43 protein-coding genes and 1 pseudogene are annotated in these 53,498 nt (G+C 43.3%); 22 read left to right on the forward strand and 22 right to left on the reverse strand.

What is annotated here, in order from left to right:
* Nucleotides 1-219 precede the first annotated feature (219 nt).
* Nucleotides 220-711 (forward strand): pentapeptide repeat-containing protein, encoded by a 492-nt coding sequence (locus H6F41_RS12275; RefSeq protein ID WP_190403769.1) that lies wholly within the window; start codon nt 220-222, stop codon nt 709-711.
* A gap of 42 nt (nt 712-753) precedes the next feature.
* Here H6F41_RS12275 and kaiC read toward each other — a convergent pair whose 3' ends face one another.
* The 3 genes from kaiC to H6F41_RS12290 form a co-directional block, all read right to left on the reverse strand.
* Entirely contained in the window at nt 754-2,325 is a 1,572-nt protein-coding gene (kaiC, locus tag H6F41_RS12280; protein WP_190403770.1) for a circadian clock protein KaiC, read from the reverse strand.
* Nucleotides 2,318-2,617, reverse strand: a complete 300-nt coding sequence (gene kaiB / locus H6F41_RS12285; RefSeq protein WP_009626105.1) for a circadian clock protein KaiB — start codon at nt 2,615-2,617, stop codon at nt 2,318-2,320. The genes kaiC and kaiB overlap by 8 nt, the downstream gene beginning before the upstream one ends.
* Nucleotides 2,618-2,804: 187 nt before the next feature.
* The gene (locus H6F41_RS12290) at nt 2,805-3,668 is read right to left on the reverse strand and encodes a circadian clock protein KaiA (protein ID WP_190403771.1); all 864 of its coding nucleotides are present in this window, start codon (nt 3,666-3,668) and stop codon (nt 2,805-2,807) included.
* 161 nt (nt 3,669-3,829) lie between these two features.
* Between H6F41_RS12290 and H6F41_RS12295 the strand changes: the two genes are divergently transcribed.
* Genes H6F41_RS12295 through pheA form a run of 3 tightly spaced genes read left to right on the forward strand, consistent with a single transcriptional unit; the run spans nt 3,830 to nt 10,076 of the window.
* On the forward strand, nt 3,830-6,235 hold the full coding sequence (locus H6F41_RS12295) for an ATP-binding protein (RefSeq protein WP_190403772.1): 2,406 nt from the start codon (nt 3,830-3,832) through the stop codon (nt 6,233-6,235).
* Nucleotides 6,232-9,243 carry a transporter substrate-binding protein gene (locus H6F41_RS12300; RefSeq protein ID WP_190403773.1) on the forward strand — a complete coding sequence of 1,004 codons (3,012 nt, stop codon included), beginning with the start codon at nt 6,232-6,234 and terminating at the stop codon, nt 9,241-9,243. Before H6F41_RS12295 ends, H6F41_RS12300 begins: the two co-directional genes overlap by 4 nt.
* Complete coding sequence (pheA, locus tag H6F41_RS12305) at nt 9,240-10,076, forward strand: prephenate dehydratase (RefSeq protein ID WP_190403774.1); 837 nt, start codon at nt 9,240-9,242, stop codon at nt 10,074-10,076. The genes H6F41_RS12300 and pheA overlap by 4 nt, the downstream gene beginning before the upstream one ends.
* A 44-nt stretch (nt 10,077-10,120) precedes the next feature.
* Here pheA and H6F41_RS12310 read toward each other — a convergent pair whose 3' ends face one another.
* Both H6F41_RS12310 and H6F41_RS12315 read right to left on the reverse strand, forming a co-directional pair.
* Nucleotides 10,121-10,897: a hypothetical protein gene (locus tag H6F41_RS12310; RefSeq protein ID WP_190403775.1), complete on the reverse strand. Its 777-nt coding sequence runs from the start codon at nt 10,895-10,897 to the stop codon at nt 10,121-10,123.
* 146 nt (nt 10,898-11,043) lie between these two features.
* Nucleotides 11,044-12,909, reverse strand: coding sequence for a protein kinase domain-containing protein (locus H6F41_RS12315; protein ID WP_190403776.1), 1,866 nt, complete (start codon nt 12,907-12,909; stop codon nt 11,044-11,046).
* A gap of 157 nt (nt 12,910-13,066) precedes the next feature.
* Here H6F41_RS12315 and H6F41_RS12320 point away from each other — a divergent pair, with 157 nt between their 5' ends.
* Together H6F41_RS12320 and smpB are read left to right on the forward strand one after the other, a co-directional pair.
* Nucleotides 13,067-13,411, forward strand: coding sequence for a hypothetical protein (locus H6F41_RS12320; protein ID WP_190403777.1), 345 nt, complete (start codon nt 13,067-13,069; stop codon nt 13,409-13,411).
* 37 nt (nt 13,412-13,448) lie between these two features.
* On the forward strand, nt 13,449-13,907 hold the full coding sequence (gene smpB / locus H6F41_RS12325) for an SsrA-binding protein SmpB (protein ID WP_190403778.1): 459 nt from the start codon (nt 13,449-13,451) through the stop codon (nt 13,905-13,907).
* 66 nt (nt 13,908-13,973) lie between these two features.
* Here smpB and H6F41_RS12330 read toward each other — a convergent pair whose 3' ends face one another.
* The 3 genes from H6F41_RS12330 to H6F41_RS12340 form a co-directional block, all read right to left on the reverse strand.
* Complete coding sequence (locus tag H6F41_RS12330) at nt 13,974-15,689, reverse strand: ABC transporter ATP-binding protein (RefSeq protein ID WP_190403807.1); 1,716 nt, start codon at nt 15,687-15,689, stop codon at nt 13,974-13,976.
* 74 nt (nt 15,690-15,763) lie between these two features.
* The gene (locus H6F41_RS12335) at nt 15,764-15,880 is read right to left on the reverse strand and encodes a photosystem II reaction center protein I (RefSeq protein WP_071590106.1); all 117 of its coding nucleotides are present in this window, start codon (nt 15,878-15,880) and stop codon (nt 15,764-15,766) included.
* Between the two features lie 242 nt (nt 15,881-16,122).
* Nucleotides 16,123-16,797, reverse strand: coding sequence for a GAF domain-containing protein (locus tag H6F41_RS12340; RefSeq protein WP_190403779.1), 675 nt, complete (start codon nt 16,795-16,797; stop codon nt 16,123-16,125).
* 389 nt (nt 16,798-17,186) lie between these two features.
* Here H6F41_RS12340 and H6F41_RS12345 point away from each other — a divergent pair, with 389 nt between their 5' ends.
* A complete protein-coding gene (locus H6F41_RS12345; RefSeq protein WP_190403780.1) occupies nt 17,187-17,963 on the forward strand; it encodes an MBL fold metallo-hydrolase in 777 nt (258 codons plus the stop codon).
* Between the two features lie 54 nt (nt 17,964-18,017).
* Here H6F41_RS12345 and ftsH read toward each other — a convergent pair whose 3' ends face one another.
* Entirely contained in the window at nt 18,018-19,907 is a 1,890-nt protein-coding gene (gene ftsH / locus H6F41_RS12350; RefSeq protein ID WP_190403781.1) for an ATP-dependent zinc metalloprotease FtsH, read from the reverse strand.
* A 197-nt stretch (nt 19,908-20,104) separates the two neighbouring features.
* On the opposite strand from ftsH, the gene H6F41_RS12355 reads away from it, so the two are divergent.
* The 6 genes from H6F41_RS12355 (at nt 20,105) to H6F41_RS12380 (ending at nt 27,249) form a co-directional block, all read left to right on the forward strand.
* On the forward strand, nt 20,105-20,998 hold the full coding sequence (locus H6F41_RS12355; RefSeq protein WP_190403782.1) for a S1 RNA-binding domain-containing protein: 894 nt from the start codon (nt 20,105-20,107) through the stop codon (nt 20,996-20,998).
* A gap of 125 nt (nt 20,999-21,123) precedes the next feature.
* The gene (gene psbM / locus H6F41_RS12360; RefSeq protein ID WP_190403783.1) at nt 21,124-21,243 is read left to right on the forward strand and encodes a photosystem II reaction center protein PsbM; all 120 of its coding nucleotides are present in this window, start codon (nt 21,124-21,126) and stop codon (nt 21,241-21,243) included.
* Nucleotides 21,244-21,363: 120 nt separating this feature from the next.
* Nucleotides 21,364-22,869, forward strand: a complete 1,506-nt coding sequence (locus H6F41_RS12365) for a protein kinase domain-containing protein (RefSeq protein ID WP_190403784.1) — start codon at nt 21,364-21,366, stop codon at nt 22,867-22,869.
* A 754-nt stretch (nt 22,870-23,623) separates the two neighbouring features.
* Nucleotides 23,624-24,415, forward strand: coding sequence for a dolichyl-phosphate beta-glucosyltransferase (locus H6F41_RS12370; RefSeq protein ID WP_190403785.1), 792 nt, complete (start codon nt 23,624-23,626; stop codon nt 24,413-24,415).
* Nucleotides 24,405-25,148, forward strand: coding sequence for a class I SAM-dependent methyltransferase (locus tag H6F41_RS12375; RefSeq protein ID WP_190403786.1), 744 nt, complete (start codon nt 24,405-24,407; stop codon nt 25,146-25,148). Before H6F41_RS12370 ends, H6F41_RS12375 begins: the two co-directional genes overlap by 11 nt.
* Entirely contained in the window at nt 25,141-27,249 is a 2,109-nt protein-coding gene (locus H6F41_RS12380) for a 6-pyruvoyl-tetrahydropterin synthase-related protein (protein ID WP_190403787.1), read from the forward strand. Before H6F41_RS12375 ends, H6F41_RS12380 begins: the two co-directional genes overlap by 8 nt.
* Nucleotides 27,250-27,307: 58 nt before the next feature.
* Here the strand turns inward: H6F41_RS12380 and H6F41_RS12385 are convergent, their stop codons facing one another.
* Both H6F41_RS12385 and H6F41_RS12390 read right to left on the reverse strand, forming a co-directional pair.
* Entirely contained in the window at nt 27,308-28,690 is a 1,383-nt protein-coding gene (locus tag H6F41_RS12385; protein ID WP_190403788.1) for a phospholipid carrier-dependent glycosyltransferase, read from the reverse strand.
* A gap of 12 nt (nt 28,691-28,702) precedes the next feature.
* Nucleotides 28,703-29,791 carry a cupin-like domain-containing protein gene (locus tag H6F41_RS12390; RefSeq protein WP_190403789.1) on the reverse strand — a complete coding sequence of 363 codons (1,089 nt, stop codon included), beginning with the start codon at nt 29,789-29,791 and terminating at the stop codon, nt 28,703-28,705.
* A 145-nt stretch (nt 29,792-29,936) separates the two neighbouring features.
* Between H6F41_RS12390 and hpsA the strand changes: the two genes are divergently transcribed.
* The 5 genes from hpsA to H6F41_RS12415 are packed head-to-tail and all read left to right on the forward strand — an operon-like array spanning nt 29,937 to nt 42,359.
* Nucleotides 29,937-38,828, forward strand: coding sequence for a hormogonium polysaccharide biosynthesis protein HpsA (hpsA, locus tag H6F41_RS12395; RefSeq protein ID WP_190403790.1), 8,892 nt, complete (start codon nt 29,937-29,939; stop codon nt 38,826-38,828).
* Nucleotides 38,829-38,873: 45 nt separating this feature from the next.
* On the forward strand, nt 38,874-39,659 hold the full coding sequence (locus H6F41_RS12400; protein ID WP_190403791.1) for a prepilin-type N-terminal cleavage/methylation domain-containing protein: 786 nt from the start codon (nt 38,874-38,876) through the stop codon (nt 39,657-39,659).
* Between the two features lie 30 nt (nt 39,660-39,689).
* Nucleotides 39,690-41,108, forward strand: a complete 1,419-nt coding sequence (locus H6F41_RS12405; RefSeq protein ID WP_190403792.1) for a prepilin-type N-terminal cleavage/methylation domain-containing protein — start codon at nt 39,690-39,692, stop codon at nt 41,106-41,108.
* A 25-nt stretch (nt 41,109-41,133) separates the two neighbouring features.
* Nucleotides 41,134-41,730, forward strand: coding sequence for a pilus assembly FimT family protein (locus tag H6F41_RS12410; protein ID WP_190403793.1), 597 nt, complete (start codon nt 41,134-41,136; stop codon nt 41,728-41,730).
* Between the two features lie 26 nt (nt 41,731-41,756).
* Nucleotides 41,757-42,359, forward strand: coding sequence for a type II secretion system protein (locus H6F41_RS12415; RefSeq protein ID WP_190403794.1), 603 nt, complete (start codon nt 41,757-41,759; stop codon nt 42,357-42,359).
* Nucleotides 42,360-42,384: 25 nt separating this feature from the next.
* On the opposite strand, the gene H6F41_RS12420 is transcribed toward H6F41_RS12415, so the two are convergent.
* Together H6F41_RS12420 and H6F41_RS12425 are read right to left on the reverse strand one after the other, a co-directional pair.
* On the reverse strand, nt 42,385-43,095 hold the full coding sequence (locus H6F41_RS12420) for a hypothetical protein (RefSeq protein ID WP_190403795.1): 711 nt from the start codon (nt 43,093-43,095) through the stop codon (nt 42,385-42,387).
* A complete protein-coding gene (locus H6F41_RS12425) occupies nt 43,092-43,982 on the reverse strand; it encodes an ABC transporter permease (RefSeq protein WP_190403796.1) in 891 nt (296 codons plus the stop codon). The genes H6F41_RS12420 and H6F41_RS12425 overlap by 4 nt, the downstream gene beginning before the upstream one ends.
* 229 nt (nt 43,983-44,211) lie before the next feature.
* Between H6F41_RS12425 and H6F41_RS12430 the strand changes: the two genes are divergently transcribed.
* Nucleotides 44,212-44,577, forward strand: a complete 366-nt coding sequence (locus tag H6F41_RS12430) for a hypothetical protein (RefSeq protein WP_190403797.1) — start codon at nt 44,212-44,214, stop codon at nt 44,575-44,577.
* A 77-nt stretch (nt 44,578-44,654) separates the two neighbouring features.
* Here the strand turns inward: H6F41_RS12430 and menC are convergent, their stop codons facing one another.
* The 3 genes from menC to H6F41_RS12445 all read right to left on the reverse strand — a co-directional run bounded on the left by menC (nt 44,655) and on the right by H6F41_RS12445 (nt 47,405).
* Nucleotides 44,655-45,671 (reverse strand): o-succinylbenzoate synthase, encoded by a 1,017-nt coding sequence (gene menC, locus H6F41_RS12435; RefSeq protein ID WP_190403798.1) that lies wholly within the window; start codon nt 45,669-45,671, stop codon nt 44,655-44,657.
* A 261-nt stretch (nt 45,672-45,932) separates the two neighbouring features.
* Entirely contained in the window at nt 45,933-46,526 is a 594-nt protein-coding gene (locus H6F41_RS12440) for an ATP-dependent Clp protease proteolytic subunit (RefSeq protein WP_199288761.1), read from the reverse strand.
* 177 nt (nt 46,527-46,703) lie between these two features.
* Complete coding sequence (locus H6F41_RS12445) at nt 46,704-47,405, reverse strand: ATP-dependent Clp protease proteolytic subunit (RefSeq protein ID WP_190403799.1); 702 nt, start codon at nt 47,403-47,405, stop codon at nt 46,704-46,706.
* Nucleotides 47,406-47,593: 188 nt separating this feature from the next.
* Here H6F41_RS12445 and H6F41_RS12450 point away from each other — a divergent pair, with 188 nt between their 5' ends.
* The gene (locus H6F41_RS12450) at nt 47,594-48,505 is read left to right on the forward strand and encodes a hypothetical protein (RefSeq protein ID WP_190403800.1); all 912 of its coding nucleotides are present in this window, start codon (nt 47,594-47,596) and stop codon (nt 48,503-48,505) included.
* Between the two features lie 124 nt (nt 48,506-48,629).
* On the opposite strand, the gene H6F41_RS12455 is transcribed toward H6F41_RS12450, so the two are convergent.
* The 4 genes from H6F41_RS12455 to H6F41_RS12470 all read right to left on the reverse strand — a co-directional run bounded on the left by H6F41_RS12455 (nt 48,630) and on the right by H6F41_RS12470 (nt 51,723).
* Nucleotides 48,630-49,433, reverse strand: coding sequence for a DUF1838 domain-containing protein (locus H6F41_RS12455; protein ID WP_190403801.1), 804 nt, complete (start codon nt 49,431-49,433; stop codon nt 48,630-48,632).
* Nucleotides 49,434-49,595: 162 nt separating this feature from the next.
* Nucleotides 49,596-49,967 (reverse strand): diacylglycerol kinase, encoded by a 372-nt coding sequence (locus tag H6F41_RS12460; RefSeq protein ID WP_190403802.1) that lies wholly within the window; start codon nt 49,965-49,967, stop codon nt 49,596-49,598.
* 58 nt (nt 49,968-50,025) lie between these two features.
* Nucleotides 50,026-50,451 carry a DUF2358 domain-containing protein gene (locus H6F41_RS12465; protein ID WP_190403803.1) on the reverse strand — a complete coding sequence of 142 codons (426 nt, stop codon included), beginning with the start codon at nt 50,449-50,451 and terminating at the stop codon, nt 50,026-50,028.
* Nucleotides 50,452-50,508: 57 nt separating this feature from the next.
* Nucleotides 50,509-51,723: a PDDEXK family nuclease gene (locus H6F41_RS12470; protein WP_190403804.1), complete on the reverse strand. Its 1,215-nt coding sequence runs from the start codon at nt 51,721-51,723 to the stop codon at nt 50,509-50,511.
* Between the two features lie 169 nt (nt 51,724-51,892).
* On the opposite strand from H6F41_RS12470, the gene H6F41_RS12475 reads away from it, so the two are divergent.
* On the forward strand, nt 51,893-52,351 hold the full coding sequence (locus tag H6F41_RS12475) for a DUF2214 family protein (RefSeq protein WP_190403805.1): 459 nt from the start codon (nt 51,893-51,895) through the stop codon (nt 52,349-52,351).
* A 29-nt stretch (nt 52,352-52,380) separates the two neighbouring features.
* On the opposite strand, the gene H6F41_RS12480 is transcribed toward H6F41_RS12475, so the two are convergent.
* Entirely contained in the window at nt 52,381-52,707 is a 327-nt protein-coding gene (locus H6F41_RS12480; protein ID WP_190403806.1) for an ArsR/SmtB family transcription factor, read from the reverse strand.
* Nucleotides 52,708-52,789: 82 nt separating this feature from the next.
* Here H6F41_RS12480 and H6F41_RS12485 point away from each other — a divergent pair.
* Nucleotides 52,790-53,050: pseudogene (locus H6F41_RS12485) on the forward strand (arsenic resistance protein); the annotation flags it as partial.
* 2 nt (nt 53,051-53,052) lie between these two features.
* Here H6F41_RS12485 and H6F41_RS12490 read toward each other — a convergent pair.
* Nucleotides 53,053-53,498, reverse strand: a 446-nt coding sequence (locus H6F41_RS12490) for an IS630 family transposase (RefSeq protein ID WP_190401965.1), incomplete at its 5' end; no start/stop codon positions are given.

Below are 53,498 nucleotides of genomic sequence, written 5' to 3' on the forward strand. Positions count from 1 at the left end.
CCTACGGGAAAATAGCTCGATGCCAAGCTTAATTTTTAGCTCCAAACAACAAAGACATAAGAGAGAGAGGAGTCAGCTCGTATAAGCTGACTCCTCTCTCTTTTTTGTCTTTGTTTCATTCTGTGTAGATATGCCTTTTTGTTTTGTTGGAACAGCTTGTATTACAAGCTAGTATTTACTAGTAACATAAAATTTATTCTAAGTTTTACTCAAGCAATTATGAAATATTGGCGATTAATTACAAGCATCATTTTGGCAACAGTAATGTTTTTAATGCCACTCTCCGCTCAAGCTGCTAGTTCATCTAGCGTCACGCGCTCAATTTTAAATGAGGCAGGTGGCGAAGATTTTTCTGGAAGAAACTTGATTCGTGCTGAATTTACGAGTATTACTTTAAGGAAGGCGAATTTTACTAATGCTGATCTTCGTGGGGCACTCTTTAATGGAGTTTTATTGGATGAAGTGAATTTACATGGAAGTGATTTTAGCTCTGGAATAGCCTATGTTTCTAGATTTAAGGATTCTGATTTGAGCGATGCGATATTAGTTGATACAAATATGTTGCGTTCAACTTTTGACAATGTTGATGTGACAGCTGCTGATTTTACTAATGCTTTGTTAGATATTCAGCAAGTAAAAAAACTCTGCTTAAATGCTTCGGGAAAAAACTCTAAAACTGGCGTTGATACTCGTGAATCTTTGGGATGTTAAATACCAATTGAATAAGAAAACGAGCGCATAGCGCTCACTTTCTTATTCTAGAGGCTCAACCGATACTCCACGAATTATTCTGGACAATTCGGATTTTTCATCAACAGAGACTCTGGTTGGTGAGCCACTGAGAATTCTTTCAAATCCTTGAAATGAATCCTTAATTTGAGCGCCTTGATCGGTGATAATATATTCGCGAATGCGACTATCATGACGTGAACCACGCATTTTGAATACGTTAACTGCGCGGGACATTTGTCCACGAATTTCTACATATTGTAATAGGATGATTGTGTCTGTGATTGTAGAAATATGGGACTCGGTAATTGAATGCGAACCCATGAATTGATCAGTGGTATTCGTGAATAGTCCAGTAATTTCTTCCTGTTTGACATACCCTGTTAGTCCAATCACAAATTGGCGGAATGTGTTGTTGCTTACACCTCTAGCTAAAGCGGATAAGGAGTCGATCGCAATTCGTGATGGTTTAAATGCCTCAATCTCAGATTTGATAACTTGCAGGTGATCTTCTAAGCCAGAGGACTCAGGATAAACGCAGATTATTTTGAGTAGACCTGAGCTTTCCCACTTGTCAAAATCAGTCCCCCATGATGATGCGTTGCGTGTCAGTTGTTGGCGTGACTCTTCGTAGGCAAATAAAATTGCACGCTCACCATTTTCACAGCCATTTTCAATAAACTTACTGACCATTAAGGTTTTTCCGGTTCCCGTTGCGCCTGTGGTTAGAATGATTGAGTCTTTGAAGTAACCTCCGCCACACATTTCATCAAGGGTTGTAATACCTGAAGAAACTCTGGTGTTGGAGGATTTTTGGGTAAGACGCATTGCGCCCAATGGGAATATATTGATCCCTTTTGTAGTCATCGTAAATGGAAATTCACCCTTCATGTGAGTAGTTCCACGCAGCTTGAGAATTTCAGCGGTACGATGGCGACGTTCTCCATCAAGAACGTTTCTGAGAATAATCACATTGTCTGAAACAAACTCTTCTACGCCGAATCTTGCTACGGGACCGTATTCTAGTTCGCGCTCGGTAGTCATGACTGTAGTTACGCCGAGGGATTTGAGTCGAGCGACAATGCGGAAAATTTCGCGCCTAACGAGACCAAGTGAATCATATTGTTGAAATATGGCAGTCATTGAATCGATTGAGATTCGTTTGGCCTTGTATTTGATAATTGCGTATTGAATTCGCTCTATTAATGCTGATAAATCAAAATCACCAACTACTTCTTGTCCTTCGGGGTCGGGGGAAGCATCAAGGATGAATAGTCTGCCTTGGTCAATTAGTTCCTGTAGATCCCAGTTAAAGCTATGGGCATTTTTAATGATGTCGGATGGTGACTCTTCAAAGGTCACAAATACACCATGTTCATCTAGACCTGTGATGCCATTATAGAGAAACTGCATTGCGAGGAGAGTTTTTCCAGTACCTGATGTACCACTGACAAGAGTAGAGCGTCCCTTTGGTAATCCCCCATGGGTGATGTCGTCTAATCCCTCAATCATGGTACGTAACTTCTGGACACCTAGCTCTTGTCTTTTGATGTCGTTGGTGTTGTCGTTATTGTTTTCAATAGATGAGCTAGTCATTGCCAATTAATTCCTCGTATAGTAAATCTAGTCCAATTAACACTTTTTCGCGATCAGATAGATCGCCAATAATTTTCCTAACGGGAGGGGGTAAAACCTTTGCTAAGGTTGGGGTGGCTAGGATTTTATCTTCTTCAGCTAGTTGCGGGTTTTTGAGCACATCGATGACCTTTAATGTGTAAACACCTTGAAACTCTTTCTCAAGGATATCGTTGAGCATTTTTAGTGCTCTCACCGAGTTGGGAGTATTGCCTGCGACATAGAGTTTTAGGACGTAAGTTTTACGAATCATTTCATTAATCTTGTTTGCTTCGGCTATTTGTAGCGTATCTCTTAAACTTTGGTAAGCTCAACTCTGGTATATGTTTTTTTGCTCTGGGGTAGCATAAACAAAGTGTAGACAAAATATATGTAGACTTTCAAGCATTACGAGGGGTTAATAGAATGTAAATGTATGAATATTTGCATCTGTAGTTTGTTTAAGAACGTGGGATAGATCGTCGATATAGTTCGCATAGGTGAGCTATCATGTCGATAAGCGTAATGCGATAGTCTATTAAAATTTCGTCGTTTCTGCCTTCTAATCTTAACTGTTTGGCAAATTCATCCATTAGTTCCATGTGAATTTCTAGAACTTGTGAGACGGATAAATCGGCAAAAAATGATAAATTCACGAACTCGTCAATTTTCTGATTGAGATCGTCATTTTTTTCTAAAAAATATTCGAGAATAATCGATCGATATATATTTTTTAAGCGCCCGATGTATTCTTGCCTTTCTTCGGGAGTTAGATTGCGAAGGAATAATCGTGAATCTCTTTTGTAATACACTCCCAAGTACCCCAGTCTTTCGTTGAGCTTTTTCGCTAGCCTTTGTTGTTGAACGCTTAAAGATTCGGAAGCCGCGCTGTATGGAATATTGACATAAACTTGATGTCTAACTTGAGGTGAAATCTTAATGAAAGTTGCAATTGCTTGATCAATAACTGTGGGAAGATCTTGAAGTTGATCAAGACTAATACTGATGCTAGCTCTATAGAAGTCTCGATTTTCACTGGTCTCATGAGGTGGATCGATTTTTTCGTCTAGAGCTTCTAAAACTAGTATGGTAGGCATAAAGATATTTAACCTACCGAGGTGATCGACTACAGCTTCGACATCTTTGAATATGACTAGACAGTCTTGAACATTTTGGGTGTTTGTTAATAGGGTTACAAGTGACTCTAATTCAGAAACTACCGTGATGGTATATCGATCTTCTGGTAAAAACTTGGTGAGATTAGATTGAGTTTGGTGGACATTGGTTTCTGCCACCAAACAGCATACTTGCAGGTTGGGCAACACAGGCTACTGGTGGTTAAAATGAATTTGGGTTTATCTTAATCTTTATTTTCTCACTGAAATAGCTAAATTATGTGAGATTGGTGATTGTAATATGGATAAATTTACAAGTTATTAGTGGTAAAAAACACTTGATTCATAATAACCCGTAAGGGTTTTGACGTATGGACTCTCTCATCTTAAATCAGTCTTTAGAAATATATGGACAGTCGCTGGTAGCAATTTGCCGACTGCCCACTCATACTTCTGAAGCGCTAAGTATGCTTAAAAAAGGATGGTCGAGTGTGGTGGTGTTAGATCAGCATGATGTGCCACAAGGATTGTTTAACACTCAATGTCTACTGAATTGGCAATCTGAATCTGACAATTTCACTTTTGTGGTGCCATCGCCTGATCTGGCGGATATTGATCTTGAGCCTTTGCCTGCGATCGCAGTTACGATGACGACGGCTGAATTTTTGCAAAGGATCTCCAAGTATCGGCATTCGGCAGAAACTTGGGCTTTAGTTGATGCCAATGGCAAATTTGTTGGCATTTTGGAGGTAAGCGGCTTATTACGGACATTAGTCCAGACTGAGCTAGCCCAAGTGCCTACGGCCGCCTCATTATTGTTGCCACTGATCTATCAATTGCCTATGCCTGTGATGGTTAGTGATTGCCATGGTGCGATTGTGGGGATGAACTCTTCATGGCGCAATAGTCTTTATGAGAGTCTGTCAGTTAAATCGGACGCAGACATAGCCCATACAAATGAGGCATTGAGTGATCACGATATTAATTCTCAAACTGATGCATCGTCAGTAATTGAGTCAAACTTACCAGTCACCCATCAATTTTGTACTACGGATGGCGCATCTTTTACTTGGCAAGTAATTAATGTGTCTTTACAGGGAAGTCTTGCAGGCTTGGAATTGGCGATTGCCTATGATATTACGGCTCAAAAAAATCTTGCTCAAGAATTATCGGGACTCAGTCGGGTAAAGGATGAATTTTTAACCTGCATCAACCATGAATTGAAAACGCCTTTAACTTCGGTAATTGGCATTGCTAGTTTGTTGAGCAACAGTACATTTGGCGCATTGAACGACCGCCAAAGTCGCTATGTGAAAATGATTCACCAAAGTGGTCGGCAACTAGTCTCTATTATTGATAATATTTTTGATCTTGCCAAAGCTGAGTCAGGACAGTTAGAACTCTATCCTGAAATTATTTCTGTTAGAGAGGTCTGTCAAAAAAGTATTCAACAAGTTAAAAAGTTGGTGCAGCAAGATTCTACGATTTTTCGTAATTATCATTTTGAAGAGGGCTGGGAGCTGGATATTCAGCTAGATATTGATCCAACGGTGCAGACGGTCTATGCGGATGAAACGAGACTACAGCAAATGTTGGTTAATTTGCTCTCTAATGCATTTAAATTTAGTTTCTTACCATCGGAGTTAGTGGATGATTTGCCATCAGTATCTCCACAAATAGGAATTACTGCCAAATGGTGGGAGGGCTGGCTAGCTCTGACGGTATGGGATCAAGGCATTGGCATTCCCGAAGAAAAACAATGTTTGGTATTTCAAAAGTTTCAGCAGATTGAAAGCGTCCTGACACGAAGGTTTGAGGGTACTGGCTCAAGCTTATTGTTAACTAGACATTTAGCTCGATTGCATGGAGGTGATATTACCTTTGTGTCGCAGGTGGATGTGGGGAGTCAGTTTACGATTTTGTTGCCACCTGAGCAGGGTAAGTTGGAGATTCTTTCTGGGAACATGGAGCGGCGGGCTGATCTCAGTCATAACCACTTGGTGTTGGTTGTTGAAACATCGACGGATGTGGTTGAGACTTTGAAGACTATCCTTGCGGATTTTGATTATCAGGTCATAGTTGCGCGATCTGGTCCTGAAGCTTTAGAAAAGGCAAGGCGATTACAGCCTTGTTTAATTTTATTGAGTCCAGATGTACCTATGTTATCTGGCTGGGATGTTTTAGCTTTGTTGAAGGGTGATCCTGTAACGCAGATGCTGCGCGTGGTGATGATGAAACATGTCGATGAACCTAAAATCACTTCACATCAAGCTGATGGAATTTTACTTAAACCCATTAATAAAGAGGCCTTGGGTTCTTTATTACCCAGCTATGTACCTGCCCCTAAATCCCTTAAATGTTTGTATTTAAATCAAACTTTGGAAGAACCTGCAATTGATTTGTTGCAGGATCTTGGTCATTGTTTATTGGAAGCTGAAGACTTGTCTCAAGGTGAGGCTTTATCTAAAATTTGGCAACCAGATTTATTATTATTGAATGGCGATCATCAAGACTTGTTAAAAAATTTAGAAGATATCAGTCATTTGGACATACTGTCGAGCTTACCAATTCTAATTATTACCAAATCAGCAATTGTGGAAATTAATTGGTTGCGAAATCAATTTTCTAATTTGAATTTATATGATTGTTTAGGGTTAGACTTAGATAACTTAGATACTGCTAGGGCTGAGATTCTGTTGATTTTACATCAGTCAATTACTGAGGCTATGCGTTTTGGGTTACCTCATTTTGATTTAGGAAGTGTTGACCAACTATGAGTCAAGTCGATAGGCCATTGAATCACGGTATTGAGACTGAGACGGTGATCCAAGTTGGGCTATCGAATCACAGCATGACCAATAATCTGGAGCAGGCAGTTCATGTTGGGGTTATGTACTCTTTAAGTCACCATTTAAATTTTGGTGATTTGCTTGCTAAAGAAGCTACTTTGATGGCAATTGATGAGATTAATCAATTGGGTGGGGTGCTAGGTCGAGAAATTAAGCCAATTGTGGTTGATGTTGATAGTAGTGATCAGAATGTTACTGGGCAAGTGCGAAGTTTATTACATGAACTAGAGGTTAAAAATCTATTTGGTTGTGGGCAATCTTCTTGGCGAAAAAGCATTATTCCTATTTTAGAGAACTGTCAAGCTCAGCTTTGGTATCCCTATAGTTATGAAGGTTTAGAATGCTCTAATAATATTTTTTATACAGGGGCTTGTCCTAATCAAATTGTCCAACCTGCGATTAATTGGTTGTTGCAAAATAAAGGTACTCACCTTTATTTGATTGGCTCGAATGGGATTTATTCCCGCTCAGTGAATAAGATTATTCGTGGTCAGATTAAGCATCAGCATAGTTTATTAATTTCTGAAGACTATTTGCATGGTTTTGGCGATGATTATCAAAAAATTATTAATAACATTAAGCAAGTAGCCCCATCTGCTGTTGTCAGTACCCTATCGACAGCAAATTCAATTGATTTTTTGCGTCAATATGCTGAAGCGGGCATCAAAGCCTCAGATATTCCTGTGCTGTCTTTTCGGTTTACTGATGTGGAGCTGCAACACCTTTGCCAAGCTATTAAACCTAATTTAATTGCAGGTCATCTTGCTAGTGCTAACTATTTTCAAGGTTTAGACACTCCGCATAATCAATATTTTGTGCGTAAAACCTTTGCTCGCTTTGGAGAACGGAAATTACCCTTCCCAGCGCTTAATGCTTTGTTTCAGGCAGCATATAGTCAGGTGTATTTGTGGAAACAGGCTGTCGAAACGGCACAAACTTTTGATGTGGTGGCTGTGAGGCAGGCGATGGAGGGACAGAGTTTTATGTCGCCTGCGGGAAAAATTGATTGCGATCGCAATCATCATGTGTGGAATGCTTGTCGAATTGCGGAAATTAGTCCTCAAGGTCGGCTTGACATTATTTATAGTAGTGAGCCGATTAAGCCCATGCCTTGGTTGGGGGCAGAGGATCTTGACCCAAATATGTCAACTGTGGTTTTAGAAATGTTGGCGGATATTCCGCAAGATATCCAGCATAGTCGGCAAGTCCAAAGAGAGTCACAGGATTTGGAGTCGATGATTAATGAATTGCTGGGACGGGGACAGGGTAAGGGACGTAATCAACTTGCGCCAGAAATTACGCGCTCTTTGATGTCGAAGTTGTTTAACTCTAATCAGCGATTGCTGAAAACTCAGGCAGACTTGCTGAATATGGAGTCGGCTTTGCGTGATGCCAATGAGCTGTTAGAGCAGAGGATCGAGCAGCGTACATTGCAGTTACAGAAAACGGTTAAACGTTTGCAAAATGAGGCTGCCGAAAGACAACAGGCAGAAAGTCTATTGCGCGAAAGTCAGCAAAGATTTTCTGCGATCGCAGATAACATTCCGGGGGTAGTCTATCGCGCTGTCTTACATCCCGACGGGGAAGTGTCGATGCCTTACCTCAGCCCACGTACTCAGGAAATTTTTGGTATATCTGTTGAGGAGTTTTCCGAATATCTGGAATGGGTGTTTGATATGGCGCATCCTGAGGATCGGGCTGAACTAAATAAAATGGTGCAGAAGTCGGCAGAAGAACTGACTTTTTTTGAATATGAATACCGCGTGTCTAGCCTGTTTGAAAAAGTGAAATGGGTGCGAATCATCTCGCAACCCCACCGCCAAGATAATGGTGATACAGTTTGGGATGGTGTAATTATTGATATCAGTCATCAGAAGCAAACTGAAGAATCTTTGCGCCAAGCTGAAGAAAAATATCGCAGTATCTTTGAGCAAGCCATTGAGGGGATTTTTCAAGCTCAACCCGATGGTTGTTACATTAATGCCAACCCTGCACTGGCAAAAATATATGGCTATCAAAAACCGATAGACTTGCTGACGAGCGTTGCCGCAGATCCCTATCGTTTATTTGTAGACCCTCAACTCTATCAAGAATTTATTGAGCAACTTGCGGCGGATGGCTCGGTTACCAGTTTTGAAGCTTTAGTTTACAAGAGCGATCGCAATATTATCTGGATTTTGATTAATGCTAAGGCAAATTACGATCTACAGGGTCATTTTATTTCCTACGAAGGTTTAGTCCAAGATATTACGGAGCGTAAACAAGCAGAACAGGCTCTCAAGGCTGAGCAAGAAAAATCCGAAAATTTACTGCTGAATATTTTGCCAAAAGCGATTGTGAAACAACTAAAACTAGGACACAATACCATCGCATCGCGATCGGATAATGTCACGATTTTGTTTGCGGATATTGTTGATTTCACGGCGCTATCGACGCAGGTTTCTGCGAATGAATTAGTGACTATGCTCAACGAAATATTTTCTTCATTTGATTTACTAGCGGATCAGTTCGGTCTAGAAAAAATCAAAACGATTGGTGATGCCTATATGGTCGTTGGTGGGTTGCCGACAGCAAGACCTGACCATGCTGAAGCGATCGCCGATATGGCAATCGCGATGCAACGGTCGATTGCCAATTTTAAGCGTGGTGATGACAAGGCTTTTCGTTTAAGAATTGGCATCAATACAGGTACGGTGGTGGCGGGGGTGATTGGAATTCGGAAATTTATTTATGATATTTGGGGGGATGCAGTGAATATTGCTAGTCGGATGGAATCCCATGGTTTAGCAGGCGGGATTCAAGTTACAGAGACAACCTATGAATTGCTCAAGGATAAATATTCTTTTTGGCATCGTGGCAAAGTCATGATTAAAGGCAGGGGGGAAATGGATACCTATATACTGCTGGATAAAAATCTCAATACATCCGAATCATGACTACGATTGCTTACCTTGGCCCTGCAGGTACATATTCAGAAATGGCGGCTCTACGATATCTACAGCTCTGTCATCCTGATCTAGAGCATGATCCTTCGCGAATGTGTCCCTATCCGACGATTCCGCAAGCCATTAATGCGGCTGAACGCGGGGATGTGGATATTGCCGTTGTTCCTGTGGAAAACTCGATCCAAGGTGGCGTGACGATGACCCTTGATAGTCTCTGGCAGTCAGAGGCTTTGCAAATTCAGCAGGCGATTGTTTTGCCGATTGCCCATGCCTTGATTACCCGCGCCCAAAATTTGCAAGATATCAAAGTTGTCTATTCGCATCCCCAAGGCTTGGCTCAGTGTCAGCAATGGCTCGATCTCAATTTACCGACGGCGCAGCAAATTGCCACGGACTCTACGGCAGATGGTGTGCATCTAGCTGCGACAGATCCGACCATGGCTGCGATCGCTTCTCAGCGAGCCGCCGAAATTTATAACTTGCCAGTTCTGGAATATCCGATTAATGATCAACCTGATAATTGCACCCGTTTTCTGGTGTTGGGGCGGACTGCACCTACGACTCAAGGTACACATTCGTCATTAGCATTCAGTCTCAAGCGGAATATGCCAGGGGCTTTGGTGAAGCCTTTATTTGTATTTGCCAATCGCCAGATCAATATGAGTCGGATTGAGTCGCGTCCAACAAAGCGATCTTTGGGCGAGTACATTTTCTTTATTGATATCGAGGCTTCGATGGCAGACCCTAATTTGAGTGAAGCACTGCAAGAGTTACGCACAGTTACGGAAGATTTAAAAATTCTTGGTAGCTACTCCATCTTGTGACGGATCAACGACGTAAAGCGCACGCGCAGCGTGCGCTTTACGTACTAATTTCGGGACTGAACAAGCCGTTTATTTCGCATCAGCACATTAGACCCTTCATTAGTTTGCTCAATGACTAATAATGGTGTGGGCTTTGCGTTTTGATCCCAACTAATAATAGCCAATCTGCCTTGGATGGTGGGCTGCCAATTGCGATTTTCATCGGAAGCGATGACAAAATTTTCTAAACCAAGGGTTAAGTCTTTGAGAATACTTTGCGAACCATTGGCGGGGATTTTGGCTAACTTGACATGTACTCGGAAGAGTACGCGAATTTGCGAATCATCATGATGTTCGGGTTGATAAGACACATCAAAAATCACATCAACCTTGCGAACTTGTCCGCCATCTTCTTCGGTAGGCATGAGGGCAGGAGCAACTTTTTGGCGGAGATTGACCTTCATCTGTGCCAAAATAATTTCGCAAAAATGCGGTTCCTCCATCCTCATACTGAGATAGTCCAAATTGAACTCACGGGAATTGATCAGATCGGGATTACGCTCATTTTCATCAATGGTTTTTAGCGCTAACTTAAGTTTTTTGGCTAGTTCATGGGTTTTGAGTCTTTCTATCTTCAGTTGCTTCCGCTTTTTGGTGAGTTTCCAGTAGTAATAGGCATTACCTGCAAGTGTACCGAGCAACAAAACTAATAAGACAGTTACGCCAACGGGAGTTTGTAGTGGCAAAGTTGTCTGTTCTAAAGCATCCAGAAACCCTGTGCGATCGCTAGGTTGTGCTGCTACCGAAATCTTTGATATTTGTGGTTTTGATGTAAGTAGCATGGCAATATCCCAATAATTTAGATGGACAGTAGTTGGGTTAGGACAACCACAATGCTAGAAAATCTCAGAAAACCTACAAAATTCTATTTCCCCTTTCCCAATGCTACTATGCCCAAGATTTGCCCTGAAGTTACGTTGAATAGAATTTAATTGACTTTTACGAGGTCAGCAATCTTCCATCTTCCCTCTGTAAACAGAAGTGTGCAGATATATCTACCTCTAGATGGCTGAGATTGAGATCGATCAACTTTGCCATTTATGAATAAGGTGGGGCTTTCAAAAATTTCTACCGTCACATTGGCCTGATTATCTTGAATTCCAAATACTCCTGCGGGACTGACGGTAAATTCGCCGTAGCTGTAGTAGGCATTATTTTTTTGTAGCCAATCGACCGAGCCTTTACGATTTTTATAGGCTTCACCTGTGGTTAGCTCCGCCAATAACTGGCGATCAAAGGGAGGTGCAAATATCAATCCTTTACTGGCAACAAGTTCATTAATAATTGCGATCGCATCCTCCTCATTTAACGGCGCAACTGTAGATGTGGGCGTAACTGTAGGAGTTGGGCTAGGTGTAGGTGCTGGTGTTGTTGGTGTTGGTGGTGTTTGAGTCGGTTGGGCGGGGGCTTGGCTAGTGACTGGACTAGCAACTGGTGATGCGGTTGTGGTAACGACTGGAGCCGTTGGCGTGATCTGCGGATTAGGATTACTGACTGTATTGGAATTGGCTAGATTGGTAGAACTATTGCTGCGAGTTGCCATGACTGCACCGATGGCGATGGCGATCGCAAAAGCACCAACCCAGAGACCAATCCATAAACCTGTTTTATTTTTATGGGAAACATTTGCCCCATGAACATTTGCCTCATTACTGAAATTTGCCACCTGTAATGTTTGCGGCGATTGAGTTTCATGATATTGCTGGGGTACGGCTGGTGGCAGGGGTATTGGTTTTGCGATCGCAGGATTATAGATCTCCGTAGGAGGAACTGTCGCCGCACCTTGGGATAGCACTTCCGTCGCTAAGTTGTTGCTATTAGCGCTGACAATGGTTGATTGCAAGCTGTTAGGCGCATTGCTCAAGCTCTGTAATTGCGATAAAACTTGCCTGATTTCTGAGGCAGATTCATAGCGGTCTTTGTAGTGATAACGGGTCATTTTGGCTAAGACATCGATGAGTCCAGACTTATTGGGGGCAAGATGTTGCCAAATTAATTCTCCCGTTTGATAGTCTTCCTGCAATTCTCGTGGCGGTAAACCCGTAAGAGCCTGAATGCCAATCACACCGATTGCATACAAATCACTATTAGGGCGGGGCTTACCCTGTGCTTGCTCACTGGGCATATAGCCAAGAGTACCGATTGCCACTGTGGCAACGGTTTGTCCCTGTTGATTGAGTTGGGTTTCGACCTGTTTGATCGCCCCGAAGTCGATTAAAACTAACTTCTGATCAGATTTGCGGCGAATAATATTATCTGGCTTAATATCACGATGAATTACGCCATGGCTATGGGTATATTCCAAAATCGTTAACAGGTCATCCAAAATCTCAATTACTTGGGCTTCACTGAGTCGATAGCCACGCAATAATTCTTGCTCTAAGGACTTGCCCTCGATAAATTCTTCTACTAAATAAAATTCTCCTGCTTGCTCAAAATAGGCAAGTAAACGAGGAATGCGATCGTGACTGCCCAACTGGGCAAGGATCTGCGCCTCACTGGTAAATAATCGATTGGCAATCTTGAGATATTCGTGATCGCTACTGGTGGGCTTGAGATGCTTGACGACACAAAGCGGCTCATTGGGAATGCGTGTATCATGGGCTAGATAAGTATGTCCAAACCCACCCTCGCTGAGTTTACTGGCAATGCGATAGCGTCCATCAAGTAGCTGACCAATCATGTGATGACTCCATTTCTGCCATAAATATAACCTAGAGACGAGATTTCCCCTAAAAGTATTGCCGTTGATCTGGAAAATTGCGATCGCGGTGGTTTTAGGTTTTACGGTCACCTTGGTTTATGATGGATAAGCTGTAATGCCTAGCAACCAAAATTGAAGCTATGTTGTTACAAAATGACATAATGCAGAATAGGCGTATAGCTGCTTGAAAATAGTTTTTAGAAAAGGTCTAGTAAACTGCTAGCCGCAACCTTTGTTTTGATGATTTATGGCTAGATATACTCAAAATTTCTTAGTGGAAGTTGATCCTGAAAAGCTAAAAGCAACGATCATCAGAACGTTGGAAAGTTGTAGCTTGGCAATCAACTACGAAACTGAAGATTATGTAATTGCTCAAGAAATTGAAACAAATGCCACGTTTGCCAAAATGGTAACTGTGGAAGTTTTGATTCACCGTTCTGAGATTGAGGACAACCAAGTCAAAATGACAGTTGTTACCAAAAATGCTGAGCTTCCCCTGCGTGTTAACAACTACTGTCATGGTATTGCAGATGTGGTTTCTAAAGCATTTTGTGATAATCCAGAATGGAAACTGCTTGAATTCATCGCGTGATCTTAGGCAGTGTTTAACGGGAAATTAATCGGAATAAATGGCAAATTATTATCGTGTCCTCGCCGAAAATCGGCAAGCTAGATTTAATTACGAAATACTCGAAACCTATGAAGCAGGAATCGAGTTACTTGGCACGGAAGTAAAAGCAACTAAGGGTGGGAAAGCAAATCTGCGTGATGCCTATGGCATTGTGCGAAAGGGACAGATCATGTTGTTAAACATGTATATTGCGCCACACCACACGACTAGTTTGTACTTTAACCATGAGCCAACGCGCACCCGTCGCTTGCTGCTACACAAGGATGAAATTCGTAAGTTGATTGCGGCGGTACAGCAAAAGGGATTAACTCTAGTTCCTCTTAAGGTTTATCAAAAGGAGGGCTGGATTAAGGTGGATTTAGCCTTGGTTCGCAATAAAAAGCTCCATGATAAACGCGAAGACATGAAAAAGCGTGACGATAAGCGGGATATCGAACGGGTTATGAAAAATAGATAGTCTAAATCTATTGCCAATAAAAAGCGGCGCATTGCGTCGCTTTTTATTGGCAATGAATCAAATCAATTAGTTTGCCATCATTTCTAGCTCATAGAGGCTAGCGTACAGACCTTGCTGAGCAATGAGTTGGTCATGACTACCAGACTCCATAACTTCGCCCTGTTTGAGTACCAAAATACGGTCAACGTTGCGAATTGTGGATAGACGGTGAGCAATGATAATCGTGGTGCGATCAACTAAAAGTCGATCTAGGGCTTGTTGAATCAAAAACTCGGTATTGACATCAAGACTAGCCGTGGCTTCATCCAAAATCAAAATGCGCGGATCACGGATTGCAGCTCTAGCAAAGGCGAGTAACTGCTTTTGTCCACCCGATAAATTAGTACCACGCTCACGGACTTGAGTGGCATAGGCTTCAGGCAATTCCTGAATGAAGCGATCAACATTCATCAGTTCGGCAGCTTCGACCACCTGCTCGATCGCATAGTCTTCGCCGAGGGTAATATTGTCTTTGATATCACCAGAAAAAAGGAATGCATCCTGCAAAATCACACCCACACTACGCCGCAGCTCTGATTGGGTGATTTCGCGAATATCAACACCATCGATCAGGATTCGACCCTTGCTTGGTTCATACAGCCGTGACAATAGGCGAATGATTGAGCTTTTGCCTGCACCTGTGGGACCTACGAGGGCAATTTTTTCACCAGCTTTGAGGGTAAAGTTTACATCTTTGAGGACATACTCATCGGGCTTGTAGCCAAACCACACATGCTCAAAGCAAATTTCGCCAGTGCCATCAAGGGGAAGCGTTTTGGGATACTCAGGATCGCGGATGTCAATCGGCTCTTGCAAAATTGAGTTAATTCGCTCAACGGCCGTGAATCCTGCCTGAATTGTAGTGAATTTTTCGGCTAATTGACGAATTGGATCGAAAAGACGTTGTGAGAACAATACAAATGCGGAAAGCTCCCCAAAGGTTAGGTTTTTCTGAATAATTTGCCCGCCACCGAGCCAGAGAACGCCTGCGATCGCAACGAGGGCAATCCATTCCAATGTGGCTGATACGGCAGAATCATGGAAAACAGTCCGATTGACCTCTTCCACATATTCCTCGTTGACCTTGAGGTGTTGATGGGAATTAAACTTTTCGCGGCGAAATAATTGAACGATATTTGCGCCAATAATATTTTCTTGGAGGATGGAGTTTAGCTCAGAGAGGCGATCGCGAGCTTTGAAGTTAGCTTTGCGATATTCATGCTGAAAATAAACAATGAGGGCAGTAACTGGGATCACCATTGCCACTAACATCAGTGCTAAGTCCCAGCGTAATAGGAACATAAATAGGGCAATCGTGCCAATGGCGGCAAAATCGCTCAATACACCGACAGCACCAGTGGCGAATACATCTCCTAACGCTTCAACGTCACTGGTCAGACGGGTGATTAATTTGCCGACAGGCGTGCGATCAAAAAAGCTGGTTGATAGGGAAGTAACGTGACGGAACAAATCAGTACGGATATCTGCGGTGATTTTTTGTCCGACCTCCTGCACCAAGTAGCCCTGCCATGACTGAAACGTAAGACGAACTGCGATCGTCAATAAAATGACTAGGCAAATCCACCGTAAACCCAACAGATCGCCGTTCTTGATCGGTCCATCAATGCCTTGCTGCACCAAAATTGGTTGCACCGCACTAGCGATTGATAGCGGCACGAGTAAAAGCAGCGATATGACAAGCTGTTTAGAATTTTGCTTTGCATAGGGCAATAAACTCAACATTAATCGCCAGTCATTGCTTTTGACGCGATTTGCAGATTGAGCTTTGGCAGAGCTAGCTGTGGAAGGAGTGACCACTATTCGAGATCCCTGTTACCGGGGTTACGAGATGGATCGCTGTTAAGGAAGCCAAACACAAACAAACTGATGAAGAATATGACAGTGATGTAGACCACTATTTTTAAAGTGAGCATAAATAAATAATCTCCGTATAAATATCTAAGAATTTATCCTATGTTAAATCTTATAGGAAAAGATGGGGATTCCTAATACTTCATTGAGATTCACTAAGTAGCTAGGCGCAATTAAATATAAAAAACTAAAACCCTGTGGCGCACTCTGTACCTGCGCCACAGGGTTTAGCTTTGGGTTTTAATTATGCCTAGCTACTTATTTTTGAGTATAAATACTTATTAGGTTGATGGCGCTAATTCTTTTAGGGGGTAAAGCCCTGTCCTAAAAGTTGCGATCGCTCGATATATAGTGAGACCTGACTTGCGATCGCCTGTAACAATTTTTCATCTAATGTGGAGTAAGTTAATGTAATTGCATCAGCATTATCAGCAGTGACCACAATATCTTGAACTTTACGATTTATTAACTGAAAAACGCCGATCGTACTTTTTTGTGAATTGAATATGGGAACTGCTAATACTGAGCGAGTGCGATATTCAATATCATGATCGAAGGTTTTGTGATGTTGGTATTCGGCATCGGCGGGTAAGTCATGGGCATCAGATAGGTTCAGAATTTTGCCCGTCATGGCGACGTATCCCACAATGCTATTTTGGTTGAGGGGGACAGCAAAGCTAACTAGGGAGCGATCTGGCTGGGAGTCATTTTGCGATACTTCAAAGCAGACTGTATGTACTGGTGCGGAGCGATCAATTAAGTAGATACTGCCTGCATCACTGGCAGTCATTTTGCGAGTTCTTGTTAAAGCTTCTTCCAAAAAGGTTCTTGGCTCAAGCGTATTAACCATAGACATCGATAGAGTGAGTAAATCGTTGAGTAAGCCTTGGTAATAACGCAATTGTTCCGCTAGCTCATGGGGATTAGATTCAGCAATATCTGCAAATATGTCTGGTTGACAGTCTAAATCAGAATTCATGGATGTCCCCGTTACTCTATTTAATGTCCTGCTCAGGGCAAATTAAAATTCAATAAACGCCCAAACATCAAGTTTTAGGAGTTTGTCTTAGCAGCCTAAGCTCTCCGAATAATAATAGCAAAATCACCTTAGCAAAGTTCTAAATGGTGATCTATATCACGCAAAAGCTATTAAATAATCTTTTTTGGCTGTGAGCATAGTCACTGCGATCGCGATTCAGAGATTGCATAATCTGAATACTAGCGACGTATCTACATAAATCCAACCCCGCAAGAATGCCTCCTGCGGGGTTTTTCTCTGTAAGACTGTAGTTGTTGGATTATTTTGCTGCTGGGATCTGTAAACAATTCGTTACAATGTGATTAAGAAAGTTCCCAGTACAGAGAATTATGTATTTGACATGGCTAGACAGTAATTCATGGCTGATCGAGATTGCGGGTAAACGAATCTTGCTTGATCCTTGGCTGGTGGATGCCTTGATGTTTGGTAACGCGGCATGGTTTTTTAAGTCTGAGCGCCGCACGCCAAGGCAGATTCCTGAAAATATTGATTTGATTCTCCTATCTCAGGGGTTACCAGATCACGCTCATCCTGCAACGCTCAAGCAACTCGATCGCAAAATTCCTGTGGTGGCTTCACCAAGTGCCGCTAAGTTAGTCAAGGAACTTGGCTATACCCAAGTGACGGCGCTTGCCCATGGTGAGGTATTTAGTCTGCCTAATCTCATTGATATCAGAGCCGTATTAGGTTCGCCCACGGGACCAACTACGATTGAGAATGGCTATATTCTCAAAGATTTGGTGACAGGAACTTCAATTTATTACGAACCCCATGGTTCTCATGCATCGTCAGTTCAAGAATTTGCACCTGTGGATGTAGTGATTACGCCGACGGTGGATTTGAAGCTGCCGTTAGTGGGGACGGTAATTAAAGGGACTCAAGGGGCCGTACAGATTGCGAAGTGGCTAAAACCGCAGGTGATGCTGCCCACTGCGGCGGGTGGTGACTTGACCTATAGTGGCTTGCTCTTGAATATTTTGAAGGCGGAAGGATCGGTGGATTCTTTGCGATCGCAATTTGCTGAGAATAATATTGCTACGGAAATTATTGAGCCGCAACCTTGGCAACGTTTTGAGGTGAAGCTGAAACAGCCATCTATGCCATAAACCCTAAAAAGCAAAAAAGGCAGCGAGCGCTGCCTTTTTTGCTTTTTAGGATGATTAGAATTTCACTGAGACTGGTTTCTTTTCAGGCAATTGCGTGTATTCGGCAACGATTTTGCGGAATTCTTCACCATCTAGGGTTTCTACGTCTAACAGAATATCTACAAGGCGATCGCAGAGGTCACGATTTTCTTCGACTAATCGCTTGGCATTGTTGTAGCAAGTTTGGGCAATCTCGCGAATTTGGCGATCAATGCGATCGCCCATTTTGACTGAATAATCACTTTGGGGCATAAAGTTACGACCCAAGAATACTTCACCACTTTCCGATTCCAGCGCACCTAAACCTAATTCCGACATGCCAAACTGAGTCACCATCAGGCGAGCTAATCTCGCGACCTGTTGAAAATCTCCCGATGCACCTGTGGTGATTTCGGCATCACCAAAGACGACTTCTTCGGCAGCTCGACCACCGAGCATCATTGTGATCGTGTCAAGAATTTGCGATCGCGATTCCAGTCCATATTCTTCATCGGGGACACCCTTAGCAAAGCCACCAATTCCGCCAGAGCGCGGCACGATCGTGATTTTGTCCAGCAAAGAGGCATTTTTGAGCAAAGTCATCACTAAGGCGTGACCAACTTCGTGATAGGCAACTAAGCGCTTTTTGGAGCTATCGAGCATCGGTTTCATGCTCAGCCCAATCGTAATCCGATCAATGGCATCGGCAATTTCTAGTTCACCAATTGCTTCTTTGTAGCGGCGAGCCGCTAAGATTGCGGCTTCGTTGAGTAGGTTAGCCAAATCTGCGCCTGCAAAACCGGGGGTCAATCGTGCCACCGATTCTAGAGAAACATTTTCCTCTAGTTTTTTATTACGCGCATGGACTTTGAGGATTTCTTGACGACCTTTATAGTCTGGATAGTCCACGGTGATCTGGCGATCGAAACGGCCGGGACGGAGCAATGCGCTATCGAGTACGTCGGGACGGTTGGTTGCCGCCACAACAATTACTCCTGAATTACCTTGAAACCCATCCATTTCCGTGAGCATTTGGTTGAGGGTCTGCTCACGCTCATCATTGCCCCCGCCAATACCAGAGCCGCGTTGCCGTCCAACGGCATCAATTTCATCAATAAAAATAATACAAGGCGCATTGTCCTTAGCTTTTTGGAACAGGTCGCGCACGCGGGAAGCCCCCACGCCGACAAACATCTCCACAAATTCAGAACCCGATAGCGAGAAAAATGGTACTCCCGCCTCCCCTGCGATCGCCTTAGCTAATAGGGTTTTACCAGTACCGGGCGGGCCAATTAGCAAGACCCCCTTAGGAATTTTTGCGCCAACGGCGGTAAAGCGATCGGGCTGTTTAAGAAATGTAACAACTTCCTGCAATTCTTCCTTAGCAGTATCAATCCCCGCCACATCTTCAAACATGATTCCCGTTTTTGCTTCGGGAGAAAATCTTGCCTTGGTTTTGCCAAAGCTGAGGGTTTGCCCCGGTCCACCGGGGGCATTACTGAGGCGACGGAAGACGATGACTAGCACAAATAGCATGAGCAATGGCAGAAATAGCGTACTTGCCAACTGCCAAACTAAGCCAGGTTGTTGTGGCGCTCTGACGGCGATATCGACATTACTTTCCCGCAAAGCTTTCATCAGCTCCGTATTGCCATCACGGGCAATTAAGTCAACCCTGACCTTGCGCCCATCCTTCAAAACTGCTTCCGCAGCCAGACCGTTGCTTTCTAGATCGATTTTTTGGACACGATTTTCTTTTACGTTTGCCAGCAGTTCGCTATAGCCGATAGTTACGGCGCTGTCTGCATCAGCACGCACAGGTGTTGGCGCTGTGATGGCGACACCTTGCAAAATGGCTAGACTCACGGCTGTCGTTTTGACTTGCCGCCAGAAGTTTGCTAAAAAGACTTTTTTTCTAGAAGACATCACTGTCTGTCGCTCCTTATTGCCCCGTCGATGCGGAAATCGGTTGACTTAATTATTTACCTAGTTTAGTGCATTCCTATGGAAAGTAGAGATTGGTGCTTTTCTCTGCCTTCACTTTTGATTTATCACAGTGAAAGAATTACACTAAAATACACGCAGTAACGCTACGTATCTTTAGCATATTTACCTCTTTATCCATGAACGCCACAAAAAATATTCAGCCCTTTTCTGCCGATGACTTTGCCAATGCCCTCGCAGAGCATAACTACGAATTTGCCGTTGGGCAGGTCGTGAAGGGTAAGGTTGTGTCCGTCGAAAGTAGTGGCATTTATGTCGATATTGGCGCTAAATCTTTGGGTTTTCTTCCCACCGAAGAAGCAACTCTCAGCAGTTCTTCTCGCTCGAATGATGAAGCTTTTCCTGTCGGCAGTGAGTATGAGTTTTTGATTATTAGTAATCAGAATGCTGATGGTGAAGTAAAGCTCTCTGTTCGTCGTCTTTTGTTTAAACAGGCTTGGCAAACTCTCCGCGACTACCAAGCTGAGTCTAAGGTTTTTGAAACTAGGGTGATTGGTACTAACAGTGGCGGCGTAACTGTGGATTGCGTCGGCTTGCGTGGATTTGTACCGCGATCGCATTTATCTGATGCTTCAGATTTACCGAAGCTAGTCGGCAAAAAATTGCCAGTGATGATTTTAGAAGCCGATGAAACCCGCAAAAAGTTGGTGCTGTCTAATCGTCAAGCGGCTAAACTCGCAGCCATGAGTCAATTGGCGAAGGGACAACTGATCACTGGTCGAGTCAGCAATATTCGTCCTTTTGGCGCGTTTGTAGAATTTGCTGGTGTGTCTGGCTTGTTGCATGTCAAGGAAATGAGCCAAAAGAACGTTAGTGATCCCACCCATGTTTTTCAGATAAATGACACGATCAAGGCTGTCGTCATCGATATTGATGAATCTCGCGATCGCATTGCCCTATCTACCAAGATCCTTGAGCTTCATGCGGGTGAAATGCTGGACAATTCAGCACAGGTATTTGCTGAGGCTGAAGAGCGTCTCGAAAAAAACATCAGCAAGCTCTGGGAAGCTTAGTTTGATTAGCTAGTAGAGGTAATTCATGAATTGCCTCCACTTTTGACAAGAGTAAGCATTGCTTTCGCTTAATATATTATTAGTTCTGAAAATATTTAAAATAAGCACAAATTAGAGTCAAATTTATGGAAGTTAATTTTCTTGGTCTTTTGGCAACTGTCTTAGCCGTATTTGTACCTACCGTTTTCTTGCTAACTCTGTATATTCAAACAGCTAGCCGCGAAGAAGGTCAGGCAAATAAATAACAGCAATGTTATTTTCAAAAAAAGCACCGCCCTAGGGTGGTGCTTTTTTTGTAGTATTCATTGACTTGCGTTGGGCTATAACTAAATCATCAAAGCTAAATTTTTTAAGACTTACTTCGCATGAGTAACTGCCTTTGTCTTGCTTGCGATCGCGTTAATTCTTTAACCACTAAATTTTGCACTCAATGCGGCGCGAAGTTGCAAATTCAAGAGCGTTATCGCGCTTTGAAGGTAATTGGACAGGGGGGATTTGGTAAGACTTTCTTGGCTCAGGATGAGTCGAAGCCATCACAGCCTCGTTGTGTGATTAAGCAGTTTGCTTTTGAGACGATCAATCCTAATGCGAGTCAAGGGACTTTGGATGTTGCCATCAGGTTATTTGAGCAGGAGGCAAAGCGGCTTGATGATTTGGGTAAGCATCCGCAAATTCCTGAACTTCTATCTTTTACAATTCATGAGGGTAAGCAGTACCTCATCCAAGAGTTTATCGATGGTGAGACTTTGGAGCAGGAGTTAGGGCGAGCTGGTGCTTTTAGTGAGCAGCAGGTGCGGGATGTGTTGGTGGAGGTGCTGCAAATTTTGGAGTTTGTGCATAGCAAGTCAGTAATTCATCGCGATATTTCGCCAGACAATATCATTCGTCGGCGTAGTGATCAAAAGTTGGTGCTGGTAGATTTTGGGGCGGCAAAGCACGCAACGGCGACGTTATTGGCAAAGACGGGAACGGGCATCGGAAAGCCGAGTTATGGCGCTCCTGAACAAATGTTAGGTAAGTCGGTGTTTCAGAGCGATTTGTTTGGGTTGGGTGTGACTTGTTTACATTTGCTTACGAATGTGGAACCATTTACGCTCTATGACGTTTTGGAGAATGAATATCAATGGCGAGATTTTTTGAATGGGAAGGTGGTGAGCGATGCGTTTGGGAAGTTGTTAGATCGGATGTCTGCTTACAGGGTAAAAGATCGTTCAAGTTCAGTTATAGAGACTTTGCGAGAGTTAGGAATTACTCGTGTCAACACTGTAGGAACTTCTTCTAGTATCTATAGTTTTAAATCTGCTGATTTACCTTTTGAGCATCGGTTCTCTGTTATATCAGTCAAATCACAGCAGAATAATAATCAAGCTAATATTCACTACCCTATTGAATATAGCAATTTAGAGAGATTGTTAAAAGCGAAAGAATGGAGACAAGCCGATGTAATGACAGAAATAATCATGTTAAAAGTCACAAATCGCCAAAAAGAAGGTTGGCTAGATGCTACGAATATTCAAAAATTTCCTTGTCCAGACTTGTTAACTATTGATGGTCTTTGGTCTTATTACAGTAATCATCGATTTGGATTTAGTGTGCAGAAAAATTTATGGTTACAATATGATGCTCAGATTGGCGTGTACAAATCTGAAATCTGGAAAAAGTTTGCAATAAAGCTTGGTTGGTATAGTCTCAAAAGCAATAAATGGTTAACTTATGACGAATTCATGAAAACCACAAAAAATGGTAATGATGCACTTCTTGCGAGTCTGCCTATGAATTATGCTATTCCAAAAGATTTGACAGAAGGCAATTTTGTAAGTCTAGATAGTATTGAATCGGTTACAAAAGTAATTTCAAGATGTAATAGATAAGAAATGAAAGAATTTAGGGACAGAGCATTACTGCCACAATTTATGAATTTTGCGATCCATTTAAAATGGTAATGCTCTGCTCTGAACCTTTGCCAATCAACAACAATCCCCAAACCGCAGGGATAAATTATCGGTAACAGCGAAGAGGGTAGAGCATTTGCGTATAGAGATTTTGGTGATAATTTATGAATATCGGCGCAAATGCTCTACCCCTACATTTATGAATAAAATCAATTTTTGTTAAAATAAAAACAACCAACGCTGTTACTTTCTATGCAACAAACTATAACGCTAAACTTACCAGCCGATGTCAGAGATTCACTCGAAGCGCGATCACAGATTGAAGCAATCTCATCTATCGAACTTATCGAACGCGCAGTTCGGGAATATCTTTTAGTGCGTAGGTTGCAAACATTCCCAAATGGGATTTACCCAAGAGCAGGCTACCAATGTTTTTTCCTGAGAAGCTGTTCGCTTAGGACTATTGCGATATTAGTTAAACGATGATTTTACTAGTCTTACAGAGTCCTGCTAGTTGGGTAAAAATGGACAGCAAACTCCTTGGCACAGGATTGCTACAAAAAATATCTGAAAATTATTTGGCATCGTCACGGCAAGTAGTTTTGCGATCGCATTAGTGATTAGGGTAGTGACAGGGCAATGATTTATGCCATAACTAAACCAGTTGAATTTTTGTAAATTCTTAAAAAGTATTCACTAAATCTTATGAATTTGCCCTAAATATAGTTTTCTTATGTTTCTTTCAATTATTTTGCCTGCATACAATGAAGAAAAACGGCTATTGATTTCGATGGAACAACTCAGAAAGCAGTTGACATCTATACTTACTAACATTGCGGAAGTATTAGGCGATGAGGTTGATGTATTTGAAATCATCATCGTCAATGATGGCAGCACTGATCAAACAAGCTCAATAGTCCGTGCATATATCAACAACTTTCCTGATTTTGACTTAAAGCTAATCGAGCTATCCCAAAATCAGGGCAAAGGCTATGCTGTGAAAATGGGTGTCGAGGCAGCAAGGGGAAAATATATTGCCTTTATGGATGCCGATCTATCCACACCACCCACAGAACTTCCTAAACTAATCACTGCTATTCAAAAAGACTGCGCGATCGCCATTGGTTCAAGGGGCTTGCCACAATCAGAGATAATTGAGCATCAGCCCCTTTATCGCGAATTGATGGGCAAAGCTTTTAATACTTTGGTGAGACTACTAGTAATTAACGGTATTCATGACACACAATGCGGGTTTAAAGTATTCCGAACCCATGAAGCAAAACAGATTTTTAGACTATTACAAACTGCACGATTTGGTTTTGATGTGGAAATATTAGTCATAGCCCAAGAGTTAGGAATCCCTATCCGAGAAATTCCAATTACTTGGTACAATTCAGCTCATTCTAGTGTTTCCCCTTTCCGAGACTCATGGGAAATGTTTTATTCTCTATTGGCAATGAAACGCCAAGTGCGCCGAAACATTCTGACTAATTCCTTAGAAAAGAGCATATTGCATGGAAACTAAGCTTTATCAAGAAATGTATGATGTCGAGAGTAAGCATTGGTGGTTTCGGGCGCGGCGAGATATTCTGACTAATTTAGTCTTGCAATGTATTTCCCAAGGGAACATTCTTGATGTCGGTTGTGGTACAGGCTTTATATTAGAAGCTTTGCAAACGGCATATGCAGGTAAATGTGAAACTTGGGGCATAGATATTTCTGAAATGGCGGTGCAGGTTTGCCATGCAAAGGGATTAATCCAAGTTAGGCAAGGAGTTCTAGAAAATAACGCTTTGCCCGCACATTATTTTGACTTAGTGATGTTTCTCGATATAATCGAACATCTTGATCATGATTTGTCCATCTTGCTCGAAGCTAAATATTATCTAAAATCTCAGGGGCAAATATTAATTACCGTACCTGCTTATCAGTTTCTCTGGAGCGCTCATGACGAGATTCATCACCATAAGCGCCGCTACACAAAAAAACAACTTACAGAAATCCTCCAGCAAGCGGGGTATGAAGTTGTTTTTAGTTCCTATTTCAATACATTTTTATTCCCTCTAATTGCGATCGCTCGTTTTATTGGCAATCTCCTCGATCGTCATCATACTTCCGATGCCAGTTTGCCAACAGCATTAGTTAATCAAAGTCTGTATAAGATTTTTGGCTGGGAAAAGAATTTACTACCCTATCTATCCTTTCCCTTTGGTGTTTCGATTATTTGTCTAGCCCGTAATTCTACGAACCATGTCTAAAGATAGTCTGACTGCACGAAGTATTAAATCTGTTCTTTTGATGATTGCCACAATGTTTATTGTGCCAATCATAATTATCGAATTTATCTTACGATCGCTCAAAACCATATCTTCATTCATTAGTAAGATTATTTATAAAATTATTGGTGTCAGGATTAGCCCAATAATCAATAGTTCAATAATTAGCCGAACAGAAGAGAGCTTTGATTGCATCAAGTTGGGGTTAAAAAGCTTATCCCTAGTTGGAATTTCCATCATTGCTATGATGCCGATGTTATTACATAGCTATCCGATGGCACATTCTACCGCCTATGACTTCAGTTGGATATTTCAATATCAGCGACAATTTTTTGCAGGACAAATTTATCCACGTTGGTTAGAATTTTCCCATTTTGGCTTTGGTAATCCTACCTTTGTCTTTTATCCATCAACATGGGCGCTAGCTACGTTACCTTTTAGTCTTGTAGGCATGGATGTTCCCACATCCCTAGTCGGCAGTATGGTTTTGGCATCTCTCACTCTTGCCGTGGGTGTATACCTTTATGCTGCTCAATACTTCCCATCTTGGTTAGCTTTGGTGATTTCTGGATTAGCGGTTGCTTCTCCTTACTTCCTAATTGACGTTTATCAACGGGGGACGATGGCTGAGGCTTGGGCAATCGCCTTTATTCCTTGGGTCTTACTTGCAACTCATAAGCTGATTAGCCAAGCTCATCTACCACAGATGAGACGAACTCATACCATTAGTTTAGCGATCGCTTGGGGAATGCTAGGGCTATCGCACTTGCCAACATTGTTAGTTAGTTTCTTGGCTTGGCTTCCTATGCCTTTGTTTATTCTAAAAGATTTGCTAAAGGATAAGTCTCTAAAAAACTATTTTATTGAAGTTGGTCGCTGCTATCTCAGTGCTAGCTTAGGATTTATCGGTATTAGCTTTTTCCTATTACCAGTTATATTCGATCAAAAGCTAGTACATATTGAATGGGTGAATCCTGGACTGGAATATTTTCCCCAAAATCGTCTCATGCTGGATGGCTTGCTAAATCTGCATCCACACCTCCCTACTCATTGGTTTGAGACTAGTTCAGGACTAATTCCATATTTCTGGATATGCCTTTCAGTAGTGATGATTAACATTATCCTCTGGATAGCCAAAAGATTTTTCTTCTCAAACATATTTTCTTCTCAGCTATTAACTAGCAATGTAAATTCATCAGGATTTGGTCAATTAAGATTAGATTCTGCTGCACTCTTTTGGTTGATTGCTAGCGCGATCGTTGTGTTGATGACCACAGATTTAACATCATGGATTTATCAACTATCACCAACCTTGCAAAAGATACAATTCTCTTGGCGTTGGTATAGTGTAGTTATAACTACAATCCCCTTATTATGGGGATATCTCATGGGGCAGTTATGGCAACAATTTCCTAGCAACAAACTTGCTCAAAATCTAATACAAGTATATATATTCAAATTCATTGTTATTGTTTCTTTAATTAGTATAATAGCTGGCTATATTTACACCGATAAAATTGTATTCAAACACACTGGATTTGATCCAGCGAGAGCTTCTAAATTTGATCAGCTTGTTAATGAGATTAGATTTCCTAAGGAATTTAACAATAAGCTTGAAGAACAATCAATCCCTGAATGGAGTTGGTTTTTTCCAGCAGATTTATCCATCATAGATGCAGGAGAATATCGACCTAAGAGCGTAATTTTGCCTCTGTCACCTTATGAAACTGCGCCCTTAGCTATATGGAAACCAGATGATAGTGAGGAGCATATTCAAATTAAGCGATGGCAATATGGACTACGTGAAATTCTAGTAGATAATCCCTCATCTGAGCAGTTATATCTGGCTTTGCGAATGTTCTATTATCCCGCATGGCAAGTATGGATTGATGGTAAAAAGGGTTTGCTAGAGCAAACCTCACAAGGACAAGCTCAAATTGCGATCGCAAATGGTCAGCACCTAGTTCTAGTTAAGTATGTTGGTACTCTTGCAGAACAATTAGGTAGAGCGATTAGCTGGTTTAGCATTATCCTTACAAGCTATATATTCTGGCGAATTAAATCTATAGTGATCGCCAAGTGATGCCAAAACCCAAAAGAGAGGTGCGGCGCAAAGCGCCGCACCTCTCTTTTGGGTTTGATCAAATCCAGTTGAATCCTGGGAACGGGCTATTGGGAAGAAACCACATTCGTTGATAAAACGCTTGTGGCGACAGGGGTAATCCTAACCAGATCGGCATAAAAAACATTTGAGATGACATCACCCCCGTGATTATAATCACCACTATAAATTTGCCCCAAATCTGCTTTTGTTGGTACAAAAAAGAGATGATTCCTGCCAACGCCATAAAGCTAAATACAGAAGGACTCATGTAGTGATAGATAAACAGGCAGCGCTTGACAGCTAACCAAGGTAAGTAATTAGCAGCATATCCCACTGTTAAATAAATAAATTCTGGACGCACTTGCATGATTCCCCAAAATGCGATCGCAATAATCGCTAAAGTTGATAACCACCACAAAATCGGATTGCCCAAAGCATGAACATCTTGCCAAATATCGCCATTGGGCTGGAAGTAGTAGCCAACAGGTCGCATTGATAGCGGCCAAGAGATGGCACTAGAACAGTAAGGATGGATAGGATAATCTGGAGAACCTACAGAACTCGCAGATGTATTCCACTGATAAATATATTGGTTGCTAATTACTAAATGTTTACCAAAGGCTTGCAACCACTGCCATCCTGTCGCATTAGGGGCAAAGGTTTTCAATACCATGATTACATGCGGAGTCCATTGCCCAACATAGGCGATCGCTGGCAAGATGATAAAACAAACTAGATATTGATACCAAGATAGCTTGCCGAGGTTGCCAAGAATGCCGAGGTTGGCTGTCATTTTGGGTATGAATTTCTGAATAGGCATACTTCTTGAAAGCAAGGCGATTGCCACCAAAACCCAAGTCATTAGCCAAAAACCCGCCCCATTCCATTTCACTCCAGCACAAAAACCCATCATCATTCCCGCCAAACTCAGCATCAGCCAACGTCCTTTAGTCTGTCGTTCTAGCCCAACTAATAAAAAAATTTGGGATGCTAAACCCACAGCCACTAGAAAAACATTTAACAACCCATAGCGTGACTCGACCAATAGCAGTCCATCGGTAAAAGTCAGTAGCCCAGCCAATATAGCTAGCCCTCGCCTTGCTGTCAGTCGATAGATCAAGCCTGTGGCGAGCAAAGGAATACAAGCACCAATAGTAATGCTAGCAATGCGGTAGCCAGTTTCATTATGCCCAAACAACAAAATACCTAGGGCAATCAAGTATTTACCCAATGGCGGATGTCCATCATTAGGTGGGTTTCCCAACAGATAACCTTCGGCAAACTTGGGGAAATGAACTTCATCGAATACAGGATAGGCGAAGCGATCAAGATCCCATAGCCTTAAAGCTAGTGAAGCTAAAAATATTAGCAAACTCACCCCGATTAATAGCCAATTGTGTTTACTTTGCTTTGCTAACATGATGGGTAAAATTTATGTAATGGATGGAAAATTCCATTCGTATTTATTAGGAAACTGAAAATTAGTAAAAGACATGGAAATACTGATATCGAGAGACTTAACAGCGTGCCACCAACCAACAGGCATAAAAATAGCATCCCCTGGTTCGAGGGTTACTTCAATAATTGGCACTTTTTGAAATAGGGGGTATTTTTGATAGTCGGGATTCTCGATATCCACTTCACTGAATACGCCGCGATAGTTATAAAGCAGATGGGTGTAATACGGCGGGATAATTTTCCAAACTTTGTGCCCATAGACCTGTACAAAGATGAGATTAACTGGATCATGATGAAGGGGGGTGATTGTTCCACCTGAACCAAACCAAAAGAAGGCTTTTCCATCAGTATTCAGAGGATCTAGATATTCGGGAAATATCTCTAGATCATCAAGTAATCCCCGCAATTCTGTTTTTTCAAGGTTGCCGTTATTGGCCACCATGTAGTAGTCATTGGTTGCACCGTTCTTAACGACAGCATCGACATAATCTGCCATTTGCATTTTTTTGCGATGCTTTTCGATATTGATTTCGTAGAGGCGATCGCAACAGCGATCGCTCTGTACTTCTATTTCAATTTGTCCATAATTTGTTTTTAAATATTCAGGGTTCCAACGGTTAAGGGCTGACCAGTTGTGCGTGATTCCAGTCAGAATGAGAGGCATGTTTTTAGCATAGTAATTTTCTAGAAAATCATGGCGGCAAATTGTTTCTCGTCTCTCAATGGTTCGCGATCGGGGCGATAGTGTTGCTAATTCGGCGAGAATATTCGCGTGGGATTCGTGTTTTTTTAGTAATTGGACAAATTTCTGCCCTGATTGAAAGTAAGGATTTTGTCTAACAATAGCTACTTCGTGCTTAGCCGCACTAGGACTAATGCCATGATTTATTAACTCCTGCACTAACAAGCGATCGTCACTCCCCGCAAATTTATTCTCTGCAATCCATCGCCTCAGTTCATCGGTCATTGGCGCTGAAGTAACTCGGATTTGTGACGAAAAGTAACGGGGATCAAATGTTGAGAAGTATTGCTGTTTTTTTTTGAGGGATGAATTTGCCTGCATAAAATCCTCTTTCAGCGATCGCCACGATTAATTAATTTGCCACAGAGCGACATAACTGTCATAAGTCTAGATAAATTTCATTAAACTGCTTGCAATTTTTACCTCTGTCTTGGGTAGTATATTGCAGTCAGGTTGGTAAAAGTGTATGTCTGATTCTAAGCAAAGCCGTAAAATTAATCGCTTTTTCGCCGAATTTATTGCCAAGTTAAGAAAATGGCTCAATAAAATCGGTAGTCCTGTGCGGATTAGTCGGCGCTTTGTCAGGCAATTACTAGGCGCGTCGAGGGGGCGTGGCAAAGGTTCAGCAGGCTTTGTCTTGCCAACCGTAACCTTAGTGACCCTAATTGTCACACTTTTAGTGGTCACCACCGTATCTAGATCATCCGAACGCGCCCAAACTGCTGCCAATGCAAGGCAAGAACAAGTCTTTAGAAGCGCCGCCACCCCAATCATTGATCGCGCTAGGGTCAAAATTGATGCCCTACTAAATGACGATAAATTACCACGTACTACGCCACCTGAAGAAGTCTTAGATAGTGTAATCACCAACGATAGTGGCAAATATACCTTCCCAGATGAAACACGCTTACAGCTAGTTTATAACTTTCCTGGCACTGCAAACTCGATCGTTACTGGCGGCAATATTGAAAACAAGGAATACATCTCGACAGCATGGAAGTTTCCGATTGACACCGACAACAACGGCAAATTTGACTCCTATGGCATCTACAGCATTCTCCTTCGCGCTCGTCCGTCAGCAACGGTAAATCGTCCCGTACTTCCCATTGAGTCAAGAGCCTTGCCAATGGATGAAACCACTCTGGTAGGGGCTTGTACTCAGGCTAGCAGTGGCGCTAATGTGGCGAGCGATGGCGGTTGGACTCTATCGGGTAATCGCCTCCGCAAAGCATTTTTTGTTTACTCTGTCACCGTTCCCATTACAGCTAGGGACAGCTTCCCTACGGAACTGACTGAAGCTCAGAAGGATGCTTCTTACGAAATATTCAATGGCATTACATCAATCAGCGCTCTTGAACTTCAGCAAGATCGAGCTAGATCTCCTCAAAACAATAATGCTGTATTTTTTGAAGGAGATTTAGAATTAGTAGATGTCGCGACCTTCCGCCTTAATGGAAGAGTTTATACCGCAGGTAGCATGATGGTTGCGGCTGGACAAAATAGACCGATTACTTTCTATCAAGTTAGTAGCTCTGGCGGAAATACTGCCAATCCTGCCCAATCAACAACCAATCCCAATGAGTATGGCTCCTGCTACTATGAGAAGAAGAATAGTGAAATTGTTGTTGCTGGTCAACTAGTTGATGGGGATGCGGTTACCGATTCTTTAGAAAATAAAGATCGAGTTAATGTTGATTTATTCTTTGGTGCAGGACCTGGGGTTCCGCCGTTTGACCCTACTGCCACCAACCCTCCAGGACGAAAAGTTATAGACAGTAGTAATAAAAGTGTCTCTGACCTTAGTTCTAAAGTTGCACTCAATGACTTTGCCTACAACAATCGCATCGCGGCTCTAGTTACAGAAGCTGTTCGCAAAAATGGGAATGTAACAGTTCCATCGCCCATACCTGCAAACTTTAGTGTTGAGAACCTCACTTATGCAAATGCGTCGACTAAAGATCCTATCTCTGTTCAAGAAGACCTCGTTAAGCGCATCAAGGATGAGGCGCTGACTTCTTCAGATGAAGTTGCCACTGCCAGAAGAGCCGCTTTTACAGCCTATTTTGGTGAAAGAACTCGCCGTGTTTCCTTTGGTCAAATTCCTTTTACGACTGTTGAAACGTTTAATCCGACAACTTCTAATCTATTGACCCGCATCCCTGTTGCGGGTAAGCCTGGGGAAGACGAGCTAGCGCCCCCTGTGGACTGGATGCTGCCTGTTTTTACCAATCCTAATTTTGGTAAAGCTGTTACAGCTTATAACTTGGCGACTGGGGCTGGCTTTGACGGCAAGGGCGTAATCACAGGAGCTGCCGCTGCGCCTGTGGGCGGACTAACACTTCTCAATACAGCGAACAGACTGAACTTGAGCGCTAGCGATCCTGACTCGGTAATCACTACCAATGAAGTTGAGCTAGGCGATCGCGTTCTAGTTGGTAATGGCTTGCCTGCGAGATGGCTCAAGAGAAATGACATTACCAATCAACTCGAATTTGTTGGCGATCGTGAACGCAACATGATTTCTACCATATCAGGGGCGAGTGGCGTTAGCTGGGATAACCCATCAAATGCAGGAGATCGCTATCGAAATACTCGATCAATTACTCTCAATAGTCTTGGCGTGACCGATCGCGGTGGATTTTGGGAGCTATCGGCATCACTAGATCCTGCGGTATCAGATTTGGCTGACACCACTAAGCCATTAATTTCTGAATTGTCTCCCCGCACTGGTGGCTTGCGAGTCGTCACCAATGCAGGTATTTACAGCCGCCTCAGCAGTCAGACATTTTTACCTCGGTTCCGCACTGGATTTGTCGACGACCCTGCCACCCCTGCCAATGAGTCTAGTATGCCTCTTTGGGATGGCAAGCCTATCAACAACCCTATTACAGAGATTAACGAAGCTAAGTTCGCTGAAAAAAGCTGTAATACTGCGGGCTGTGTCGATGACGGCAGCAAAAACTTTGTGGTTTGGCAAGACTCGATGCCAATGACAGGAGGCACTGGTGACAATCGCAAAGGCGACTTGCAAATGCGGGCTTCGGCGATCTATCACTACAAATATGACGCTTACAACCCCATTGGCGCGGCAGCAAATTATCAAACACCGATCGCCTGTGTCAGTAGTTATTACGATCCATCGACTTCAATTACTGCTAGAAATGGCTTAGTGCCAAGTGGCGGAACATCTGTTAATGCACCTTGGAATTTTAACGCTGCTGGGCGCTCCAACAATGGTCTAGTTTATAGGGTTGGACAAACGGCGGCAGGCTTTAACTTTAGTGGTATCAGCATTAATGCTGATGGTGTATTTAGCGGATTTAGCGCAAACGCAAATAATCCCGCAAGTACGGCGGCAACACTCAAGGATCGTCTTACCTATCAAGCTAACTTGATTTTCCCCAATGGCAGATTTGTTAATGAGCCTTTGCGAGAGGTAATCAAGAAACTGATCGCCACGCCCTCAGCAACCCTAACTCTGCCACAGCAGTCCACCCTTGACTCCAATTTATGCGCTTTACAAATCCTTGATGGCACGCTCACCCTAGCCAATACCAGTGGCACGAGCGCCACAATCACACCTGCGGCGGTGACAGGCAATCCTGCCGTTACCGCAGTGCAGCTTCCCCACGGTGCTTTCCGCGAAAGTTCCTTCCTAGATGGTCGTGAGGTCAAGTCTCTCAACCGTAATGAGTCCCTTACAGAGGGTGCTGTTGGTAATGATCCCCGCACTACTGGTCTAGCTAGCACTGACCCTACGGCTGCGGCTAAACAGGGGCTAGCGATCGCCACTAAAAATCGTGCTGATATCTATGACCTAGAGCTAGAACAGCGTCAACCCCTAGAGATTCGCACCACTGACATTGACATGGATCGTCTGCGTGGCTCTAAGATCTCTGGCGGCAACAATGCAGGACTGGCAACCGATTACTTACTGCCCTATAGCGGTCTAATCTATGCCACTCGTGAAGATGCCCTTGAGGATCTCAGCTATTTTGACAAAGATCCCACTACTGGCGATCCTGTGCAGACTGACGATGTTAAGCGCAAAAATCTTAGTTCTACCGACTTCTTGCTTGACCCCACCCGCAAGCCTAGCAGTATCCGCTTGATCAATGGCTATCGCCTCTGGCGCAGTGACCTAGTGACGGCTAATTTGACTGCCACCCCCTCCCAAAACTTAGCAGTATCCAATACTAGCTATATTTCTTATCCTGTAACTGATGCAACTCGCGGCGAAAAGGGACTGGCTCTAGTTTCTAATTTGCCAGTTTACATCAAGGCTCAGGTTGACCCATCTACTACCGTAGATTCAACGGTAGTGATACCACCAATTCCTAGCTTTAACAGGCATACCAGACAGGAGTTTACACAACTCTTGATTGAAGATATTGCCAATCCCAATAATATTTGGGACAACTTCTATCGCCGCCATGCCAATGTCAGTGCTGCTGACAGACTAGACCCCAACTTTGCCTGTCGTCCTGGCTCATCTACTAGCTGCACCCGAGGCGATGAGTGGCGACCTGCGACAGTACTTGCCGACTCGGTGACGGTGCTGTCGTCGAACTTCCGTGATGGCTATCGTACCGATGGCGACTTTGACCTTCGCAATAATGCCAATACCTCGACTAGCATTAATTGGCAGTCGCAGCTAAATCCTGCTCGTTATCCTAATGATCCGATTAAGGACAGTAGCTATGTATTGGATCGCCGCCGTTCGGGATTCTTTAACAATAGCTTTGTGACTAGCTCCCCTTGGTTGCAACGACTCAACTCTGACGGCGCAACTGTGCCAGATTCCAATCTATGGCCTGCATCTCCAGCGAGCAATCCGCCTAACAATGGCAACTTGGCAAGCTATAACGCCAATGGTGTGACCCCAATCCAACGGCGCATCAGTTTCCCTGAGTATGGGATGGAGATTTGTCGCAAGGTTCCTGTGGGTGAATGTACTTTCTCGGACTGGGTGAAGGCTGGGGCAGGTACAACGACCTTGCCAAGCTTTAATACCAATGGCACGATCAGCACCGACGCTGCTGCACCTAGATTTATTTCTAGTGCAGATTCTCGATTTGCCAGACGTTTATCCTTCTTGCGTTTTGATGATATTTACAAAGATGGCAACCAACAGCTAATTTTTGCGGGTAGTTGCCTAAATCCTGCCAGTCCTCCAGTAATTTGGCCAATGGCGATCGGGGTGGCTAACGGCGATAACGCCACTACTGGCTTCACCTATCCACAGGTAATGGGCGATCGCGCAACTCCGTTTGATGTAAGCAACAACAATAACAACAACAGTTACGGCACTGTGCCATGTCCTGAGCGCGGTATCAGAGTCACGATCAGTTCGGGCAACCAAGATATCGCAGAAGGTCGCAGACGCGATCAGAACCAAAGAACAGGTGGAACTGCTATTGGTTCTTTAGAAGCTCAGCTAAATGGTTCGGATGACCTTCCCCGAGTCACTTGGGGAACAGGCAACGACAATGGGGCAACAACTATCCCAACAACTCCGCTTATAATCGGCAGTGTAACTAATAGTAATGATAACAACAGTGGTCAAAGCAGTACTAGTACAACCAATCCTGCAAACAACCCTACTAACAGGTCGCGTAGCACTAATAATGCTGTTTACCGAAGGTTTAACTTTGATGTGAGGATTCAAGATTCTGATAGAGCCAATCTCCCCGCAGGGCAAACAATACGGGTTAGAGTTACGCTCAGGAGAACTGGAACCGCTCAACCAGGAGAAATAGGAGCATCTAATTTTCCAAATTTACCTTCTAAGTTCCCAGTCATAGGTGACGACGTAACCACAGCCCAAACTAAAGCTGACTATCTCAATCGCTTAGTTAACCCTGCAACTACAGCATTGGCGATGACTGTGCCTAGCACTGTCAATACTCAGACGCTAGACGCTACTACGGGAGCAGTCACCAACACCACTGGCACTATCGCTTCGAGCATTCCTGTGCCAGCGAATGGTGGTCAATACCCTCGTTTGAGAATTGGTCCTAGTAGTGCAGAAACTGTCGCCCCTGAACTAGCAACCTGCGAAGCCGATCGCTACTGTACTGTCCTGACTTGGACAGGACCCACGGAACCAACGAATGGCAGTGACCCAACTATCAAGACTGTGACTGTGCTAGTAGTTCGAGATAGTGCTGATGAGCCAAATAATGAAGACTTTGAGATTCGTCTTGATAATATCAGGGGACCTCAAGCTACCTATGGCTCCAACCGCACTAGACGCGGACGTATTCTTTCTCGAAATCCCAATAGCGATGAGAATCAAGCTCCTAATTGTGAAACTGGGTTAACTTTTACAAATAACGACGATCGCGCAATTACAGCGCCAGCTACTTGCCCCACACCGACTCCCACACCGACTCCCACACCGACTCCCACACCGACACCAACTCCCACGCCAACGCCTACCCCCACGCCAACGCCTACCCCCACGCCAGGTACAGGTACAGGTTCTTTCCTTCCTCCTCCAGTATTTGCTAGTCTGCCCACCACCTCTAAATTGCCATTGGCAATGATGACATCCCCTGCGGCGGCTTATCCATTCCCCCATGCATCAGGAGATATCTTTAACCGTCCGTTTTCGCCACCATCTGACTTTGAAAACGGAGGTACTGAAAGTATGCGCTATGTATGGGGCGATGATACTAATGGTGATGGGGTATTAAATACTACTCCTGTAAATGGTGTTACTGATAACCTGAACATCTTCCCGAATATTCCACCCCGCCCAGCATCTGGCGGAGAAATCCCGATGTTGCCTGGCAGGTTCAACTTAGATCCTGTCACCAATAACAACAATAACAATCAGATGACTAGGAGTCGTCCTGCTTCACAGAATCGAACTTTGTGGTACAGAACTGCCAATAGTGATGGTAACTATACTGGTGAAAACGAAAGTATCCGCTATAGCAATGGTGCGAACCTGTTTATCAATAACCTCAGTTTCCCTATCATCGGTGGGGGTAGCACTGGCGGTTTGAGAGCCAACCTTAGCTCCACAGGGTCGTTGGTGTTGCCACCCACGCCATGTATTAGCCTAGTCGATGGCACTGTCGATGCACGTTGTACTACCAAGTCCTATACGTTTGGTCAAAATACTACATTTACCCTCGGCACTACTACCACCGAAACTGCCAGCACAACCTTACTCAACCTCAACCTTCCATACAACCCTCATTTCCCATCTGACAATAGAAGTACCCCGAATACAACTAGTTCGGTGCAACCAGCCAGCAGCTTTACAGTATGCGGTGGTACTGGTAATACTCGCAAATATCAAGCAATCGAACGTCCATCTTTGAGTAAATTTGATATCAGTGCTAGTAGCTGTTCTCAAGGAAACGATACACCAGGTCAGGCTATTAGAAACTTTGTCGGAAGAATCACAACCACAACCACGGCAGGTTCTGGTAAAGATTTTGACACCTTAAATCTTACAGGTGGCACTGGGTTATTGAGCTTCAACTTCTTACCAGGAAATGCCGCCTTTAAAGGACTAAATCCTGATGCTACTAAGCGGAACGATATTACACAAAATAGTAATCTAGGTACTACCGCTGGCAGCAATATTGACGTGGCTCTAAGAGCAGTTAACACCTATGCTGACAATAGAGTTCATGTATATAATGTTGCTAACTTAGGAATACTAGACGGTGGTACTCGTGACTTGACTGGCACGATCACATTCAGAGCTAATTGCGCTGATCCAGTGACAGGAGCTACTAGCACTTGCACACCAACTAGTGTAAGGCTCGGCCCTAGCCCTGTATTTATCATGAGAGGTGATTACCAAGAAAGCATCAGGTTTAAGGGCTTGCGGGTAAATCTAGATGGAGTTGATCCCAACAATATTTTCTGGATATCTTCGCGTGTGCAGAAGAGAATAGAAGCTAAAACTAGTAGCGGCAATTTTGTCCTTGCCCCTGGGGACGGAAAAAATCCGTTAATCGCAGTGGGTAAGAAGATTGTATTTTCAGATAAGGATGATCCTGTCCCACCACCACTTAGTGCAAACACTACTTACTACATCCTGACAAATAACGGCGGAAGTGGTCAGTCTTCTAAAATTACCCTTTCATTAACTCCGCCACCAGCAGGAGTAGATTGTTCAGTAAATAATCCACCTGCAAGTTGTCCTCCTGAGATCGCAAATATTGCAGGGAATACAGATTTTGCAGTTAGTGCTGAGCCTAGCTTTATCTTTGAAGGGTCTAAGTTATCGCCCAATATTTTAACTGGTAACTTTTTAGGTAACACTAACCCTGATAGTTCTACTCTTACGGAAGATAACACTTCTGTATTCATGGTCAGAAAAGATCCTGCCGAGGATAAAGACTACAACTCATTCAGAGGTGTGCGCTTCCTTGGACTATGGGGTGATGCCGCTAAGATCAACAACGAAACTCTGTTTGTGGCGATGACCTCCGTTGACCAGCCAGCCCTACTGCCAGTCTTGCAACTCAATGTCCCAAATGCCGCTAGCGGCTCTGATAATATTAGTCAGCCAAATCCACGTTTTGAGAATGCATTCAATGGCATTCCTGACGACAGCAGCACAGACCGCAAAGGACAATGGGCGATTCGACCAAGAAGTACCGAAATCAATGTTTACTTTGTGGCGGGTAGCACACCATCTAGAAATGGAGTTCCCTATAAGGTTTCTAGCACTAGATTTAATGATCCCGATCTTGCCCCACCTGCGGCGGATACTGTGCTAACTCCTCCAGATGATGGTATTGGTGAAACTGGCGGCGGACTAGCGAACTTTGTGCGATTCATCGAAAACTGGCAAGGACTGTCAGCCAAAATTACAGGGGGATTTATTCAAAATACTAAGAGTCGATTTGCCACTGCGCCTTGGTCTCCATCGTCACTCATCTCTGGTGTTGCTGATACCACAACTGTATTTTTAAATCCTGCTTTACCAAGCACAGATCAAACCAACGGCAGAAGTATGAGTGGTTTTAATTTGCAATATATGTCTAGGACTCCTAACCGCGTTCCCTACTACACAGCACCAATTCGTCTCTGGGGCTATGACGTGGGCTTGCTGACACAACAGCCCGATCGCTTTGCCGAGCGCTTTGCTGTCCCAATCCCAGGGGCAAATGAATACTTTAGAGAAGTCACACCAGATGACCCTTGGGTAGAAGCACTACTTTGCGCCCTAGAGCCAACTAATCCCGCTATCAATAAGACAGGTGCGGTACCAAGTGCTTACACTAGAAGAGCATTGCGTGGTACTGATCTGCGGAGTGGGTGTAATGATGCTAAGTACGGTACGACCACCCCAGGCGCAAATCCCAACATCACCTATACTCCATAGTTGACAATAAATGTATGCCTACATTTATACCGAAGGTCTAAAACAATGAAAAAACAAGACATCGAAACTCAAGATAATCTCTATATAGGCGGCACTAGGTACGGGGCGATCGCTCTGTATCTACAATTCCTAGCAAATCGTAGTAGATTAAAACCACAAGAGTCAGGCTTTTCATTGTTAGAGTCATTGATTGCGGTAGCCGTTGTCAGCATTTTGATCGTGGCGATCGCGCCGATGATAGCCCTCTCTACCTCCGCAAGAATTAATGCCAGACGTATCGATCAGGCAACTCAAGCCGCAAGATCCTATGTGGATGCAGTGCGTGGCGGCGTGATTGACACAGTCGCATTTCCTACCAATTTGATTAGAAATACCCCCAATGCTCAAGGGCAGTACACATTTGAGGCGATCGCCCCACCCACTAACGTTCCAACCCTTGCGGCCAGTTCTACCTGTAGCCAAGTCAATACAGCAGTTTTGGGGAGTGCCGCCGTACTGGGAACTTGCGTAGATGTTAATGCTAATGGTTTCTCTGTAAATGATCCACAGGACTTATTCATTCAACCAATGCGGAGTGGTCCGACTGATCCAAGCGAGTTAAGAGGGCAAGGGTATTGGTTGGCAGTAAGAGTTTATCGCAGTGACGCTCTGACCAGTGCTAGTGCAATTAGAACAGGTACTGAAGAGAGCTGTAACTCAGGGGCAAATGCAACTGCTTTCTCTAGCACTAGTTCGATCACCTGCCCAATTGTAACCATCCGATCGCAGATTCCCCCTGTGGGAAGCTCGATTAATATCAATGAGGTCAGCAAAGGTATTGGCTCAAATTAATTTGGAAATCCATAATTCACGCTAACAATTATGAAAAGCCCATTCTGCAAAATAGTTAAATTCTGGCAAAGGGCAATTTTGCGATCGCCCAAAAGATCAAACATCAAGGGCAATCGCCATAAGCGATTAGCCTTTGGTTTTACGCTGATTGAGTTACTCGTGGCGGCTTTGATTGCGTCTTTACTGGTTTCTGTTTTGCTGGGCTTTTTGCTCGGTGTGTTAGATAGCGATCGCAAAGAAACTGCAAAGTCTAACGCCCAAGAAGAATTGCAAGCTGCAATTAGTTATATTTCTGACGACTTACAAGAAGCAATCTATATCTATGGCGCTGATGCCCTCGCCAGCATTAACAGTCAGTTACCTCACACTCAAACTACTGACCCAAGTGGTGATTGCAACCCAACTACTAATACTTGTACGCCAGTTTTAGTCTTTTGGAAAAGATACAATTACAATCCAAATGCTGAGGCAAATTACACGGCTCCAACCGCACCAACCACAAAACAATACATTGGCTGTATGCCCTATGAAGATAGCAATCCCGCTTCAGTTTTGACAGCTTGTCGAGCTTCAGAGACTAAATTTGGGCGCGATACTTACACTTACTCCCTAGTTGCTTACTACCTCAAAAATGATACGAATTTGGGTGGTTCTGTCTGGTCCAATACAGCCCGAATTTTGCGATGGGAGCTTAAAGATGGCTACGTGGCTTATTGTGCTGCTGGAGGAGCAATTACTAAATCGACTACAGGCTTGCCAGTAAGTCCAGCAGGCTGTCCTGCGGTAGCAAAGCTAAGTACGAGAGCTAACTCCACACTGCTACCTATTACATCTCAAGTTGACTCCAATGTTTACTTCATCGCTCCTGACAAAGGGTTTGCCCGTCCAGATTTCTCTAGTGCTGGCACTTTGTCAAGTCTAGCGGCAGGTTGGAGAAAATACGATGACTTCAGTTTTAGCACCAACCCATTTGTAACGTTAGTAGATTTTATGGATGACACTGCTTACAACGTCAACCAAGGTGGCGATAACCTTGCTAGCGCAGCAAGCAGTGCTACGACTGACTCAGCAATTAAAATCCCCATTGGTAAAAATGTGTCGATTGCAGGACTACCAAGCACTAACCCCAATTGTGACGATCCCTCCGTTGGCGTTGGCAATACTAACCCTGCAACGACAACTAATCCGTCAGGCACTGTGACTCAGCGAGTACCTGCCGACTTTTCAGACGCAACTAGTAACCCTGCGAGGTTAACAAGCTTCTATGCCTGTGTCGCTCCTGAGAATGTAACGGTGAGACTATTTATGAGGGGAAATGCGATCGCTCGTTTAGCAACCCCAGCAGTTGATCGCACTGCTCGTCAGCCAACAACCAACAATCTTTCATTTTTCCCGACTGCCGATGTCCGAGCCTTTGGGCGTAGCGCTGTGGGCTTGAAGACTAGATAAATTTATAGGGTAATTGTAAAAAGCAATGAAAAGAAATAGAAAACAACGCGATCGTTACAGTTTAGGCTTCACTCTTATTGAAGTTCTAGTGGTGATGATTATTGTTGGTATCTTGAGTGCGATCGCCGCCCCATCTTGGCTAGGTTTTGTCAATAATCAACGGATTAATTCTTCTCAAACTAAAATTTTTCAAGCCATTAAAGTTGCTCAGTCAGATGCAAAAGTTCGTAAGGTAAATAATGCTACGGGCAGGACTAAAATTACTTTTACATTTCCTGCAAGTGGAGATCCTACATTCAAGTTAGATAATGTTCGTGCTAACAGTGGTCAAGAACAGAGGCTAGAATCAGGAGTAATAATTGCTTCAGTGACTAAAGGGAATATAACTGCTAATCCCGCCGATCCACCACCTCCTGCAAATGTACTTCCTAGCCCTGTTGCTATTGAATTTGATTCTCGGGGGTTTTTAGTTGACGGAAGCAATCTTCCTATATGTATTAATCTATCCAACGATACTACTGCGAATAAAAAAGCCAAAAAGTGGATTAAAATTCAGACCATTCTTGGTGCTGTTACCACAGGAGCCGTGGAATCAGAGCAGAGTATTTGTGGAAAAACATAAAAACAATCTAAAAATCATAGAGAAGTATGATCGGGCGTAAAAAGATCTATCGTCTATATCGTCAAGGCATTATTGGGCGCAGATATTTACAGCGAGCAATGATTGGCTTTACCCTGATCGAAGTTTTAGTTGTCATGGCAATGATTGGCATCTTGGCAGCCATCGCTGCACCATCTTGGCAAGCATTCGCCAATAATCAAAGGATTAACTCAGCCCAGAGTATAGCTTTTAGCAGTTTACGACTAGCCCAAAGCAATGCTAAACGCACTCAAAATATATGGCAAGCAACTTTTAGAAATACCCCCACGTTTGCTCAATATGCTGTACATCCTGCACCTCCTTCAAGCATGAATGCAGCCGATTGGAATAACTTGCCTTGGCAAAACTTTGATGAAGGGGTCAGAATTGTCGAAAATACCGAAGCCCCGCCAAGAACAACTCTAACAAAACTAACTATTCCTGAGCCAGATGTATACCGCATCCAGTTTAAATCTCAAGGTAATCCCAATGGTTTAGGCGAGTTAGGAAGAATTACCTTTGGAACCAGCTCTGGCAATAATAGAAAATGTGTAATTGTCTCCACATTACTAGGCTCATTACGACTAGCCGAAAATTCGGCATGTAACTAAACGTTTAGGAAAAAGATGGGGAAATTTACTTTTTTCGAGTTCGAGGTGGCGGAATCACGGTGTCAATGGATAAGTCCTCACTGAGCAGATAATTAGCGGCTTTTTCACTGATGACCATGGCTTTAGAAATTTGCGATCGCGCCGTACTGTTGGCGGGCAAATAAAGTTGAATAATTTTGCGCTTAATTAAGGGTGATGTGGCGCAGAGAGAGTTACGAGCATTACGCCATTCCGCATCGGAGCGACAGAATAGGCGCAAGGCAAGATCAACGGTGGGCTGTCGGCAATTGGTTTCATCATTGTTGAGGAAGGAATAGAGCTTTTCATAGCGGCGGCTGATTTCGGGTGCGATGCAAAGAACCAGCAGATCGCGCTCAAAAAGCCCTAATTCTAGGCGATTGCAAAGGGTGGGAATGGCAAGCCGAATATTTTGTTCTTGGCTAGCTTGAATGCGATCGCCATAACGACCGAGGGGATGGATAATCGGTGTTTTTGGGGCAACACTGCCACCTTTGGCGGGATCGATGGCAATAAACCCCTTCCACCAATGACTCGTAGCCCGATCGGCTGCATTTCTGGCAACCCGTTCAATTTCTTGATTGCTTTGACGTTGTTTCGATAGCGATCGCATTAATATGCGATCGAGCCATGCCAGCTCGGCTTTGAGATATGACCAATTGTCCGCAAAGGGTTGTGCCTTAGGCAAAGCAGGGACTTCACCTGTTTCTGCAATCATGCTACGCCTCGGCGTAATGTCCCCCGAATAAATACAGCCACGAATATACCAAAGCTCAATAATGCGATCGCAGATGTCAAAATGGTCATGCTGCCCCAAGGCGCGGTAAATACGACGCTATCCCATGCCCATGTGCTGTGGCTATAGACATAGCGAATTGGCTCAATTGCCCAAGAGAGTGGGTTGAGGCTCGCGATCCATTGTAACCAAGTGGGCATAAATGCAAGGGGGGCAAGGGCGGTGCTAGAGAACATCAGGGGCAAATTTACTAGGAAAATAAAGGCAAGCATTTCTTGGTGACCGGGCATCGCAAAGGCTAGCCCTAAGCTCAACATGGTGAAGTCAACGATCAGCAGAGTCAAGATCAGCGACATCACCGCTAAGCCTGTCACACTCGGTAAACCTGCGCCCATCAGTCCACTGACGGAGACGATTGCTGCTGTTTGTACCATACTCAGGGCAATGATGAAAATGGCGGAGGCGGCGATGATCGAGAATCTGGATACAAGTGGGGCGACAAGGATGCGATTGAGAAATCCAAATTCACGATCAAATAGCATTGGCAGTCCTGAATTGAGGGCGCTACTGAAGGCGGTAAAGACAATTATTCCTGCTGCTAAAAACTGCACATAGGTCTGGTCATCGCCGACTAAGCCTTTGGGTAAACCACTAAATAGCGCCCCAAACAGTAGTAACCACATTAGGGGCTGCAATACACCTGCGATTAATGTGGTGGGGCGGCGACGTAGTTGGATAAACAGGCGGGTGGTTAGGGCTGTTACTTCTTGGCGAAAGTCCGCCGACCAAAAATTAGGGCTAGGATCTGCGGGTTGGATAATTTGCGGCGGCTCTGAGGTAGATAGCGGTGGGAGAGAGGTTTGGGTCATCGATGTATGTTAGCGAAAAAGTTCTATCTCTATTCTATTTGCCAAGTCCCAAATTATAGCCATAGCCATTTACGTTAGGACAAATCCAAACCCCAAAATAGAGTCGCGGTATTTCGCGCCGCAACTCTATTTTGGGGTTCACAATCCAGACCGGTAAATCACTGTGAATTTCTCCTATAATTTTTATAGGGTGCAGTTAACTATCGATAGCTGCTAATGCGAGGGATTTATGAACAGACATTATCAATACATTGCTCCAGTAGCGATGATGGCAATTATGGCTATTAGTGCGATTGCCCCAGCCTTCGCGCAGTCCATCCAGCCCCGTCGTGGGGACGCAGATCAGTTACGCCCTGCCCAAGGACAACCAATCTCGCCGACCAATCAGGATCAGTTTGCGCCTAACCAAGTACAACCTGATGCCAGTTTGCAAATTCAAAACATTGAGCTTGATACTGAGGAAATCCAGCCTGTAATTCCCGGAAATTACAACGCTTCACCGCAGAGGGTGAATAAGTCAGGAACTTTTAGTAGTGATCCTCTCAATGCGATTCTGATTTTCCAAGACACAAATACATCATCAAAAGGTAATTAAGTAGCTACTTAGTAATGTATTACAGAGAAAGCCTTGAGAACTCTGCTTCGCAGAGTTCTCAAGGCTTTCTCTGTTTTTTATCCAGCGCTTTGGGCTGTAGCCAAAAAATGACCCGTTGCTAAACCACAGGCGCGTTGGATGGGGAGTGATGCAGCGAAGTTCAAGGCGGCTTGTCTGGCGATTTCGCCTTCAATGGTGGTGGTTACGACTATATCTAAGCCAGCCTTAAGGGCAAGTGTCGCAGCATGGTGAGCAGTCAAAATCCCTCCTAATGCCATGGGTTTAAGGATGACCAGATCAGCAGCTTGGGTGTTAATCACCTGTTGCAATTGGGCAAGATTATTCACAGATTCATCGGCGGCAATAGGGATTGATTGCGATTGTTTTACCCTTGCCAGACCTGCTAAATCTGAAGCAATTACAGGTTGCTCGACATATTCGATGTCGAGGGCGGCAAGTTTTTGTAAATTTGCGATCGCAGTTTCCACATCCCAGCCCTGATTGGCATCAATGCGAATTTGGATCTGATTACCAACTTGCGAGCGCACTGCCGCTACGCGCTGCAAATCAGCTACAAAATCTTGAGTGCCGACCTTGATTTTGAGACACCGATAGCCTTGATTAATATATGCTTGAGCCTTGGCGGCGGCAAGTTGCGGACTAATTGCACCAATCACCGCATTGATTGCTACGTCTGGGTGAACTGTGCCACCAAAATGATTGACAAGTAATTGGGAAAGAGAAATATTTTGCCTTTGGGCTAGTAAGTTCAAGAGCGCTAACTCAACGCCATGCTTTGCCGCAGGATTGCGATCGCAATCTCTTAGTAAGCCTTCGATATCCTGTACATTGCCGATTTCGACATCAATTAGGGATTTTTGAAATTTGCTTAAAACCTCTGCTGTTTCCGCTAGTGATTCCATCCCAAAGCCATCGAGAGGGGCAGCTTCGCCTAAGCTCATATGATGATTGCGATCGAAAATTTTAATCACAAATCCTTCTCGATGGGAAAGAATACCCCGCGCCGTTTGCCAAGGTTCGCGAAAGGATAATCGATAGGGTTGAAAACTAACTGACTGAATAGCTAAATTCACAGGTAAAAATCACCATAAGTTATGCTGTCTGAACAAGGGGCTTAAGACCCTTGTCTGTATTTCACTAGCATGAAGGCTGCGAACAGTGGCTCAAAGCTACCTTTGCTGATGGCAGTGAAAGCACTTCTGAGATATTTAATTTCTGTCAAGACCTCGATGAGCCGATTGTTTTTGAATAAATACAGCACTGAAATCTTCTCTAGTTAAATAAAAAAGTGCCGCGCAGAGTGCGGCACTTTTTTATTTAACTTTTTTATTTAACTAGGGAGTTGACTCAAGCACGCGATCGATCAGACCATAGTCAAGAGCCTCTTGCGAAGACATGTAATAATCACGATTCATATCCCGCTCGATTTTCTCTAGGGGTTGCCCTGTGCGCTTGGCATATTCTTCATTCAACTTGTGCCGAATCCGAATAATTTCTCTCGCTTCAATCTCAATATCTGAAGCTTGACCACGAGTACCACCCGATGGCTGGTGAATCATAATTCTGGCATTGGGTAGGGCATAACGCTTGCCCTTAGTACCAGCCATCAGTAAGTATGAACCCATCGATGCAGCGAGTCCGACGCAAATTGTGGTTACCTCAGACTTGATATGTTGCATCGTATCGAATATCGCCAAACCTGCTGATACTGAACCACCAGGGGAGTTGATATACATGTAAATATCTTTATTCTGATCTTCAGAATCGAAGTACAGCAGGCGGGCAATGATTGAGTTTGCCATACCGTCCGACACTTCACCGCTCAGAAAAATAATCCGCTCCATTGACAGACGCTCGTAGATGCTAATCCACTGCGTATATGAGTCACCAGGATAGCGATAGGGAACTCTAGGAACACCGATAGGCATAGTTTTAGAATTAGTATTTGGTACTTGGGAATGGGCTTTTAGCTTTTAGCTTTTAGCTTTTAGCTTTTAGCTTTTAGCTTTTAGCTTTTGGCTCTTAGCTTTTAGATCTTGATGTTGGCTATGGAATTTGAAATCAACTGAGCTAACAGCTAATGGCTAACAGCTAACAGCTAACAACTAAACAAGGGCAGGAATGGCTTTAGGCAAGTCTTTTGTACTTTCAAGAACGCGATCGATAATGCCGTATTCTTTGGCTTGTTCTGGTGTCATATAGAACATGCGATCCATATCCTTGGTAATCACTTCAGGAGCCTTGCCTGTGTTGCGCGACAGGATTCTCAGCATCGCTTCACGGTTAGTTAGCACTTCCTTGGCTTGAATCTGCAAATCGGAAGCTTGACCTCTAGTTTGACGACGAGCTTGGTGAAGTACGATCGTGGCGTTGGGCAAACTGGCACGGAAGCCCTTAGTGCCGCTAGAGAGAATCATCGCTGCTGTTCCCATCGCTTGACCAAGGCAGATGGTATGCACTGGGGGCTTGATGTAGTTGAGGGTGTCGCAAATGGCAAATGCTTCAGTTTCAAAGCCGATCGCATCGCCTGTATACCAAGATGTCCCCGTGGAGTTGATATACAGAAAAATTGGTTTTTCGGGATCTTCGTATTGCAAATAGAGGAGTTGGGCGATGAGCAATTCTGTAACATCGACACCAAGCTGCTGTTTGTATTCGTCGGGTGATACAAGAGGCAACCCAAAGTAAATGATTCGCTCTTTTAGTAGCAGCGAAGGTAAGTCAGGCGGCGGTGTGCGTCCGTATGACGAATCCCCTGAATAGGCGGCTTGTGCGGCTTGGGGAACAGAGCGAGAAGGTCGATCCATGTTTATTCGTGTTAATGACACTAACACTGCTAGCTTATCACAGCGATCCCACTGCTATGGTTGCTCTAGGCAAGATTGAGGTGTGGTTAGCCGTCTACTGCGATCGCAATTAAATTTCTTATTATTTGCAATTCATAAATCACGGCAAAATAACAGAATTAAATCTATATAAACTATAGCTTTCAGTCATGAAAACCTATCAGCCTAGTAATATTGCGCCATCACAGGGTGTGGCAATTCTGGCAGCATCTTCGCTAGTGTCAGGAGCAGCGATCGGCGGAGCCACAGCATTCGTCAGCAAGTTTATTTACTTTATTGTGTTGTTTCCGATTGGTATGGGGTTTGCGACGGGTGCAGTATTGGGATTTGCGGTCAAAAAAGGCAAAATTCGCAATCCTGTCACGGCGCTAGGACTCGGTATTCTTGGGGGGGTAGTTGCCTATGGGGCTTTGATGTATGGGCAGTACATGAATTTTCAGGATGAAACTGAACGGATCATGGCAACTGAATATCAAATTACGGATCAGCAAAAAGCAAAGGAAGGGATTGAGACTTTTTTAAAGGAAGAAACTGGCTCGTCTGGTTTTGTTGGCTTCTTGAAATTGGCGGCGAAGGAAGGGACAAGCATTAGTCGCGGCAGCAGTAAAATTAAGCTGAATGAAACCTTTACCTATTTGCTATGGTTGATTGAGTTGGGCATTGTGGGCTTTTTGGCAGCTTCGATTCCTTTTGGGGCGGCAGGTGAACCGTTTAATGAAGAAGGCAATGAATGGTATGGCGACAAGAAATTAGTGGGTAGCGCTCCCGCAGAGTCTCAGGATGAACTGATTCGCTTGCTGAATATGGATGATATGGCAGGTGCGGCGGCGCTATTGTCGAGTCAGCCTGATTTGCCGATGCCGAGGATTGATGTTTATGCTCAGTCCTGTGAGGCTGTCCCCTATAGTGACTCGGTGATTATTGTGAGTCGGGTTTCGACCAATGCTAAAAAACAGCAGGAATCTAAGGATCTTTTATCAGGGCTAGTCTCAGCATCACAGCGATCGCAACTTGTGCCGCAGATTGCAGACACAGCAACAGAGGCAGCACCAGAGGCTTAAAATTTAGCTACAGCCCGTTACGTTAAAACCGACCAAAACCCAAAATAGAGTTGCGGCGCTTCGCGCCGCAACTCTATTTTGGGTTCTTCATAGGAGAGGCTGTGCTTAGCACAGCTCTTCTTATTTAAACGGTGGGAATTGGGAAAGTTGCGCCTTGTTGATATGCCTCAAAATGCTGTTTGAAATATTGCCAAGATGTCATTTCTTCACCTTCAACTTTGGCTGGAGGCGCATCTTTAAATAGAGGTATGCGAGTTTCGATTTCTTTTTTAAGAATGTGTGGCAGCGCATCAAAATCTTTCACTTTCTTGCCAGAGGCACTATAAATCAGATTGCCCTCACGCTGTCCCATTTTCATCCAAGGTAACCATGGCCCCACTCGATGCCAAGATAGGGATAGTTTGGAGACAGTGGTGGTATCAGGACTTTCGAGATCGGCTAGGGGGACTGATAGCTTAAATAGCTCTGCGGCATTGTAGAGATCGCGATCGCAATATTCAGCAAATTTAGGATCATCAGCTAGGGGGTTGGGATAGTGAGCAAAGAGGTCAAAAACAAAGGTGGCAGTGTCGCCATCGACTTCGGCAGGAATATTGCGGCGAAAAGTGCCTTGAATGGGGCTATTAGCAACATGCATTACGGGCAACATCTCGCCAGTCCAAGGGTTTTGCCAATGGCGTTGAATCTTGCCAGTTTCAGGATCAAGGTATAAGTTCACCTCACGGGAGGCGAAGTCCCATACACCATCGCCTTTATCAATACACCTTGCGACATTCATACCCACGATTTGAAATAGTTTCCGTTTGGGTTGATCTGGTGTAAATGAATAGAGGTAGCCACTCCACCCCAAAAATGTCGGTGTGCCGTCGGTGGCACATCTGGTTTTGACAAATTGTGTAGCCGAAAATTCTCTCGTTTCTGCAAACATTGATTTTCTCGCTATTTTAGATTTTGATCACTTATCGCTAGCTTCAGTGTACAAAATTTAGGCAAAGTAAAAAATATATAAGCACCCCCATTTATGAAAATCGCTCTAGTCTGTACGTCAATTTTTTACTTTGGCAATAAAAAATTGTCTCGCTAGTTGTAATTAGATGATCTTCTGCCAGAGATGACCCACTTCAAGGATTAGTGTTGCAGCCCACACAAAGATGCTGATGCCAGCCGCAGCGGCGGCAATATCCTTGATAATACCAATTTGCATATCTTTTCGTGGTTGCACAAAATCACACAAAATTTCGATCGCACTATTTAATAGTTCTGCCACTAACATCATTCCTGTCGCCAGCAAAATCAAGGTGAAATCAACCCATTGCTGAAGAATAAATGACAAGAGAAAGACAGGAACTGACAAGACTAGTTTATAAGCAACACTAAAATCAGAGACTGCAAAATGAAGCCCTGAAAATATGATTTTTAACTTCCTTATGGGATCATATTTAGATTTTGGCAGTTTAGACATACATGCATAGACAAGGGATCTAGGGACAGTCAACCATATCTTAATCTCTAAGTGATAGCTAAAAAACGAAATGCTGTTTAATCACATCAAGTTTGCTACATTCCCAGTAATCAACATGGGAAATAATTAATTCGCGATCGCTTTCTCCATTGCCCCAAGTATCTGCAAATTTATTTACAGTCAGATCACTCCAACCTGTAACACTAATCCGAGGTTTCCAAGGTAAAGGTGCGTCCCAACTCATTGTCCAGCGAGCTTTGACGAGGTTGTCGGTGCGGGTGATGTCGTGCAGTTCTAGTTTGAGATTTTTAAACCAAAAGGTGATGAAGCCAATCATCTTTTGATATTGCTTGATGCCCCGAAAGTTATAGACAGGATCTTTAAAATAGACATCTTCGCTATAGATGCTATAGGTTTGCGCGGCGGGGAATTTGGCATAGTCCGCCTTAATGATGTCGAGAATATTAGGCTTTGATGTGGTCATTTTGCGATCATCTTTAAAAAAAATAAGTAAGTTTAGCTTTATGAAAATAGGATAAATCTAAATTTGATAGCGCCAAGCTCGAATTGCAAGATCAACAAACCAACTTAATTTATCAGTTTCTTGATTCTGAAACTCTTCCCACCAAACTTGAGAATTTTGGGAGACTAATTCTGGATAAAGGGCTTCAAAAACAGATCGGTTATTGTAAGCAAAACTTAGCTGTGCAAAGTATCCTTTACCAGTACACCATTTAGGCATACAATCTCTTCCATAAATTGAACTGTTTTTTTCAAAACTTGCGGATAGGTTTTCTCGTTCTTTTAAACTTATGCCACGAGTTGAAATCAATGCTACATATTCAACTTTACTCCCAAGTTTAAATAAATTTTCTGATTCAGAAAAAATGATTTCAAATCTCTTCGTTTTTACAGGATTACCTGTTGTGTAGTAATGACTCATCGCAGTATGTTTACTTGGAAGATGTAAGAAGAAAGAGATCTGTTTATCTGAAATGCAAATCTCAGACAGATTTTTACTGCCTGTCCTGTCACTTGTTGCATAAAAAACACGAGTACCCAAAGAGTTAACTATTTCTTTAACTTTAGGTTGAGCTAAAAATAGTTTTCTTAAATTCCAAAAATCGTCTCTATTTTTGTCAGAAATATTGTGCGTTAAAGCTGCTAAATTTGGTGCTGTTTCACGCATTTCACTCCATTTTGGAGCAGATTCGTATGATAATTCATCAGCTAATCCAGCAATTGAATATGGAATGTAATGATTGCGCCCTGATAGATGAAGAATCTTCTGTGAAACTGTGAAACTAAAAGTCAGCAGTGTGATGTTTAATTCAAACTTGCAAGCCTCCTTATCAGTGAGACTATCTTCATGAAATGAAGGTGCGATTGCAATTAAATCAATAGGAAGTGCATAATTAATTTGATCTGCAAATGGTCTCTGAGTAACAATTAATTTTCTATATCTTACTAACTGCCAGACAATCCCCCGATCCTCTTCATTTTTCAACTCAAGAAGAACTGCTTGATGCGTTTGTTTATGACGGCACAGCAAATCATAACGCTGAGTTTTTAGCCTGAATTGACGTTGAAGTAACTCTAAATCAGGAAAAAGCTCATCAAGATGATTTTCAACATATATTTCTAAATCTTCCTCTGATTGAAATCTTAGAGCATTAGCTGTGTAGGCAATTCTAGGTATTTTGTTCTCCCCATGACCAAAATACTTAGGCGTTATAGATTTTCTACGCGGAGCCATATTGAATAACAATTAGATTTTAAGATGTTAATTAGAAGATTATATTATAAATAAAGTTAAAATCCTATAAATTTTCGCGAATATCATAGATTATCATTGTTATCTATCAAAAATCATGATAAAGCTCAATTGTAATGATAATCTTGAAAATAAATTATAGGAGAATCTTATGTGGGCGAATGCGATCGCAGCTTACTTACATTACTTGAGCTTAGGTCTCATCTTTGCAGCTTTATCTACTGAATTGTTTACTCTCAAACAAGACCTAAGCAATCGTGATGGCTGGCGAATTCTCATTGCTGATACTATTTATGGCATCGCAGGAATTACGGTCTTAGTAACAGGAATTTTAAGATATTTATATTTTGAAAAAGGCGCAGATTACTATTCGCATCAGCCCGTTTTTTGGATCAAAATATCCCTATTTATTGTGGTTGGCTTATTGTCGCTATATCCCACAGTCTCATTCTTGATGTGGATTAAAAACCTTCGTGCGGAAAAGCCCCCAGAGGTCAGTCCAGAAAAAGTCAAAACCTTAAAAACAATCATTCACGTTGAGCTTGTGGGATTTAGTCTCATTCCTCTCCTTGCTTCCATGATGGCAAGAGGAATTACATTAGGCTTATAAACAAAGGGGACGCTTAGCGTCCCCTTTGTTTACGAAAGAGCATTCCTTAACATCGCTAACTTTTCAGGCAAAATGCGATAGTAAATCCAAGTGCCACGCCGATCTTTGGTGAGTAAACCTGCCTCATAGAGGACTTTGAGATGGTGACTAACGGTAGGCTGCGCTAATCCCAGAGTTTCCACTAATTCACAGGCACAAACTTCTTGACTAGGCTGAGCTGCAATCAAGCTCAAGATTTGTAAACGCGCAGGTTCCCCCAATACGCGAAAAATACTGGCTAAATAACTCGCATCGCTGGAGGTAAGACGACCTTCCAACAAGGGTGGACAACAGGTGATCAATTGATTTGAATTCATAAACTTATACTGCCATGAATCAAGCTGAAATAGCAAATATCGATTATCATAAATATTGATATTAGCTGATATTGAGTAAATCATGGCACATGTACAGCCAATTAAGAAACTCTCCCTACTCGATCGCTTTTTGACGCTGTGGATTTTTTTGGCGATGGCGGTAGGTGTGGCGATCGGTGTACTTTTTCCTGCGGTTGATCGGGTAATCAATCAGTTTCAAATTGGCACTACGAATATTGCGATTGCGATCGGTTTAATTTTGATGATGTATCCACCCTTTGCGAAAGTACGTTACGAAGAGTTAGGCGATGTCTTCCGCAATGGCAAAATTCTGGCTCTAAGTAGCTAAGCAAAATTAATTACATAAGTTGAACCAAAGTCTCGAAGAACTTTTTCAACATAAGAGACTAAACTTTCCCAAGATTCATATGCATTGAGTTCAATCCACTCATACTTCATGAAACGCCACAAAATTTCAATCAAGTTCAACTGGGGACTATAAGGGGGTAACTGGAAAATCTCAACTTGCTGGTTCTTCCACTGCTCTAATTTCTCTTGAATCAGTTGACTGGTATGAATAGAGGCTTTATCCATAACAATCACTGTTGGCTTGGTAGATTGACGAGCAAAGTCATCGATACAAGCGAGAATGACTGCACTGGTGATACTGCGTTCAAAAACATAAGCAGATAAGTCATTGTTTCGATTCATCAAACCCACGACATTTAACCTCTTACTGCGTTGACTGGGTAAGCTTAAACCCGTCCCTTTCTCTTGCCAAGCATAGGGAA

It is taken from the genome of Pseudanabaena mucicola FACHB-723, from assembly GCF_014696385.1.
In the GTDB taxonomy this organism is placed as follows: domain Bacteria; phylum Cyanobacteriota; class Cyanobacteriia; order Pseudanabaenales; family Pseudanabaenaceae; genus Pseudanabaena.

Bases quoted from the DNA above. Each gene is read 5' to 3' on its own strand.
- H6F41_RS12310 (WP_190403775.1), bottom strand. From the start codon at position 10,897: ATGCTACTTACATCAAAACCACAAATATCAAAGATTTCGGTAGCAGCA.
- H6F41_RS12440 (WP_199288761.1), bottom strand. From the start codon at position 46,526: ATGCCTATCGGTGTTCCTAGAGTTCCCTATCGCTATCCTGGTGACTCA.
- H6F41_RS12320 (WP_190403777.1), top strand. From the start codon at position 13,067: ATGGCTAGATATACTCAAAATTTCTTAGTGGAAGTTGATCCTGAAAAG.
- kaiB (WP_009626105.1), bottom strand. From the start codon at position 2,617: ATGATTCGTAAAACTTACGTCCTAAAACTCTATGTCGCAGGCAATACT.
- pheA (WP_190403774.1), top strand. From the start codon at position 9,240: ATGACTACGATTGCTTACCTTGGCCCTGCAGGTACATATTCAGAAATG.
- ftsH (WP_190403781.1), bottom strand. From the start codon at position 19,907: ATGTCTTCTAGAAAAAAAGTCTTTTTAGCAAACTTCTGGCGGCAAGTC.
- H6F41_RS12375 (WP_190403786.1), top strand. From the start codon at position 24,405: ATGGAAACTAAGCTTTATCAAGAAATGTATGATGTCGAGAGTAAGCAT.
- kaiC (WP_190403770.1), bottom strand. From the start codon at position 2,325: ATGACTAGCTCATCTATTGAAAACAATAACGACAACACCAACGACATC.
- hpsA (WP_190403790.1), top strand. From the start codon at position 29,937: ATGTCTGATTCTAAGCAAAGCCGTAAAATTAATCGCTTTTTCGCCGAA.
- H6F41_RS12460 (WP_190403802.1), bottom strand. From the start codon at position 49,967: ATGTCTAAACTGCCAAAATCTAAATATGATCCCATAAGGAAGTTAAAA.
- H6F41_RS12340 (WP_190403779.1), bottom strand. From the start codon at position 16,797: ATGAATTCTGATTTAGACTGTCAACCAGACATATTTGCAGATATTGCT.
- smpB (WP_190403778.1), top strand. From the start codon at position 13,449: ATGGCAAATTATTATCGTGTCCTCGCCGAAAATCGGCAAGCTAGATTT.
- H6F41_RS12275 (WP_190403769.1), top strand. From the start codon at position 220: ATGAAATATTGGCGATTAATTACAAGCATCATTTTGGCAACAGTAATG.
- H6F41_RS12450 (WP_190403800.1), top strand. From the start codon at position 47,594: ATGAAAACCTATCAGCCTAGTAATATTGCGCCATCACAGGGTGTGGCA.
- H6F41_RS12455 (WP_190403801.1), bottom strand. From the start codon at position 49,433: ATGTTTGCAGAAACGAGAGAATTTTCGGCTACACAATTTGTCAAAACC.
- H6F41_RS12465 (WP_190403803.1), bottom strand. From the start codon at position 50,451: ATGACCACATCAAAGCCTAATATTCTCGACATCATTAAGGCGGACTAT.
- H6F41_RS12410 (WP_190403793.1), top strand. From the start codon at position 41,134: ATGAAAAGAAATAGAAAACAACGCGATCGTTACAGTTTAGGCTTCACT.
- H6F41_RS12335 (WP_071590106.1), bottom strand. From the start codon at position 15,880: ATGCTCACTTTAAAAATAGTGGTCTACATCACTGTCATATTCTTCATC.
- H6F41_RS12380 (WP_190403787.1), top strand. From the start codon at position 25,141: ATGTCTAAAGATAGTCTGACTGCACGAAGTATTAAATCTGTTCTTTTG.
- H6F41_RS12480 (WP_190403806.1), bottom strand. From the start codon at position 52,707: ATGAATTCAAATCAATTGATCACCTGTTGTCCACCCTTGTTGGAAGGT.
- H6F41_RS12330 (WP_190403807.1), bottom strand. From the start codon at position 15,689: ATGTTGAGTTTATTGCCCTATGCAAAGCAAAATTCTAAACAGCTTGTC.
- H6F41_RS12415 (WP_190403794.1), top strand. From the start codon at position 41,757: ATGATCGGGCGTAAAAAGATCTATCGTCTATATCGTCAAGGCATTATT.
- H6F41_RS12470 (WP_190403804.1), bottom strand. From the start codon at position 51,723: ATGGCTCCGCGTAGAAAATCTATAACGCCTAAGTATTTTGGTCATGGG.
- H6F41_RS12445 (WP_190403799.1), bottom strand. From the start codon at position 47,405: ATGGATCGACCTTCTCGCTCTGTTCCCCAAGCCGCACAAGCCGCCTAT.
- H6F41_RS12295 (WP_190403772.1), top strand. From the start codon at position 3,830: ATGGACTCTCTCATCTTAAATCAGTCTTTAGAAATATATGGACAGTCG.
- H6F41_RS12300 (WP_190403773.1), top strand. From the start codon at position 6,232: ATGAGTCAAGTCGATAGGCCATTGAATCACGGTATTGAGACTGAGACG.
- H6F41_RS12430 (WP_190403797.1), top strand. From the start codon at position 44,212: ATGAACAGACATTATCAATACATTGCTCCAGTAGCGATGATGGCAATT.
- H6F41_RS12405 (WP_190403792.1), top strand. From the start codon at position 39,690: ATGAAAAGCCCATTCTGCAAAATAGTTAAATTCTGGCAAAGGGCAATT.
- psbM (WP_190403783.1), top strand. From the start codon at position 21,124: ATGGAAGTTAATTTTCTTGGTCTTTTGGCAACTGTCTTAGCCGTATTT.
- H6F41_RS12385 (WP_190403788.1), bottom strand. From the start codon at position 28,690: ATGTTAGCAAAGCAAAGTAAACACAATTGGCTATTAATCGGGGTGAGT.
- H6F41_RS12370 (WP_190403785.1), top strand. From the start codon at position 23,624: ATGTTTCTTTCAATTATTTTGCCTGCATACAATGAAGAAAAACGGCTA.
- H6F41_RS12400 (WP_190403791.1), top strand. From the start codon at position 38,874: ATGAAAAAACAAGACATCGAAACTCAAGATAATCTCTATATAGGCGGC.
- H6F41_RS12425 (WP_190403796.1), bottom strand. From the start codon at position 43,982: ATGACCCAAACCTCTCTCCCACCGCTATCTACCTCAGAGCCGCCGCAA.
- H6F41_RS12345 (WP_190403780.1), top strand. From the start codon at position 17,187: ATGTATTTGACATGGCTAGACAGTAATTCATGGCTGATCGAGATTGCG.
- H6F41_RS12365 (WP_190403784.1), top strand. From the start codon at position 21,364: ATGAGTAACTGCCTTTGTCTTGCTTGCGATCGCGTTAATTCTTTAACC.
- H6F41_RS12475 (WP_190403805.1), top strand. From the start codon at position 51,893: ATGTGGGCGAATGCGATCGCAGCTTACTTACATTACTTGAGCTTAGGT.
- H6F41_RS12355 (WP_190403782.1), top strand. From the start codon at position 20,105: ATGAACGCCACAAAAAATATTCAGCCCTTTTCTGCCGATGACTTTGCC.
- H6F41_RS12390 (WP_190403789.1), bottom strand. From the start codon at position 29,791: ATGCAGGCAAATTCATCCCTCAAAAAAAAACAGCAATACTTCTCAACA.
- H6F41_RS12420 (WP_190403795.1), bottom strand. From the start codon at position 43,095: ATGATTGCAGAAACAGGTGAAGTCCCTGCTTTGCCTAAGGCACAACCC.